Source organism: Blastococcus sp. SYSU DS0669 (assembly GCF_054050895.1).
Genome location: NZ_JBJHAE010000008.1, coordinates 1 through 55,558, shown reverse-complemented (window position 1 = coordinate 55,558; position 55,558 = coordinate 1). Strand labels below are relative to the sequence as shown.

The 55,558-nt window shown below is 72.2% G+C and carries 66 protein-coding genes; 59 read left to right on the top strand and 7 right to left on the bottom strand.

The window, feature by feature from the left end; all coding sequences use genetic code 11:
* The first annotated feature begins 112 nt into the window (after positions 1-112).
* Both rpoB and ACI792_RS10790 read left to right on the top strand, forming a co-directional pair.
* Positions 113-3,619, top strand: coding sequence for a DNA-directed RNA polymerase subunit beta (gene rpoB / locus ACI792_RS10795; protein ID WP_456579674.1), 3,507 nt, complete (start codon positions 113-115; stop codon positions 3,617-3,619).
* A gap of 117 nt (positions 3,620-3,736) precedes the next feature.
* Positions 3,737-7,642 (top strand): DNA-directed RNA polymerase subunit beta', encoded by a 3,906-nt coding sequence (locus ACI792_RS10790; RefSeq protein WP_456579673.1) that lies wholly within the window; start codon positions 3,737-3,739, stop codon positions 7,640-7,642.
* A gap of 201 nt (positions 7,643-7,843) precedes the next feature.
* On the opposite strand, the gene ACI792_RS10785 is transcribed toward ACI792_RS10790, so the two are convergent.
* Complete coding sequence (locus ACI792_RS10785; RefSeq protein ID WP_456602574.1) at positions 7,844-8,884, bottom strand: LLM class F420-dependent oxidoreductase; 1,041 nt, start codon at positions 8,882-8,884, stop codon at positions 7,844-7,846.
* A 524-nt stretch (positions 8,885-9,408) separates the two neighbouring features.
* Between ACI792_RS10785 and rpsL the strand changes: the two genes are divergently transcribed.
* The 37 genes from rpsL to truA all read left to right on the top strand — a co-directional run bounded on the left by rpsL (position 9,409) and on the right by truA (position 32,559).
* Positions 9,409-9,783, top strand: coding sequence for a 30S ribosomal protein S12 (rpsL, locus tag ACI792_RS10780; protein WP_012950487.1), 375 nt, complete (start codon positions 9,409-9,411; stop codon positions 9,781-9,783).
* Positions 9,783-10,253: a 30S ribosomal protein S7 gene (gene rpsG, locus ACI792_RS10775; protein ID WP_091929116.1), complete on the top strand. Its 471-nt coding sequence runs from the start codon at positions 9,783-9,785 to the stop codon at positions 10,251-10,253. Before rpsL ends, rpsG begins: the two co-directional genes overlap by 1 nt.
* A 92-nt stretch (positions 10,254-10,345) precedes the next feature.
* Positions 10,346-12,445, top strand: a complete 2,100-nt coding sequence (gene fusA, locus ACI792_RS10770) for an elongation factor G (protein WP_456579671.1) — start codon at positions 10,346-10,348, stop codon at positions 12,443-12,445.
* Positions 12,446-12,535: 90 nt separating this feature from the next.
* Positions 12,536-13,729: an elongation factor Tu gene (tuf, locus tag ACI792_RS10765; RefSeq protein ID WP_246982518.1), complete on the top strand. Its 1,194-nt coding sequence runs from the start codon at positions 12,536-12,538 to the stop codon at positions 13,727-13,729.
* Between the two features lie 150 nt (positions 13,730-13,879).
* Positions 13,880-14,185, top strand: a complete 306-nt coding sequence (gene rpsJ, locus ACI792_RS10760; RefSeq protein WP_091929113.1) for a 30S ribosomal protein S10 — start codon at positions 13,880-13,882, stop codon at positions 14,183-14,185.
* A gap of 15 nt (positions 14,186-14,200) precedes the next feature.
* Complete coding sequence (rplC, locus tag ACI792_RS10755; RefSeq protein WP_456579670.1) at positions 14,201-14,866, top strand: 50S ribosomal protein L3; 666 nt, start codon at positions 14,201-14,203, stop codon at positions 14,864-14,866.
* Positions 14,863-15,639 carry a 50S ribosomal protein L4 gene (gene rplD / locus ACI792_RS10750; protein ID WP_456579669.1) on the top strand — a complete coding sequence of 259 codons (777 nt, stop codon included), beginning with the start codon at positions 14,863-14,865 and terminating at the stop codon, positions 15,637-15,639. The genes rplC and rplD overlap by 4 nt, the downstream gene beginning before the upstream one ends.
* Complete coding sequence (gene rplW, locus ACI792_RS10745) at positions 15,636-15,938, top strand: 50S ribosomal protein L23 (protein WP_091929110.1); 303 nt, start codon at positions 15,636-15,638, stop codon at positions 15,936-15,938. The genes rplD and rplW overlap by 4 nt, the downstream gene beginning before the upstream one ends.
* Positions 15,939-15,981: 43 nt before the next feature.
* Positions 15,982-16,815: a 50S ribosomal protein L2 gene (gene rplB / locus ACI792_RS10740; protein ID WP_456602573.1), complete on the top strand. Its 834-nt coding sequence runs from the start codon at positions 15,982-15,984 to the stop codon at positions 16,813-16,815.
* 34 nt (positions 16,816-16,849) lie between these two features.
* A complete protein-coding gene (gene rpsS / locus ACI792_RS10735) occupies positions 16,850-17,131 on the top strand; it encodes a 30S ribosomal protein S19 (protein WP_236825796.1) in 282 nt (93 codons plus the stop codon).
* A 20-nt stretch (positions 17,132-17,151) separates the two neighbouring features.
* Complete coding sequence (gene rplV / locus ACI792_RS10730; RefSeq protein WP_091929107.1) at positions 17,152-17,619, top strand: 50S ribosomal protein L22; 468 nt, start codon at positions 17,152-17,154, stop codon at positions 17,617-17,619.
* Complete coding sequence (gene rpsC, locus ACI792_RS10725; RefSeq protein WP_456602572.1) at positions 17,619-18,560, top strand: 30S ribosomal protein S3; 942 nt, start codon at positions 17,619-17,621, stop codon at positions 18,558-18,560. Before rplV ends, rpsC begins: the two co-directional genes overlap by 1 nt.
* A 3-nt stretch (positions 18,561-18,563) precedes the next feature.
* Positions 18,564-18,980: a 50S ribosomal protein L16 gene (gene rplP / locus ACI792_RS10720; RefSeq protein WP_456579667.1), complete on the top strand. Its 417-nt coding sequence runs from the start codon at positions 18,564-18,566 to the stop codon at positions 18,978-18,980.
* Positions 18,980-19,213 carry a 50S ribosomal protein L29 gene (gene rpmC, locus ACI792_RS10715; RefSeq protein ID WP_166531786.1) on the top strand — a complete coding sequence of 78 codons (234 nt, stop codon included), beginning with the start codon at positions 18,980-18,982 and terminating at the stop codon, positions 19,211-19,213. Before rplP ends, rpmC begins: the two co-directional genes overlap by 1 nt.
* Positions 19,210-19,500 (top strand): 30S ribosomal protein S17, encoded by a 291-nt coding sequence (gene rpsQ / locus ACI792_RS10710; protein WP_456560345.1) that lies wholly within the window; start codon positions 19,210-19,212, stop codon positions 19,498-19,500. Before rpmC ends, rpsQ begins: the two co-directional genes overlap by 4 nt.
* Before the next feature lie 217 nt (positions 19,501-19,717).
* Positions 19,718-20,086 (top strand): 50S ribosomal protein L14, encoded by a 369-nt coding sequence (gene rplN / locus ACI792_RS10705; protein WP_091929103.1) that lies wholly within the window; start codon positions 19,718-19,720, stop codon positions 20,084-20,086.
* Positions 20,087-20,088: 2 nt separating this feature from the next.
* Positions 20,089-20,436, top strand: a complete 348-nt coding sequence (gene rplX, locus ACI792_RS10700; RefSeq protein WP_456579665.1) for a 50S ribosomal protein L24 — start codon at positions 20,089-20,091, stop codon at positions 20,434-20,436.
* Between the two features lie 5 nt (positions 20,437-20,441).
* Positions 20,442-21,026, top strand: coding sequence for a 50S ribosomal protein L5 (gene rplE / locus ACI792_RS10695; protein WP_456560347.1), 585 nt, complete (start codon positions 20,442-20,444; stop codon positions 21,024-21,026).
* Positions 21,027-21,045: 19 nt separating this feature from the next.
* A complete protein-coding gene (locus tag ACI792_RS10690) occupies positions 21,046-21,231 on the top strand; it encodes a type Z 30S ribosomal protein S14 (protein ID WP_091929101.1) in 186 nt (61 codons plus the stop codon).
* 153 nt (positions 21,232-21,384) lie between these two features.
* A complete protein-coding gene (gene rpsH, locus ACI792_RS10685) occupies positions 21,385-21,795 on the top strand; it encodes a 30S ribosomal protein S8 (RefSeq protein ID WP_456602571.1) in 411 nt (136 codons plus the stop codon).
* 15 nt (positions 21,796-21,810) lie between these two features.
* Entirely contained in the window at positions 21,811-22,350 is a 540-nt protein-coding gene (rplF, locus tag ACI792_RS10680) for a 50S ribosomal protein L6 (protein ID WP_456579663.1), read from the top strand.
* Positions 22,350-22,772 (top strand): 50S ribosomal protein L18, encoded by a 423-nt coding sequence (gene rplR, locus ACI792_RS10675; protein WP_456579662.1) that lies wholly within the window; start codon positions 22,350-22,352, stop codon positions 22,770-22,772. Before rplF ends, rplR begins: the two co-directional genes overlap by 1 nt.
* A 49-nt stretch (positions 22,773-22,821) precedes the next feature.
* Positions 22,822-23,436: a 30S ribosomal protein S5 gene (gene rpsE, locus ACI792_RS10670; RefSeq protein WP_026857030.1), complete on the top strand. Its 615-nt coding sequence runs from the start codon at positions 22,822-22,824 to the stop codon at positions 23,434-23,436.
* A 1-nt stretch (position 23,437) separates the two neighbouring features.
* Entirely contained in the window at positions 23,438-23,617 is a 180-nt protein-coding gene (gene rpmD, locus ACI792_RS10665) for a 50S ribosomal protein L30 (protein WP_113811322.1), read from the top strand.
* A 13-nt stretch (positions 23,618-23,630) separates the two neighbouring features.
* The gene (gene rplO / locus ACI792_RS10660; RefSeq protein WP_456579661.1) at positions 23,631-24,074 is read left to right on the top strand and encodes a 50S ribosomal protein L15; all 444 of its coding nucleotides are present in this window, start codon (positions 23,631-23,633) and stop codon (positions 24,072-24,074) included.
* Positions 24,075-24,208: 134 nt separating this feature from the next.
* Positions 24,209-25,519: a preprotein translocase subunit SecY gene (secY, locus tag ACI792_RS10655; RefSeq protein WP_456579660.1), complete on the top strand. Its 1,311-nt coding sequence runs from the start codon at positions 24,209-24,211 to the stop codon at positions 25,517-25,519.
* On the top strand, positions 25,519-26,127 hold the full coding sequence (locus tag ACI792_RS10650) for an adenylate kinase (RefSeq protein WP_456579659.1): 609 nt from the start codon (positions 25,519-25,521) through the stop codon (positions 26,125-26,127). Before secY ends, ACI792_RS10650 begins: the two co-directional genes overlap by 1 nt.
* 91 nt (positions 26,128-26,218) lie before the next feature.
* Complete coding sequence (gene map, locus ACI792_RS10645; RefSeq protein ID WP_456579658.1) at positions 26,219-27,022, top strand: type I methionyl aminopeptidase; 804 nt, start codon at positions 26,219-26,221, stop codon at positions 27,020-27,022.
* Between the two features lie 303 nt (positions 27,023-27,325).
* Positions 27,326-27,547 carry a translation initiation factor IF-1 gene (gene infA, locus ACI792_RS10640; RefSeq protein ID WP_012950459.1) on the top strand — a complete coding sequence of 74 codons (222 nt, stop codon included), beginning with the start codon at positions 27,326-27,328 and terminating at the stop codon, positions 27,545-27,547.
* A gap of 67 nt (positions 27,548-27,614) precedes the next feature.
* On the top strand, positions 27,615-27,728 hold the full coding sequence (rpmJ, locus tag ACI792_RS10635; RefSeq protein WP_012950458.1) for a 50S ribosomal protein L36: 114 nt from the start codon (positions 27,615-27,617) through the stop codon (positions 27,726-27,728).
* A 14-nt stretch (positions 27,729-27,742) separates the two neighbouring features.
* A complete protein-coding gene (gene rpsM, locus ACI792_RS10630) occupies positions 27,743-28,123 on the top strand; it encodes a 30S ribosomal protein S13 (RefSeq protein WP_104527727.1) in 381 nt (126 codons plus the stop codon).
* 104 nt (positions 28,124-28,227) lie between these two features.
* The gene (gene rpsK, locus ACI792_RS10625; RefSeq protein ID WP_012950456.1) at positions 28,228-28,635 is read left to right on the top strand and encodes a 30S ribosomal protein S11; all 408 of its coding nucleotides are present in this window, start codon (positions 28,228-28,230) and stop codon (positions 28,633-28,635) included.
* A 38-nt stretch (positions 28,636-28,673) separates the two neighbouring features.
* Entirely contained in the window at positions 28,674-29,300 is a 627-nt protein-coding gene (rpsD, locus tag ACI792_RS10620) for a 30S ribosomal protein S4 (protein WP_456579657.1), read from the top strand.
* 139 nt (positions 29,301-29,439) lie between these two features.
* On the top strand, positions 29,440-30,516 hold the full coding sequence (locus tag ACI792_RS10615; RefSeq protein ID WP_456579656.1) for a DNA-directed RNA polymerase subunit alpha: 1,077 nt from the start codon (positions 29,440-29,442) through the stop codon (positions 30,514-30,516).
* A gap of 186 nt (positions 30,517-30,702) precedes the next feature.
* Entirely contained in the window at positions 30,703-31,314 is a 612-nt protein-coding gene (gene rplQ / locus ACI792_RS10610; RefSeq protein WP_456602570.1) for a 50S ribosomal protein L17, read from the top strand.
* Positions 31,311-31,685 carry a hypothetical protein gene (locus tag ACI792_RS10605; RefSeq protein WP_456602569.1) on the top strand — a complete coding sequence of 125 codons (375 nt, stop codon included), beginning with the start codon at positions 31,311-31,313 and terminating at the stop codon, positions 31,683-31,685. Before rplQ ends, ACI792_RS10605 begins: the two co-directional genes overlap by 4 nt.
* 79 nt (positions 31,686-31,764) lie before the next feature.
* On the top strand, positions 31,765-32,559 hold the full coding sequence (truA, locus tag ACI792_RS10600) for a tRNA pseudouridine(38-40) synthase TruA (protein WP_456602568.1): 795 nt from the start codon (positions 31,765-31,767) through the stop codon (positions 32,557-32,559).
* Between the two features lie 25 nt (positions 32,560-32,584).
* Here the strand turns inward: truA and ACI792_RS10595 are convergent, their stop codons facing one another.
* Both ACI792_RS10595 and mobA read right to left on the bottom strand, forming a co-directional pair.
* Positions 32,585-33,250 carry an NAD(P)H-binding protein gene (locus tag ACI792_RS10595; RefSeq protein WP_456602567.1) on the bottom strand — a complete coding sequence of 222 codons (666 nt, stop codon included), beginning with the start codon at positions 33,248-33,250 and terminating at the stop codon, positions 32,585-32,587.
* A 10-nt stretch (positions 33,251-33,260) separates the two neighbouring features.
* Positions 33,261-33,851: a molybdenum cofactor guanylyltransferase gene (mobA, locus tag ACI792_RS10590; RefSeq protein ID WP_456602566.1), complete on the bottom strand. Its 591-nt coding sequence runs from the start codon at positions 33,849-33,851 to the stop codon at positions 33,261-33,263.
* Between the two features lie 40 nt (positions 33,852-33,891).
* Between mobA and fdhD the strand changes: the two genes are divergently transcribed.
* On the top strand, positions 33,892-34,728 hold the full coding sequence (gene fdhD / locus ACI792_RS10585; protein WP_456602565.1) for a formate dehydrogenase accessory sulfurtransferase FdhD: 837 nt from the start codon (positions 33,892-33,894) through the stop codon (positions 34,726-34,728).
* A gap of 132 nt (positions 34,729-34,860) precedes the next feature.
* Here the strand turns inward: fdhD and ACI792_RS10580 are convergent, their stop codons facing one another.
* From ACI792_RS10580 to moeA, 3 genes are read right to left on the bottom strand one after another with little or no spacing between them, the layout of a single operon-like run.
* On the bottom strand, positions 34,861-35,361 hold the full coding sequence (locus tag ACI792_RS10580; RefSeq protein WP_456602564.1) for a MogA/MoaB family molybdenum cofactor biosynthesis protein: 501 nt from the start codon (positions 35,359-35,361) through the stop codon (positions 34,861-34,863).
* Positions 35,358-35,831 (bottom strand): cyclic pyranopterin monophosphate synthase MoaC, encoded by a 474-nt coding sequence (gene moaC, locus ACI792_RS10575; protein ID WP_456602563.1) that lies wholly within the window; start codon positions 35,829-35,831, stop codon positions 35,358-35,360. The genes ACI792_RS10580 and moaC overlap by 4 nt, the downstream gene beginning before the upstream one ends.
* The gene (moeA, locus tag ACI792_RS10570) at positions 35,828-37,039 is read right to left on the bottom strand and encodes a molybdopterin molybdotransferase MoeA (RefSeq protein ID WP_456602562.1); all 1,212 of its coding nucleotides are present in this window, start codon (positions 37,037-37,039) and stop codon (positions 35,828-35,830) included. The genes moaC and moeA overlap by 4 nt, the downstream gene beginning before the upstream one ends.
* Positions 37,040-37,091: 52 nt before the next feature.
* Between moeA and ACI792_RS10565 the strand changes: the two genes are divergently transcribed.
* The 17 genes from ACI792_RS10565 to tsaD all read left to right on the top strand — a co-directional run bounded on the left by ACI792_RS10565 (position 37,092) and on the right by tsaD (position 51,638).
* Complete coding sequence (locus ACI792_RS10565) at positions 37,092-38,102, top strand: PfkB family carbohydrate kinase (protein WP_456602561.1); 1,011 nt, start codon at positions 37,092-37,094, stop codon at positions 38,100-38,102.
* Complete coding sequence (locus ACI792_RS10560) at positions 38,095-38,604, top strand: beta-class carbonic anhydrase (RefSeq protein ID WP_456602560.1); 510 nt, start codon at positions 38,095-38,097, stop codon at positions 38,602-38,604. Before ACI792_RS10565 ends, ACI792_RS10560 begins: the two co-directional genes overlap by 8 nt.
* A gap of 187 nt (positions 38,605-38,791) precedes the next feature.
* Positions 38,792-39,235: a 50S ribosomal protein L13 gene (rplM, locus tag ACI792_RS10555; RefSeq protein ID WP_014377954.1), complete on the top strand. Its 444-nt coding sequence runs from the start codon at positions 38,792-38,794 to the stop codon at positions 39,233-39,235.
* Positions 39,232-39,651, top strand: a complete 420-nt coding sequence (rpsI, locus tag ACI792_RS10550; protein ID WP_456602559.1) for a 30S ribosomal protein S9 — start codon at positions 39,232-39,234, stop codon at positions 39,649-39,651. Before rplM ends, rpsI begins: the two co-directional genes overlap by 4 nt.
* A gap of 17 nt (positions 39,652-39,668) precedes the next feature.
* Positions 39,669-41,015, top strand: a complete 1,347-nt coding sequence (glmM, locus tag ACI792_RS10545) for a phosphoglucosamine mutase (RefSeq protein WP_456602558.1) — start codon at positions 39,669-39,671, stop codon at positions 41,013-41,015.
* A gap of 85 nt (positions 41,016-41,100) precedes the next feature.
* Positions 41,101-42,978, top strand: a complete 1,878-nt coding sequence (gene glmS, locus ACI792_RS10540) for a glutamine--fructose-6-phosphate transaminase (isomerizing) (protein ID WP_456602557.1) — start codon at positions 41,101-41,103, stop codon at positions 42,976-42,978.
* A 129-nt stretch (positions 42,979-43,107) separates the two neighbouring features.
* The gene (locus tag ACI792_RS10535) at positions 43,108-43,494 is read left to right on the top strand and encodes a holo-ACP synthase (RefSeq protein WP_456579641.1); all 387 of its coding nucleotides are present in this window, start codon (positions 43,108-43,110) and stop codon (positions 43,492-43,494) included.
* Positions 43,495-43,510: 16 nt separating this feature from the next.
* On the top strand, positions 43,511-44,995 hold the full coding sequence (locus tag ACI792_RS10530) for an NAD(P)H-hydrate dehydratase (RefSeq protein WP_456602556.1): 1,485 nt from the start codon (positions 43,511-43,513) through the stop codon (positions 44,993-44,995).
* Positions 44,992-46,128 carry an alanine racemase gene (alr, locus tag ACI792_RS10525; protein ID WP_456579639.1) on the top strand — a complete coding sequence of 379 codons (1,137 nt, stop codon included), beginning with the start codon at positions 44,992-44,994 and terminating at the stop codon, positions 46,126-46,128. Before ACI792_RS10530 ends, alr begins: the two co-directional genes overlap by 4 nt.
* The gene (locus tag ACI792_RS10520) at positions 46,128-47,333 is read left to right on the top strand and encodes an alpha/beta fold hydrolase (protein ID WP_456602555.1); all 1,206 of its coding nucleotides are present in this window, start codon (positions 46,128-46,130) and stop codon (positions 47,331-47,333) included. The genes alr and ACI792_RS10520 overlap by 1 nt, the downstream gene beginning before the upstream one ends.
* A gap of 44 nt (positions 47,334-47,377) precedes the next feature.
* The gene (locus ACI792_RS10515; RefSeq protein WP_456602554.1) at positions 47,378-48,013 is read left to right on the top strand and encodes a uracil-DNA glycosylase; all 636 of its coding nucleotides are present in this window, start codon (positions 47,378-47,380) and stop codon (positions 48,011-48,013) included.
* Entirely contained in the window at positions 48,010-48,462 is a 453-nt protein-coding gene (gene tsaE, locus ACI792_RS10510) for a tRNA (adenosine(37)-N6)-threonylcarbamoyltransferase complex ATPase subunit type 1 TsaE (protein WP_456602553.1), read from the top strand. The genes ACI792_RS10515 and tsaE overlap by 4 nt, the downstream gene beginning before the upstream one ends.
* Before the next feature lie 6 nt (positions 48,463-48,468).
* Positions 48,469-48,915: a GNAT family N-acetyltransferase gene (locus tag ACI792_RS10505; RefSeq protein WP_456602552.1), complete on the top strand. Its 447-nt coding sequence runs from the start codon at positions 48,469-48,471 to the stop codon at positions 48,913-48,915.
* A complete protein-coding gene (locus ACI792_RS10500) occupies positions 48,912-49,445 on the top strand; it encodes a GNAT family N-acetyltransferase (protein ID WP_456602551.1) in 534 nt (177 codons plus the stop codon). Before ACI792_RS10505 ends, ACI792_RS10500 begins: the two co-directional genes overlap by 4 nt.
* 6 nt (positions 49,446-49,451) lie before the next feature.
* Positions 49,452-50,087 (top strand): tRNA (adenosine(37)-N6)-threonylcarbamoyltransferase complex dimerization subunit type 1 TsaB, encoded by a 636-nt coding sequence (tsaB, locus tag ACI792_RS10495; RefSeq protein ID WP_456602550.1) that lies wholly within the window; start codon positions 49,452-49,454, stop codon positions 50,085-50,087.
* Positions 50,088-50,101: 14 nt separating this feature from the next.
* The gene (gene rimI, locus ACI792_RS10490) at positions 50,102-50,536 is read left to right on the top strand and encodes a ribosomal protein S18-alanine N-acetyltransferase (RefSeq protein WP_456602549.1); all 435 of its coding nucleotides are present in this window, start codon (positions 50,102-50,104) and stop codon (positions 50,534-50,536) included.
* Between the two features lie 67 nt (positions 50,537-50,603).
* Positions 50,604-51,638 carry a tRNA (adenosine(37)-N6)-threonylcarbamoyltransferase complex transferase subunit TsaD gene (tsaD, locus tag ACI792_RS10485; protein WP_456602548.1) on the top strand — a complete coding sequence of 345 codons (1,035 nt, stop codon included), beginning with the start codon at positions 50,604-50,606 and terminating at the stop codon, positions 51,636-51,638.
* Between the two features lie 293 nt (positions 51,639-51,931).
* Here the strand turns inward: tsaD and ACI792_RS10480 are convergent, their stop codons facing one another.
* The gene (locus tag ACI792_RS10480) at positions 51,932-53,167 is read right to left on the bottom strand and encodes a class I SAM-dependent methyltransferase (RefSeq protein ID WP_456602547.1); all 1,236 of its coding nucleotides are present in this window, start codon (positions 53,165-53,167) and stop codon (positions 51,932-51,934) included.
* A gap of 195 nt (positions 53,168-53,362) precedes the next feature.
* On the opposite strand from ACI792_RS10480, the gene groES reads away from it, so the two are divergent.
* A complete protein-coding gene (gene groES / locus ACI792_RS10475) occupies positions 53,363-53,671 on the top strand; it encodes a co-chaperone GroES (protein WP_166531823.1) in 309 nt (102 codons plus the stop codon).
* 174 nt (positions 53,672-53,845) lie between these two features.
* The gene (groL, locus tag ACI792_RS10470; RefSeq protein ID WP_456602546.1) at positions 53,846-55,489 is read left to right on the top strand and encodes a chaperonin GroEL; all 1,644 of its coding nucleotides are present in this window, start codon (positions 53,846-53,848) and stop codon (positions 55,487-55,489) included.
* Positions 55,490-55,558: the final 69 nt, after the last annotated feature.

Sequence of the window (55,558 nt, the reverse complement as noted above, 5' to 3'; positions counted from 1 at the left end):
GTCCGGCGGGCTCTCGCGGCCGTCGCGGACAGCCTCGCCATTACCGACGACGACCCAGGACGACCCCGCAGCCCACCGCCCGCACGTCGTGAGGTCCTTGGAAGGACGCATCTTGGCAGGCTCTCGCCCCACCAGCATCACCCCCGGCACCACCGAGTCCGGCACCACCCAGACCACCCCGGCCCCGCAGAGCGGTCCCCGCACCGGCGAGGCCGACCAGCAGAAGATCCCCGGCGCGCCGCTGCGGGTCTCGTTCGCCAAGATCTCCGAGCCCCTCGCGGTCCCGGACCTCCTCGCGCTCCAGACCGCGTCGTTCGACTGGCTCGTGGGCAGCCCCGAGTGGCGGGCCACGCTCTCGCCCGAGGAGCAGGCCGACGCCGTCGGCGGCCTCGCCGAGATCCTCGAGGAGATCTCCCCGATCGAGGACTTCAGCGGCTCCATGTCGCTGTCCTTCTCCAACCCGCGCTTCGAGGACGTCAAGGCGTCCCTCGAGGAGTGCAAGGACAAGGACATGACCTACGCGGCGCCGCTGTTCGTCACCGCCGAGTTCATGAACAACACCACCGGCGAGATCAAGAGCCAGACGGTGTTCATGGGCGACTTCCCGATCATGACGAACAAGGGCACGTTCGTCATCAACGGGACCGAGCGCGTCGTCGTCTCCCAGCTGGTCCGCAGCCCCGGCGTCTACTTCGACAAGACCCTGGACAAGACGTCGGACAAGGACGTCTTCAGCGCCAAGGTCATCCCCAGCCGGGGCGCGTGGCTGGAGTTCGACGTCGACAAGCGCGACACCGTGGGCGTCCGCATCGACCGCAAGCGGCGCCAGCCGGTCACCGTGCTGCTCAAGGCGCTCGGCTGGACCGAGGACCGCATCCGCGAGCACTTCCAGTGGTCGCCGACCGTCCTCGCCACCCTGGAGAAGGACCACATCGCCGGGCAGGACGAGGCCCTGCTCGACATCTACCGCAAGCTGCGGCCGGGCGAGCCGCCGACGCGTGAGTCGGCGCAGGCGCTTCTGGAGAACCTGTTCTTCAACCCGAAGCGCTACGACCTGGCGAAGGTCGGCCGGTACAAGGTCAACAAGAAGCTGGGCGTCGAGGTGCCGCAGAGCACCAGCACGCTGACCGAGGACGACATCGTCGCCACCATCGAGTACGTCGTGCGCCTCCACGCCGGCGAGCCCGACCACGGCGTCGACGACATCGACCACTTCGGCAACCGCCGCCTGCGCACCGTCGGCGAGCTGATCCAGAACCAGATCCGGGTCGGCCTCTCCCGCATGGAGCGCGTGGTCCGCGAGCGGATGACGACCCAGGACGTCGAGGCGATCACGCCGCAGACCCTGATCAACATCCGGCCGGTCGTCGCCTCCATCAAGGAGTTCTTCGGCACCAGCCAGCTGTCCCAGTTCATGGACCAGACCAACCCGCTCGCGGGCCTGACCCACAAGCGCCGCCTCTCGGCGCTGGGACCGGGTGGTCTGTCCCGTGAGCGGGCCGGCATGGAGGTCCGCGACGTCCACCCGAGCCACTACGGCCGCATGTGCCCGATCGAGACGCCGGAAGGCCCGAACATCGGCCTGATCGGATCGCTGTCCTCGTTCGGCCGCGTGAACGCGTTCGGCTTCATCGAGACGCCGTACCGCAAGGTCGAGAACGGCCAGGTCACGACGCAGATCGACTACCTGACCGCCGACGAGGAGGACCGCTTCGTCGTCGCGCAGGCCAACAGCCCGCTCGACGCGCAGGGCCGCCTCGCCGAGGAGCGGGTCCTGGTCCGCACCAAGGGCGGCGAGGTCGACTACCTGTCGCCCGAGCAGGTCGACTACATGGACGTCTCCCCGCGGCAGATGACCTCGGTCGCGACGGCGATGATCCCGTTCCTCGAGCACGACGACGCCAACCGCGCGCTCATGGGCGCCAACATGCAGCGTCAGGCGGTGCCGCTGCTGCGCAGCGAGGCCCCGCTGGTCGGCACCGGCATGGAGCTGCGTGCCGCCGTCGACGCCGGTGACGTGGTCGTGGCCGAGAAGGCGGGTGTGGTCGAGGACTCCACCGCGGACTACATCACCGTCATGGCCGACGACGGGACCCGGCAGACCTACCGGCTGCTGAAGTTCCGCCGCTCGAACCAGGGCACCTCGGTCAACCAGACCCCGCGGGTCGACGAGGGCCAGCGGGTCGAGGTCGGCCAGGTCATCGCCGACGGTCCCTGCACCGACCAGGGCGAGATGGCGCTGGGCAAGAACCTGCTCGTCGCCTTCATGTCGTGGGAGGGCCACAACTACGAGGACGCGATCATCCTGTCGCAGCGCCTCGTGCAGGACGACGTCCTGTCCTCGATCCACATCGAGGAGTTCGAGGTCGACGCCCGCGACACCAAGCTGGGCGCCGAGGAGATCACCCGGGACATCCCGAACGTCTCCGAGGACGTGCTGGCCGACCTCGACGAGCGCGGCATCATCCGCATCGGTGCCGAGGTCGTCCCCGGCGACATCCTGGTCGGGAAGGTCACGCCCAAGGGCGAGACCGAGCTGACCCCCGAGGAGCGCCTGCTGCGCGCGATCTTCGGCGAGAAGGCCCGCGAGGTCCGCGACACCTCGCTCAAGGTGAAGCACGGCGAGTCCGGCAAGGTCATCGGCGTCCGGGTGTTCTCCCGTGAGGACGGCGACGAGCTGCCCGCCGGCGTCAACGAGCTGATCCGGGTCTACGTCGCCCAGATGCGCAAGATCTCCGACGGCGACAAGCTCGCCGGGCGCCACGGCAACAAGGGCGTCATCTCGAAGATCCTGCCGCAGGAGGACATGCCCTTCCTCGAGGACGGCACCCCGGTCGACATCGTCCTCAACCCGCTCGGCGTGCCGGGCCGCATGAACGTCGGCCAGGTGCTCGAGATGCACCTCGGGTGGATCGCCAAGCAGGGCTGGGAGGTCGACGGCGACCCGGACTGGGCGAAGAGCCTGCCCGAGGCCGCCAAGGCCGCGGCCCCGGGCACCCGGACCGCGACGCCGGTCTTCGACGGCGCCAAGGAGGACGAGATCATCGGCCTGCTGGGCTCGACGATCCCGAACCGCGACGGCAAGCGGATGGTGGCGCCGACCGGCAAGGCGCGGCTGTTCGACGGTCGCTCCGGGGAGCCCTTCCCCGAGCCGATCGCCGTCGGCTACGTCTACATCCTGAAGCTGCTGCACCTGGTCGACGACAAGATCCACGCCCGCTCGACCGGCCCGTACTCGATGATCACGCAGCAGCCGCTGGGTGGTAAGGCGCAGTTCGGTGGTCAGCGCTTCGGCGAGATGGAGTGCTGGGCGATGCAGGCCTACGGCGCGGCCTACGCGCTGCAGGAGCTGCTCACCATCAAGTCCGACGACATCCTCGGCCGGGTCAAGGTGTACGAGGCGATCGTCAAGGGCGAGAACATCCCCGAGCCGGGCATCCCGGAGTCGTTCAAGGTGTTGCTCAAGGAGCTGCAGTCGCTCTGCCTCAACGTCGAGGTGCTCTCCGGCGACGGGCAGGCGATCGAGCTGCGCGACACCGACGACGAGGTCTTCCGGGCCGCGGAGGAGCTGGGCATCGACCTGTCCCGCCGCGAGCCGTCGTCCGTCGAAGACGTCTGAGAAAGGACCCCCTCCCTCCCCACCCCTCGCACGCTCGGGATGGGACCCGGGGAGGGGGCCTTCCAGCCACAACATTTCCAGAATGTGCAGTAACGATCCCCTGAAAGGGGTCACACCTTGCTCGACGTCAACTTCTTCGACGAGCTCCGCATCGGGCTGGCCACCGGCGACGACATCCGCCAGTGGAGCCACGGTGAGGTGAAGAAGCCCGAGACCATCAACTACCGGACCCTGCGTCCGGAGAAGGACGGTCTCTTCTGCGAGAAGATCTTCGGTCCCACCCGGGACTGGGAGTGCTACTGCGGCAAGTACAAGCGCGTCCGGTTCAAGGGCATCATCTGCGAGCGCTGCGGCGTCGAGGTCACCCGCGCCAAGGTGCGTCGTGAGCGGATGGGCCACATCGAGCTGGCCGCGCCGGTCACCCACATCTGGTTCTTCAAGGGTGTGCCGTCCCGCCTGGGCTACCTGCTCGACCTGGCGCCCAAGGACCTCGAGAAGATCATCTACTTCGCGGCCTACATGATCACCTCGGTCGACGACGAGGCGCGCCACCGCGACCTCCCGACCATCGAGGCCGAGATCAGCGCCGAGAAGTCCAACCTCGAGAACCGGCGCGACGCCGACGTCGAGGCCCGCCAGCAGAAGCTGGAGGCCGACCTCGCCGAGCTCGAGGCCGAGGGTGCCAAGTCCGACGTGCGCCGCAAGGTGCGCGAGGGCGGCGAGCGCGAGATGCGCCAGCTGCGCGACCGCGCGCAGCGGGAGATCGACCGCCTCGACGAGGTGATGGACACCTTCCGCAAGCTCGAGGTCAAGCAGCTCATCGCCGACGAGGGCCTCTACCGCGAGCTGCGGGACCGCTTCGGCGAGTACTTCGAGGGCGGCATGGGCGCAGCGGCGCTGCAGAAGCTGCTGTCCGGCTTCGACCTCGACGCCGAGGCCGCCTCCCTGCGCGAGACCATCCGCAGCGGCAAGGGGCAGCGCAAGCTGCGCGCGCTCAAGCGGCTCAAGGTGGTCGCGGCGTTCCAGCAGACCCGCAACTCGCCCATGGGCATGGTGCTGGACTGCGTCCCGGTCATCCCGCCGGACCTGCGCCCGATGGTCCAGCTCGACGGTGGCCGCTTCGCCACCAGCGACATGAACGACCTGTACCGCCGCGTGATCAACCGGAACAACCGGCTGAAGCGTCTGCTCGACCTCGGCGCGCCGGAGATCATCGTGAACAACGAGAAGCGGATGCTCCAGGAGTCCGTGGACGCGCTGTTCGACAACGGCCGTCGCGGCCGGCCGGTCACCGGCCCGGGCAACCGTCCCCTGAAGTCCCTGAGCGACCTGCTCAAGGGCAAGCAGGGCCGGTTCCGTCAGAACCTGCTGGGCAAGCGCGTCGACTACTCCGGCCGTTCGGTCATCGTCGTCGGGCCGCAGCTGAAGCTGCACCAGTGCGGACTGCCCAAGCAGATGGCCCTGGAGCTCTTCAAGCCCTTCGTCATGAAGCGGCTGGTCGACCTCAACCACGCGCAGAACATCAAGTCCGCCAAGCGGATGGTCGAGCGCGCCCGCCCCGTCGTCTGGGACGTGCTGGAAGAGGTCATCACCGAGCACCCGGTGCTGCTCAACCGGGCGCCTACGCTGCACCGCCTGGGCATCCAGGCCTTCGAGCCGCAGCTGGTCGAGGGCAAGGCCATCCAGATCCACCCGCTGGTCTGCACGGCGTTCAACGCGGACTTCGACGGTGACCAGATGGCGGTGCACCTGCCGCTGTCGGCCGAGGCCCAGGCCGAGGCCCGGATCCTGATGCTGAGCTCGAACAACATCCTGAGCCCGGCCGACGGTCGTCCGATCACCGCGCCGACCCAGGACATGGTGCTGGGCCTCTACCACCTGACGACCCTGGTGCCCTCGCGGCACGAGGCCGACGGTGGCCGGCCGGCGGCGTTCTCCTCGGCCTCCGAGGCCGTCATGGCCTACGACCTGGGTGCCCTGGGGCTGCAGGAGCGGGCCTACATCCGCCTGGACGAGGTCTTCGGCGTCGACAACGGCAAGGTCAACGAGCCGTGGGAGCAGCCGGAGGACTGGACGCCGGGTCAGCCCGCGGTCGTCGAGACCAGCCTGGGCCGCGTGCTGTTCAACGAGGCCCTGCCCGAGGACTACCGCTTCGTCAACTACCAGGTGCCGAAGAAGGAGCTCGGGGCGATCGTCAACGACCTCGCCGAGCGCTACCCCAAGGTGCAGGTCGCGGCGACGCTGGACGCCCTCAAGGCGGCCGGGTTCCGCTGGGCCACGCGGTCGGGCGTCACCATCGCCATCGACGACGTCGTCACGCCGCCGGTCAAGCAGGAGATCCTCGACCGGCACGAGGCCGAGGCGGCCAAGATCGAGAAGCAGTACGAGCGGGGCGTCATCACCGACGCCGAGCGTCGTGGCGAGCTGATCGAGATCTGGACCCGCGCGCGGGCCGAGGTCAGCCAGGCGATGGTGGACAACTTCCCGACCACCAACCCGGTCTGGGTCATGGTTAACTCGGGCGCCCGAGGCAACATGATGCAGATCAGCCAGATCGCCGGTATGCGCGGTCTGGTCGCCAACCCCAAGGGCGAGATCATCCCGCGGCCCATCAAGGCCAACTTCCGGGAGGGTCTGTCGGTGCTGGAGTACTTCATCTCCACGCACGGTGCCCGCAAGGGCCTGGCCGACACGGCGCTGCGGACCGCCGACTCCGGGTACCTCACCCGTCGTCTGGTGGACGTCTCGCAGGACGTCATCATCCGCGAGGAGGACTGCGGGACCGACCGCGGCGTCCTCATGCCGATCGGCACGCTGGTCGACGGCGTGGTCACCCGTGACCCGCACGTGGAGACCAGCGTCTACGCCCGCGCCCTGTCCGCCGACGTGGTGGCCGAGGACGGCACGGTCATCGCCCCGGCGAACGCCGACCTGGGCGACGTGCTGATCCAGACGCTGATCGACGCCGGTGTCGCGGAGGTCAAGGTCCGCTGCGTCCTGACCTGCGAGTCGCTGCTCGGCACGTGCGCCACCTGCTACGGCCGGTCGCTCGCGACCGGCAAGCTGGTGGACGTCGGCGAGGCGGTCGGCATCATCGCCGCCCAGTCGATCGGTGAGCCCGGCACCCAGCTGACCATGCGCACCTTCCACACCGGTGGTGTCGCGGGTGAGGACATCACCCACGGTCTGCCGCGTGTGGTGGAGCTCTTCGAGGCCCGTGTCCCCAAGGGCAAGGCCCCGATCGCCGAGCTGGCCGGCACGGTCCGGATCGAGGACGGTGAGCAGTTCCGCAAGCTCACCATCACCCCGGACGACGGCTCCGACGAGGTCGTCTACGACAAGCTGTCGCGTCGCTCGCGGCTGCGGGTCGAGGACGGCGCCCACGTCGAGGTCGGCGAGCAGCTCACCGAGGGTGCGGTCGACCCGCACGAGGTGCTGCGGATCATGGGCCCGCGCGAGGTGCAGCTGCACCTGGTCCGCGAGGTCCAGGAGGTCTACCGGTCGCAGGGTGTGTCGATCCACGACAAGCACATCGAGGTGATCATCCGGCAGATGCTGAAGCGGGTGACCATCATCGACTCGGGCGCCACGGAGTTCCTGCCGGGTGCGCTGGTGGAGCGGACGATCTTCGAGACCGAGAACCGCCGCGTCGTCGCCGAGGGCGGCGAGCCGGCCTCGGCGCGTCCGGTCCTCATGGGCATCACCAAGGCCTCGCTCGCGACCGAGTCGTGGCTGTCGGCCGCCTCCTTCCAGGAGACGACCAAGGTGCTCACCGACGCCGCGATCCAGGGCAAGAGCGACAGCCTGCTCGGCCTCAAGGAGAACGTGATCATCGGAAAGCTGATCCCGGCGGGTACGGGCATCAGCCGCTACCGGAACATCACGGTCGAGCCGACCGAGGAGGCGCGCGCCGCCGTCTACACCATGGCCGGCTACGAGGACGGGCAGTACTACAGCCCGGACGTCTTCGGTCAGGGCACCGGCGAGGCCGTCCGCCTCGAGGAGTACGACTGGCGGGGCTGACCCCCGGTAGGCAGTGACGAAAGGGCCCCGCAGGTCGTCAGACCTGCGGGGCCCTTTCGCATCCCCGCCCCCCGCGCCGGGATCAGGTGACCTGATCGTCGCGTGTCCTCCCTGGGGGCAGGCGGTGGGGGAGGACGCGCTGCGGTGAGGGAGGACGGCCGGGACGGCGCCTGGCCGCGGTGTCGTCCGGAGGACGACAGATCACGCAGCGAGGCGCTTCATCGTCTCCACGGTGCGCAGGCGGGCCTCGCGGCTGTCGTCGAGCGGCTGGAGCATCAGCGTCGTGACGCCGGCCTCGGCGAACGCGGCGATCCGCTCGGCCACGTACCCCTCCGGGCCGATGAGCGACGACGCGCGCACCAGCTCGTCGGGCACCGCGGCGGCGGCCTCGTCCTTCCGGCCGTCCAGGTAGAGGTCCTGGATCGTCTTCGCCTCGGCCTCGTAGCCGTACCGGACGGCGAGGTCGTTGTAGAAGTTCTTGCCGCGCGCTCCCATGCCGCCGATGTACAGGGCGAGGGAGGGGCGCACGTAGTCGAGCAGCTTCTCGACGTCCTCGCCGATCGCCACGGGCACCCCGGTGACGATCTGCAGCTCACCGAGGGCGGCGTCCCGCTTGGCCTTGCCGGCCGCGAGAGAGTCCCCCCAGACCGAGGCAGCCTTCTCCGGGACGAAGAAGATGGGCTCCCACGCCTCGGCGATCTCGGCGGCCAGCTCCACGTTCTTGGGGCCCAGGGCGGCCAGCATCACCGGGACGCGCTCGCGCACCGGGGTGTTGATCAGCTTGAGCGGCTTGCCGAGCCCGGTGCCCTGGTCGGCCGGCAGCGGCACCGTGTACTTCTTGCCCTGGTGGTCCAGGCGCTCCCGGCGCCAGACCTGGCGGCAGATCTCGACCACCTCGCGGGTGCGCTGCAGCGGGGCGTCGTAGGCGACGCCGTGCCAGCCCTCGATCACCTGCGGCCCCGACGCCCCCAGCCCGAGGGTGAAGCGCCCGCCGGAGACGAAGTCGAGCCCGGCCGCCGTCATGGCGGTCAGCGCCGGCGTGCGGCTGTAGATGGGCAGGATGGCGCTGAGCAGCTCGACCCGCTCCGTCACGGCGGCCAGGTAGCCGATCTGGCTGACCGCGTCGAAGGTGTAGACCTCGGCGACGGCGGCGACGTCGAGCCCCGCCGACTCGAGGTCGCGGATCTCCGCCGCCGTCTCCTGGAAGCCACCGCTGTAGCTGGCCTGGATGCCGATGCGCACGTGCACTCCTCTGTGTCGCGGCACCATCGTTGGCGCCGTCCCGCACGCTATCGGTCGCCGTACGGGACAGCGGAGGAGCTGTGCCGAGGGCGCGGGCGGGGGTAGTCTCCGCAGGGTTCCGGCCCCTGCCCGGCCCCTCCGGTCGACGTGTCGACCGGTGTGAGGGACCCGGCTTTGACCGCCTGTTCAGGCACGGGTATCGTGGTCAGCCGTGCCCAGGGTGCCCTGGGCCTGCTCCCGTTCGCGGTGCGTCTGGGGGGCCGGAGGCGACAGCCTCCCGGTCACCGAGGACCACCTCCCGGCCTCGCCGGAAGGTGGCGGCGCCGGAGTCGCGAGGGGCAACCGAGTTCGGTCTGACACCGGACCGGTCCTGGGAAGGGCAACACGCCCGACCGCGTGGACCGGACATGGAACACGGCCGGGGTCGGGGAGGTTCCGACCAGGGACCGGCACCCCAGCACCACCCCCCAGAGCAGCACACAGACGAGCACCACCCCAGCGCAGGTAGGAGATCCAGGCCACCCATGCCCACGATCAACCAGCTGGTCCGCAAGGGCCGCGAGGACAAGGTCGAGAAGACCAAGACCCCGGCGCTGAAGGGTTCGCCCCAGCGTCGCGGAGTCTGCACGCGCGTGTACACGACGACGCCGAAGAAGCCGAACTCGGCGCTGCGCAAGGTCGCTCGCGTCCGCCTGACCAGTGGCATCGAGGTGACCGCCTACATCCCGGGCGTCGGCCACAACCTGCAGGAGCACTCGATGGTGCTCGTGCGCGGCGGCCGTGTGAAGGACCTGCCCGGCGTCCGCTACAAGATCATCCGCGGCTCGCTGGACACCCAGGGTGTCCGGAACCGCAAGCAGGCTCGCAGCCGGTACGGCGCGAAGAAGGAGAAGAGCTAATGCCGCGCAAGGGCCCCGCGCCGAAGCGTCCGCTGGTCGCCGACCCGGTGTACCAGTCGCCGCTGGTCACCCAGCTGGTGAACAAGGTGCTGGTCGACGGCAAGCGCTCGGTCGCCGAGGCGATCGTCTACGGCGCCCTCGAGGGTGCCCGCGCCAAGACCGACACCGACCCGGTCGTCACGCTCAAGCGCGCGCTGGACAACGTGAAGCCGGCCCTCGAGGTCCGCAGCCGCCGCGTCGGTGGTGCGACCTACCAGGTCCCGGTCGAGGTCCGCGCCTCCCGCAGCACCACGCTCGGCCTGCGCTGGCTCATCCAGTACAGCCGGGCCCGCCGCGAGAAGACGATGACCGAGCGCCTGATGAACGAGCTGCTCGACGCGAGCAACGGCCTCGGTGCCGCCGTCAAGCGGCGCGAGGACACGCACAAGATGGCCGAGTCGAACAAGGCCTTCGCGCACTACCGCTGGTAACCACCAGCGCCCGCCGTCGGCGGGACTCCCGGGCGCCTCTGGACGTCGCAGCCCCGGCACCCGCACACGGACCTGATCCAAGAGGAGAAGCAATGGCCAGCAACGAGGCCCAGCTCCGCAAGACCCGCAACATCGGGATCATGGCGCACATCGACGCCGGCAAGACGACCACCACCGAGCGCATCCTCTTCTACACCGGTATCACGTACAAGATCGGTGAGGTCCACGACGGCGCGGCCACGATGGACTGGATGGAGCAGGAGCAGGAGCGCGGCATCACCATCACGTCGGCCGCGACGAAGTGCTCCTGGAACGGCCACGACATCAACATCATCGACACCCCCGGGCACGTCGACTTCACCGTCGAGGTGGAGCGCTCCCTGCGCGTGCTCGACGGTGCGGTCGCGGTCTACGACGGTGTGGCCGGTGTCGAGCCGCAGACCGAGCAGGTGTGGCGGCAGGCCGAGAAGTACGGCGTCCCGCGCATGTGCTTCGTCAACAAGCTCGACCGCACCGGTGCGGACTTCTTCCGCTGCGTCGACATGATGGTCGAGCGCCTCGGGGCCAACCCGCTGGTGCTGCAGCTGCCCATCGGCGCCGAGGCCGACTTCATCGGTGTCGTCGACCTGGTCACCATGAAGGCGCTCACCTGGCGCGGCGAGACCAAGATGGGCGAGGACTACGCCGTCGAGGAGATCCCGGCCGAGCTCGCCGACCAGGCCGCCGAGTACCGCGAGAAGCTGCTCGAGAACATCGCCGACTTCGACGACTCGCTCATGGAGGACTACCTCGGTGGCGAGGAGATCGAGGTCGACCGCCTGAAGGCGGCGATCCGCAAGGCCACCATCGGCGGGCAGGTCAACCCGGTGCTCACGGGCACGGCGTTCAAGAACAAGGGCGTGCAGCCCCTGCTGGACGCCGTCGTGGACTACCTCCCGAGCCCGCTCGACATCGAGGCGATCGTCGGCACGGCCCTGGACGGCGAGACCGAGGTCCTGCGGCACGCCGACGAGGACGAGCCGTTCTCGGCGCTGGCGTTCAAGATCCAGACCGACCAGCACCTCGGCAAGCTGACCTACGTCCGCGTCTACTCCGGCCGGCTCGACGCCGGGTCCCCGGTGCTCAACAGCACCAAGGACCGCAAGGAGCGGATCGGCAAGATCTACCAGATGCACGCCAACAAGCGCGAGGAGCGTGCCGGCGTGGGCGCCGGTCAGATCGTCGCGGTCAACGGGCTCAAGCAGACGACGACGGGTGACACCCTCTGCGACCCGCAGAAGCCGGTGATCCTCGAGTCGATGTCCTTCCCCGCTCCGGTCATCTCGGTCGCCATCGAGCCGAAGACCAAGAGCGACCAGGAGAAGCTCGGCACCGCGATCCAGAAGCTCGCCGAGGAGGACCCGACCTTTCAGGTGAAGCTGGACGAGGAGACCGGTCAGACGGTCATCTCGGGCATGGGCGAGCTCCACCTGGAGATCCTCGTCGACCGCATGCGCCGCGAGTTCAACGTCGAGGCGAACGTCGGCAAGCCGCAGGTGGCCTACCGCGAGACGATCCGCAAGGCCGTCGAGCGCTACGACTACACCCACAAGAAGCAGACCGGTGGCTCCGGCCAGTTCGCGAAGGTGCAGATCGCCATCGAGCCGCTCCCCACGGGGGGCGACGCGGCGACCTACGAGTTCGAGAACAAGGTCACCGGTGGTCGTGTCCCGAAGGAGTACATCCCCTCGGTCGACCAGGGCATGCAGGACGCCATGCAGTACGGCGTGCTGGCCGGCTACCCCATGGTGGGGGTCAAGGCCAGCCTGCTCGACGGCCAGTACCACGAGGTCGACTCCTCGGAGATGGCCTTCAAGATCGCTGGATCGATCGCCTTCAAGGAGGCTGCGCGCAAGGCCGACCCGGCCCTGCTCGAGCCGCTGATGGCGGTCGAGGTCACGACGCCCGAGGACAACATGGGCGACGTCATCGGCGACCTGAACTCCCGCCGCGGGATCATCCAGGCGATGGAGGAGCGCTCCGGCGCCCGCATCGTCCGGGCCCTGGTGCCGCTGTCGGAGATGTTCGGCTACGTGGGCGACCTGCGCAGCCGCACCCAGGGACGGGCGAGCTACTCCATGGTGTTCGACTCGTACGCCGAGGTCCCGGCCAACGTCGCCAAGGAGATCATCGCCAAGGCGACCGGCGAGTAACCGGAGTGCGGGCGGCCCCGCCCGCGCTCCCCGAGCACAGCCCCACCCCAGAGCACGCACCACCTGCGTAACCACGAGGAGAGGAACCCAGTGGCCAAGGCCAAGTTCGAGCGGACCAAGCCGCACGTCAACATCGGCACCATCGGGCACATCGACCACGGCAAGACGACGCTGACCGCGGCGATCACCAAGGTCCTGCACGACAAGTACCCGGACCTCAACGAGGCCTCGGCGTTCGACCAGATCGACAAGGCGCCCGAGGAGAAGGCTCGCGGCATCACGATCTCGATCGCGCACGTCGAGTACCAGACCGAGAACCGGCACTACGCGCACGTCGACTGCCCCGGGCACGCCGACTACATCAAGAACATGATCACCGGTGCCGCCCAGATGGACGGCGCGATCCTCGTCGTGGCCGCCACCGACGGCCCGATGCCGCAGACCAAGGAGCACGTCCTCCTGGCCCGTCAGGTCGGCGTCCCCTACATCGTCGTGGCCCTCAACAAGGCCGACATGGTCGACGACGAGGAGATCCTGGAGCTCGTCGAGCTCGAGGTGCGCGAGCTCCTCAGCGAGTACGAGTTCCCGGGCGACGACGTCCCCGTGGTCCGCGTCTCGGCGCTCAAGGCCCTCGAGGGCGACGCCGAGTGGGGCGACAAGCTCATGGAGCTGATGAACGCCGTCGACACCGCGATCCCCGAGCCGGAGCGCGAGATCGACAAGCCGTTCCTCATGCCCGTCGAGGACGTCTTCACGATCACCGGTCGTGGCACGGTCGTCACCGGCCGCGTCGAGCGCGGCATCGTCAAGGTCTCCGAGGAGATCGAGATCGTCGGTATCCGCGAGGGTTCGACGAAGACCACCGTCACCGGTGTCGAGATGTTCCGCAAGCTGCTCGACCAGGGCCAGGCCGGCGACAACGTGGGTCTGCTCCTCCGCGGCATCAAGCGCGAGGACGTGGAGCGCGGCCAGGTCGTCGTGAAGCCCGGCTCGATCACCCCGCACACCAACTTCGAGGGCTCGGTCTACATCCTCTCGAAGGACGAGGGTGGCCGTCACACGCCGTTCTTCAACAACTACCGTCCCCAGTTCTACTTCCGGACGACGGACGTGACGGGCGTCGTGACCCTGCCCGCCGGCACCGAGATGGTCATGCCGGGCGACAACACCGAGATGACGGTGGAGCTCATCCAGCCCATCGCCATGGAGGAGGGTCTCCGGTTCGCCATCCGCGAGGGTGGCCGTACCGTGGGCGCCGGGCGCGTCACCAAGATCATCAAGTAACACCCTGACGGGCGGCGGCCGGGGAACCGGCCGCCGCCCGGCCATGGGCTCGGGCGTGCGACGCCGGAGCCACCCCCCGGGTCGTCAGACCCACGGGTCAGCAGACCCACTTGATCTTTCACAACCGATCGGCAGGAGCGAGAACAGGCGATGGCGGGACAGAAGATCCGCATCCGGCTGAAGGCCTACGACCACGAGGCGATCGATGCCTCGGCGCGGCGCATCGTGGACACGGTGACGAAGACCGGAGCGCGCGTCGTCGGCCCGGTGCCGCTGCCGACGGAGAAGAACGTGTACGCCGTGATCCGGTCTCCGCACAAGTACAAGGACTCCTTCGAGCACTTCGAGATGCGGACCCACAAGCGGCTCATCGACATCCTCGACCCGACGCCGAAGACGGTCGACGCGCTCATGCGCATCGACCTGCCGGCCTCGGTCGACGTCAACATTCAGTAAGGGCAGTCAGCAGACATGGCGAGCACATTCCGTGGTCTCCTCGGCGAGAAGCTGGGGATGACCCAGGTTTTCGACGAGAACAACCGCCTCGTGCCGGTGACCGTCGTCAAGGCGGGCCCGTGTGTGGTGACCCAGGTGCGCACCCCCGAGGTCGACGGCTACTCCGCCGTCCAGCTCGGGTTCGGCGAGATCGACCCGCGCAAGGTGAACCGTCCTGAGGGCGGGCATTTCACCAAGGCGGGCGTGACGCCGCGGCGCCACCTGGTGGAGCTGCGCACCTCCGATGCGGGGAGCTACACGGTCGGCCAGGAGCTGACCGCCGAGGTGTTCGACGGCGTCGCGAAGGTCGACGTCATCGGCACGAGCAAGGGCAAGGGCACCGCCGGTGTCATGAAGCGTCACGGCTTCAAGGGCCTCGGCGCGGCGCACGGCACCCAGCGCAAGCACCGGTCGCCGGGCTCCATCGGTGGCGCCTCGACGCCGGGCCGGGTCTTCAAGGGCCTGCGCATGGCCGGCCGCATGGGCGCGGTCAAGACCACGACCCTGTCGCTGGTCGTCCACAAGGTGGACGCCGAGCGCGGTCTGCTGCTGATCAAGGGCGCCATCCCCGGCCCGAAGGGCGGCCTCGTGCTCGTCCGTTCGGCCGTCAAGGGCGGGCCCGTGGGGAGTGACGACAAGTGACCTCATCGACCGACACGCGCACCGACCGCCAGGTCGACGTCCGCACCCCGGCGGGGGAGACCTCCGGCAGCGTCACGCTGCCCGGTGAGCTCTTCGACGCCAGCGCGAACGTCTCCCTGATGCACCAGGTGGTCGTCGCCCAGCTGGCTGCGGCCCGTCAGGGCACGCACGCCACGAAGACGCGGGGCCAGGTGAGCGGTGGTGGCGCCAAGCCGTACCGCCAGAAGGGCACCGGTCGCGCCCGCCAGGGTTCGACGCGTGCGCCGCAGTTCGCCGGTGGTGGCATCGTCCACGGCCCGCAGCCGCGCAACTACGAGCAGAAGACCCCGAAGAAGATGAAGGCCGCCGCCCTGCGCGGTGCCCTCTCCGACCGGGCCCGCGAGGGCCGGGTGCACGTGGTCTCCGCGTTCGTCGACGGCGACGCCCCCAAGACGAAGGCCGCCCTCGCCACGCTGCACGCCGTCACCCAGGCCAAGCGCGTCCTCGTGGTCCTCGACCGCGACGACGTCCTCAACTGGGTGAGCCTGCGCAACGTGCCCGAGGTGCACCTGATCGAGGCCGGCCAGCTCAACACGTACGACGTGCTGGTGTCCGACGAGGTGGTCTTCACCGAGACGGCGCTGGCGGAGTTCGTCGCGGGTCCGGCCAAGGGCAAGCGCTCCGGCGCAGACCTGCCGGACCTCGCCACCCACGAGACGCCGGGTGGCATCCCGTCCATCGCCCCCGCCGTCGGTGAGGGCACCGTCGAAGAGACCACCGAGGAGAAGGCATGAGCGTCCGCGACCCCCGGGACGTCCTGCTCGCCCCGGTCATCTCCGAGAAGAGCTACGGCCTTCTCGACGGCAACCAGTACACGTTCATCGTGCGGCCGGATGCCAACAAGACGCAGATCAAGATCGCGGTCGAGCAGATCTTCAAGGTGAAGGTCCTCGGCGTGAACACGATCAACCGCCAGGGCAAGCGCAAGCGCAGCCGCGGCGCGCAGATGGGCAAGCGCAAGGACACCAAGCGCGCCATCGTCTCCGTGGCTGCCGGCGACCGCATCGAAATCTTCGGTGGTCCCGGCGCCTGAGCGCCTGGACCGTTCGGACCAGAGATAGAGGACTGAGTCAGCAATGGCTATCCGCAAGTACAAGCCGACGACGCCGGGCCGCCGCGGCTCCAGCGTCGCCGACTTCGCCGAGGTCACGCGAGACCACCCCGAGAAGTCGCTGGTCCGACCGCTGCACGGTCGTGGCGGGCGCAACGTGCACGGGAAGGTCACCGCTCGTCACCAGGGCGGTGGGCACAAGCGCGCGTACCGGGTGATCGACTTCCGTCGCGCCGACAAGGACGGCGTGCCGGCCAAGGTCGCGCACATCGAGTACGACCCGAACCGCACCTCGCGGATCGCGCTCCTGCACTTCGCCGACGGCGAGAAGCGCTACATCATCGCCCCGGCGCGGCTCAAGCAGGGCGACCTGGTGGAGTGCGGCCCCGCCGCCGACATCAAGCCCGGCAACAACCTGCCGCTGCGGAACATCCCGGTCGGCACCGTGGTTCATGCCATCGAGCTCCGTCCCGGTGGCGGCGCGAAGATCGCCCGCTCCGCGGGGACCAGCGTCCAGCTGGTCGCCCGTGAGGGTCGCTTCGCGCAGCTCCGCATGCCGTCGGGCGAGATCCGCAACGTCGACGTGCGCTGCCGCGCGACCGTCGGCGAGGTGGGCAACGCCGAGCAGTCGAACATCAACTGGGGCAAGGCCGGCCGCATGCGGTGGAAGGGCAAGCGCCCGACCGTCCGCGGTGTCGCCATGAACCCGGTGGACCACCCGCACGGTGGTGGTGAGGGCAAGACCTCCGGTGGTCGCCACCCGGTGAACCCGAAGGGCAAGCCGGAGGGCCGGACGCGCAAGCGGAAGGCCAGTGACGCCCTGATCGTGCGCCGCCGGCGCACCAACAAGAAGCGCTGAGCCCGGGTTCCCCGGCGGTTATGGAGAGTCCGTTATGCCACGCAGCCTGAAGAAGGGCCCGTTCGTCGACGACCACCTGCTCGCCAAGGTGGACGCCCAGAACGCCAAGGGCACCAAGAACGTGATCCGTACCTGGTCACGCCGCTCGACGATCATCCCGGACATGCTCGGCCACACCCTCGCGGTGCACGACGGCCGCAAGCACGTCCCGGTGTTCGTCACCGAGGCGATGGTCGGGCACAAGCTCGGGGAGTTCGCGCCCACGCGCACGTTCCGCGGGCACGTCAAGGACGACCGCCGCTCGCGGCGGGGCTGACCAGGTAGAGAGAGATTCAGATGACTTCCCAGTTGGGACAGGAGGCGCCGGTCGCCCGGGCTACGGCCCGGTTCGTCCGCGTGACCCCCATGAAGGCCCGCCGAGTGGTGGACCTGATCCGCTACCTGCCGACCGACGAGGCGCTGGCGCTGCTGCGCTTCGCCCCGCAGTCGGCCAGTGAGCCGGTCGCCAAGGTCGTCGCCAGCGCGGTGGCCAACGCCGAGCACAACCTGCAGCTGGACCCGGCTGCACTCGTGGTCAGCGCGGCGTACGTCGACGAGGGCCCCACGCTGAAGCGGATCCGTCCGCGTGCGCAGGGCCGGGCGTTCCGCATCAACAAGCGGACCAGCCACATCACCATCGAGGTGAGCGAGGTGGCCAGCAGCGCCGTCCTCGCGCAGAAGTCGCGCAAGGCGCGCCGGGACACCGGTCAGTCGGGCCCGGCCACCCAGCAGTCCACCAGCAACACGAGGGGAGGGACCCGATAGTGGGTCAGAAGGTCAACCCGCACGGGTTCCGACTCGGGATCACCACCGACTACAAGTCCCGGTGGTACGCGGACAAGCTGTACAAGGACTACGTCAAGGAAGACGTCGCGATCCGCAAGCTCATGTCCAAGGGCATGGAGCGGGCCGGCATCTCCAAGGTGGAGATCGAGCGCACCCGTGACCGGGTCCGCGTCGACATCCACACCGCCCGCCCGGGCATCGTCATCGGCCGCCGCGGCGCCGAGGCCGACCGCATCCGCGGCGAGCTCGAGAAGCTCACCGGCAAGCAGGTGCAGCTGAACATCCTCGAGGTCAAGAACCCCGAGTCGGACGCGCAGCTGGTCGCCCAGGGCGTCGCCGAGCAGCTCTCCAGCCGGGTCAGCTTCCGCCGCGCGATGCGCAAGGCCATGCAGTCGGCCCAGCGCAGCCCGCAGGTCAAGGGCATCCGGGTGCAGTGCTCCGGTCGCCTCGGCGGCACGGAGATGAGCCGCTCGGAGTTCTACCGCGAGGGCCGCGTGCCCCTGCACACGCTCCGCGCGAACATCGACTACGGCATCTACGAGGCCCGGACGACCTTCGGTCGCATCGGCGTCAAGGTGTGGATCTACAAGGGCGACGTCAGCGGCTCGCGCGCCGAGCGCGCCGCCCTCGAGGCCCTCGCCGACCGCCAGCAGCGTCGTGAGCGGGCCCAGCGGCCCCAGCGGCGTTCGGGTTCCTCGGGCACCACCGCCGGGGGCACCGAGGCCGGGCGTGCCGCGGTCCAGTCCTCGACCGGTCCGGTGGCCGACGCGCCGACCGACACCACGGATGCCGTGGTCGCGCAGACCTCCGGTGAGGTCGCTCCCGAGCAGACCATCGCCGAGGCGGCCGGCCCCGAGGCCACCGCTGCCGCCGAGGCCGCGTCGTCGACGGCCCCGCCCGCCCAGAACACGGAGAGCTGAGCCATGCTCATCCCACGGCGCGTCAAGCACCGCAAGCAGCACCATCCGAGCCGCACCGGCCGGGCCAAGGGCGGCACCGAGATCAACTTCGGTGAGTACGCGATCCAGGCCCTGGAGCCGGCGTACGTGACCAACCGGCAGATCGAGTCGGCGCGTATCGCGATGACCCGGCACATCCGTCGTGGCGGAAAGGTGTGGATCTCGATCTACCCCGACCGTCCGCTGACCAAGAAGCCCGCCGAGACCCGCATGGGCTCCGGTAAGGGCTCGCCCGAGTGGTGGGTGGCCAACGTCAAGCCCGGCCGCGTGCTGTTCGAGCTGTCCGGTGTCGCCGAGCCCGTGGCCCGCGAGGCCATGCGCCGCGCGATCCACAAGCTGCCGATGAAGTGCCGCTTCATCACGCGTGAAGGAGAAGTGTGATGGCCGCTGGTCTGACCGCTCCCGAGCTGCGCGAGCTCTCCGTCGATGAGCTCGCCGCGCGGCTGCGCGAGTCGAAGGAAGAACTGTTCAACCTGCGGTTCCAGGTGGCCACCGGCCAGCTGGACAACAACCGGCGACTGCAGACCGTCCGCCGCGACATCGCCCGGATCTACACGATCATGCGCGAGCGCGAGCTGGGTCTCTCGGTCGCCCCGAGCGAGGGTGTGGCATGAGCGAGACCCAGCAGTCGTCCGGCCCCGGCCTGGCCGGCCGTGGCTACCGCAAGGTCCGCGAGGGCCTCGTCGTCAGCGACAAGATGGAGAAGACCATCGTCGTCGAGGTCGAGGACCGCGTGAAGCACGGCCTGTACGGCAAGGTCATCCGGCGGACCAGCAAGCTGAAGGCCCACGACGAGCAGGGGGTCGCCGGCATCGGTGACCGCGTGCAGATCATGGAGACCCGGCCGACGTCGGCCACCAAGCGGTGGCGGCTGGTCGAGGTCATCGAGAAGGCCAAGTAAGCCCAGCAGGAGGCGGCCCGGCAGGGCCGCGACGGGTAGGAGTACCCTGAACGACTGGCGCGCACCCCACCGCTCGACGGGGGTCGCGCGCCGCATCCCGGTACCCGTGCTTCGGACGCACCGGCGGCAGCAGCCGTCGGTGCGTCCGCACGCGAGTGCCGGACAGCCGGTTCACCGTTCCGGCCCGGCTGTCACCACAAGTATTGGGGAGTAGGACGTGATCCAGCAGGAGTCGCGGCTGCGAGTCGCCGACAACACCGGTGCGAAGGAGATCCTCTGCATCCGGGTTCTCGGTGGCTCCGGGCGACGCTACGCGGGCATCGGCGACGTCATCGTCGGCACCGTGAAGGACGCGCTGCCGGGTGCCGGCGTCAAGAAGGGCGACGTGGTCAAGGCCGTCGTCGTCCGCACGGTGAAGGAGCGGCGTCGTCCCGACGGCTCCTACATCCGCTTCGACGAGAACGCCGCTGTCATCATCCGCGACAGCGGCGACCCGCGCGGTACGCGCATCTTCGGGCCCGTCGGCCGGGAGCTCCGCGACAAGCGCTTCATGCGGATCATCTCGCTCGCCCCGGAGGTGCTGTGATCATGGCTGCTGCCAGCAACGGCAAGACGCCGTCGATGAAGGTCAAGAAGGGCGACACCGTCCTCGTGCTGTCCGGCAAGGACAAGGGCGCGAAGGGGCGTGTCATCGCTGCCTACCCCAAGCTCCAGCGCGTGCTGGTCGAGGGTGTCGGCCGCGTGCGCAAGCACACCCGCATCAGCTCGAACCAGCGCGGCGCCCAGCAGGGCGGGATCGTCACGCAGGAGGCGCCCATCCACGTGAGCAACGTGATGGTGGTCGACTCCGAGGAGAAGCCGACCCGGGTCGGCTACCGCAAGGACGAGGAAGGCCGCAGCATCCGGGTCTCGCGGCGCACCGGTAAGGACCTCTGAACCTCATGAGCGCACCCACCCGTGAGCTGCCCCGCATGCTCGCCCACTACCGCGAGACGATCGTGCCCGCCCTCCAGTCGGAGTTCGGCTACGAGAACGTCATGCAGATCCCGCGCCTGACGAAGATCGTCGTCAACATGGGCGTCGGCGAGGCCACCCGCGACGCGAAGCTGATGGACGGCGCGGTCCGCGACCTCACCGCCATCACCGGCCAGAAGCCGGCTGTCGTCCGGGCCCGCAAGTCCATCGCGCAGTTCAAGCTCCGCGAGGGCATGCCCATCGGCGCGAAGGTCACCCTCCGCGGCGACCGCATGTGGGAGTTCCTCGACCGCCTGCTGTCGCTCGCCCTGCCCCGCATCCGTGACTTCCGCGGCCTCAATGCCAAGCAGTTCGACGGCAACGGCAACTACACGTTCGGCCTGACCGAGCAGTCGATGTTCCGCGAGATCGACGTCGACAAGATCGACCGTCCGCGCGGCATGGACATCACGCTGGTCACGACCGCGACCAACGACGAGGAGGGTCGCGAGCTGCTCCGCCAGCTCGGCTTCCCCTTCGCCGGCCAGCCCGTCATCACGACCGTCCGCTGAGCCGGGCAGGAGAGAAGAGATGGCCAAGAAGGCGCTGATCAACAAGGCAGCTCGCACCCCCAAGTTCAAGGTGCGCGGCTACACCCGCTGCCAGCGGTGCGGTCGCCCGCACTCGGTCTTCCGCAAGTTCGGCCTGTGCCGGATCTGCCTGCGGGAGATGGCTCACGCCGGGGAGCTCCCCGGCGTCCGTAAGAGCTCCTGGTAGAAGGACTCGGCTGCGCCCCACGACACGCTTCGCGCGCCGCGGGTCCCTGCAGCCGAGCCGTTCCATTCCGTTACTGATCGCCGAGAGGCCCGGCGCCAAGTCCCTGAGACCCGGCGCACGAGGAACCGCGGCGAGAGAGGCACCACTCACGTCATGACGATGACCGATCCGATCGCAGACATGCTGACGCGTCTGCGCAACGCCAACCAGGCGTACCACGACTCCGCGGTCATGCCGTCGTCGAAGCTGAAGACGCACATCGCCGAGATCCTCCAGCAGGAGGGCTACATCGCCGGCTGGCGCGTCGACGACGTCGACAAGGACGGCAACCCCTTCAAGCAGCTGGTCATCGACCTGAAGTACGGCCCCAACCGCGAGCGCAGCATCGCGGGGGTCCGCCGGGTCTCCAAGCCCGGTCTGCGGGTGTACGCGAAGTCCACCGCACTGCCCAAGGTGCTCGGCGGTCTCGGCGTGGCGATCATCTCGACCTCGACCGGGCTGCTGACCGACAAGCAGGCGAACAAGAAGGGCGTGGGTGGGGAAGTCCTCGCCTACGTCTGGTAAGAGGAGCGAGCGAAGATGTCACGGATCGGACGACTCCCGATCGCCGTGCCCGGTGGTGTGGACGTCGCCATCGACGGTCAGACGGTCAGCGTGAAGGGACCCAAGGGCGCTCTCAGCCACACGGTCGCCGCGCCGATCACCGTCGAGCGCGACGAGGACGGCACGCTGCGGGTCCAGCGCCCCAACGACGAGCGGCAGAACCGCGCCCTGCACGGGCTCTCGCGGACTCTGATCGCCAACATGATCACCGGCGTCACCGAGGGCTACACCAAGACCCTCGAGATCGTCGGTGTCGGTTACCGCGTCCAGGCTCGCGGCTCGGACCTCGAGTTCGCCCTGGGCTTCAGCCACCCCGTGCCGGTGAAGGCCCCCGAGGGCATCACCTTCGCTGTCGAGTCCCCGACCCGCCTCCGGGTCAGCGGCATCGACAAGCAGCTGGTCGGTGAGGTGGCGGCCAAGATCCGCAAGATCCGCAAGCCCGACCCGTACAAGGGCAAGGGTGTGCGGTACCAGGGCGAGGTCGTCAAGCGCAAGGTCGGGAAGACGGGTAAGTGATGGCTCAGGCAACTGCTCCCACGAACGGGAAGAGCGCCGGCGGCCGCAAGCCCGTCGGCACCGACATCAGCACGGCGCGCCGCGTCTCGCGGCTTCGTCGGCACAACCGGCTGCGCAAGCGGGTCTCCGGCACGCCGGAGCGTCCGCGCCTGGTGGTCAAGCGCAGCGCGCGCCACATCCACGTGCAGATCGTCGACGACACCGTCGGTCGCACGGTGGTGAGCGCCTCCACCATGGACGCCAGCCTGCGCGGCGCCGAGGGCGACAAGTCCGCCCTGGCCCGTCAGGTCGGTGGCCTGGTGGCCGAGCGCGCGAAGGCCGCCGGCATCACGGCGGTCGTCTTCGACCGCGGGGGCAACCGCTACGCGGGGCGCATCGCCGCCCTGGCCGACGGTGCCCGCGAGGGTGGGCTGGACTTCTGATGACCACCCACCCCACCAGCACGAGCGAGCAGATCGAGAGGGACGTCTGATGCCAGGACCACAGCGACGCGGCGGCGGTGCCGGCGGCGGCAACGACCGCCGGGACCGCCGTGACGGCGGGCGGGGCCCCGGGGGCGCGCCCGCCGAGAAGAGCAACTACATCGAGCGCGTGGTGGCCATCAACCGCGTGTCCAAGGTCGTCAAGGGTGGTCGGCGCTTCAGCTTCACCGCCCTGGTGATCGTGGGCGACGGTGACGGCACCGTGGGCGTCGGCTACGGCAAGGCCAAGGAGGTGCCCGCGGCGATCGCCAAGGGCGTCGAGGAGGCCAAGAAGCACTTCTACAAGGTGCCGCGCATCGCCAGCACCATCCCGCACCCCGTGCAGGGTGAGGCGGCGGCGGGCGTCGTGCTCCTGAAGCCGGCCAGCCCCGGTACCGGTGTCATCGCCGGTGGCCCGGTGCGTGCCGTGCTCGAGTGCGCCGGGATCCACGACGTGCTCTCCAAGAGCCTCGGTTCGTCGAACCCGATCAACATCGTGCACGCCACCATGCAGGCGCTGAAGGACCTCGTCCGCCCCGAGGAGATCGCGGCCCGCCGCGGTCTGCCCCTCGAGGACGTGGCCCCGGCCGCCATGCTGCGCGCGCGTGCGGGCCAGGGGGTGTGACGTGGCGCAGCTCAAGGTGACCCAGATCAAGTCGGCCATCGGCACCAAGCCGAACCAGCGCCAGACGCTGCGTTCGCTCGGGCTGAAGCGGATCAACGACTCGGTCGTCCAGGAGGACCGTCCCGAGATCCGCGGGATGGTCGCGACGGTGCCGCACCTGGTCACCGTCGAAGAAGTCTGAGGAAAGACTCGCTATGACACTGAAGGTCCACCACCTGCGGCCGGCCCCGGGCGCCCACACCAAGAAGACCCGCGTGGGTCGCGGTGAGGGCTCCAAGGGCAAGACGGCCGGACGCGGTACCAAGGGCACCGGCGCGCGGGGCACCGTCGCCGCGCGGTTCGAGGGTGGGCAGACCCCGCTGAACATGCGGCTGCCCAAGCTCTCGGGCTTCAAGAACAACAACAAGGTCGTGTTCCAGGTCGTCAACCTCGACCGGATCGCGGCGCTGTTCCCGCAGGGCGGCCCGGTCAACCCGGACACCCTGGCCGAGGCCGGCGCGGTGCGCCGTGGCCAGCCGGTCAAGGTGCTCGGTACCGGTGAGCTCGGCGGGGTCAAGGTCGACGTCCACGCGAACGCCTTCTCCGCCTCGGCGGCCGAGAAGATCGCCGCGGCCGGAGGCAGCACCACCCGCATCTGAACACGGATCCCCCCGGAGGGCCGAACCGGTCGAGAGACCGCGACGCGGCCCTCCGGGGGGATCGACACGGGCCCGTCCCGCTCCGCGGGACGGGCCCGTTGCTAACCTCACTCGACCGAACCAGGGGAGGGCACGTGCTGCAGGCGTTCGCCGCGGCGTTCCGGACGCCAGACCTCCGGCGCAAGCTGCTGTTCTCCCTGGCGATCATCGCCATCTACCGGCTGGGGGCCGCGGTCCCCGGCCCCGGTGTGTCGGTCGAGGCGATCAACAGCTGCCTGGAGCAGGCGCAGGCCTCGGACCAGCGGGACCTCTACTCGCTGGTGAATCTCTTCTCCGGAGGCGCGCTGCTGCGGCTCTCGGTGTTCGCGCTCGGGATCATGCCCTACATCACGGCGAGCATCATCGTGCAGCTGCTGGTGGTGGTGATCCCGCGCTTCGAGCAGCTGAAGAAGGAAGGGCAGTCGGGTCAGGCCAAGCTGACCCAGTACACCCGGTACCTCACCATCGCGCTCGCCGTCCTGCAGAGCACCGGCATCATCGCCCTCGCCCGCAGCGGGCAGCTGTTCCCGAACTGCAGCGAGCAGATCATCCCCTCGCAGTCGGTCTGGACGACGATCATCCTGGTGATCACGCTGACCGCCGGGACGGCCCTGATCATGTGGCTCGGCGAGCTCCTCACCGAGAAGGGGATCGGCAACGGCATGTCCGTGCTGATCTTCACCTCGATCGCGGCCCGGATCCCGGCCGAGGGCGGTGCCATCCTGCAGACCCGCGGCGGCGTGGTCTTCGCCGTCGTGTGCGCCTTCGCGGTCGTCATCATCGGCACGGTGGTCTACGTCGAGCAGGCCCAGCGGCGCATCCCGGTGCAGTACGCCAAGCGGATGGTCGGGCGCCGCATGTACGGCGGCACGTCCACCTACCTCCCGCTGAAGGTGAACCAGGCCGGCGTCATCCCGGTCATCTTCGCCTCGTCGCTGCTGTACCTCCCGCAGCTGCTCACCCAGCTGCAGGGCAGCGAGACGGGCGCGGTCCGGCGCTTCTTCGAGACCTACGTCATCGACCAGAGCAGCCCGGTGCACGTCGCGATCTACTTCGCGATGATCATCTTCTTCACGTACTTCTACGTGTCGATCACGTTCAACCCGGAGGAACGGGCCGACGACATGAAGCGCTACGGCGGCTTCATCCCGGGCATCCGCCCGGGTCGCCCGACCGCCGAGTACCTGCAGTACGTCCTGTCCCGGATCACGCTTCCGGGCTCGATCTACCTGGGCCTGGTCGCCGTCCTGCCGAACCTCTTCCTGTCGATCACGCAGGAGGGCCAGAACCAGAACTTCCCGTTCGGTGGGACCGCGGTCCTGATCATGGTCGGAGTGGGGTTGGAGACGGTGAAGCAGATCGAGACGCAACTCAACCAGCGCAACTACGAAGGGTTCCTGAAGTAGTGCGCGTCGTCCTCCTGGGGCCGCCCGGAGCGGGCAAGGGCACCCAGGCGCAGATCATCGCCGGCAAGCTCGGCGTCCCCGCGATCTCGACGGGTGACATCTTCCGGGCGAACGTGAGCGGGCAGACCGAGCTCGGCCGCAAGGCCAAGGTCTACATGGACGCCGGCGACCTCGTCCCCGACGAGATCACGGTCGCCATGGTCAAGGACCGGCTGGCCGAGGACGACGCCGCGGCGGGCTTCCTGCTCGACGGCTTCCCCCGCACGATCGCCCAGGCCGAGCAGCTCCGGGAGTCGCTGGCCGAGCTCGGTCAGAAGCTCGACCGCGTGCTGGAACTGGTCGTGGACGAGGAGGAGCTGGTCCGCCGGCTCTCGGGACGCCGGATGCTCGTCGACGGCGAGATGGTGCAGCGGGACGACGACAAGCCGGAGACCGTGCGGCACCGCCTGAAGGTCTACCGGGAACAGACCGCGCCACTGTCGGGCTTCTACGAGGGAGAGGGCCTGCTCGCGCGGATCGACGCGATCGGCTCCGTCGAGGAGGTCACGGCCCGGGCGCTGCGTGCGCTCGGTGCCGACGGCGAGTCCGGTCACCCGGCTGCCGTCTGACCGGACGGCGGGGCGCGGTGAAGGAGCGACGCGGCAGATGACGGCAGGCATCCTCGGCCGCCTTCCGTTGCTCGCGAAGTGGAGTGGACGCATGATCCAGATCAAGACGGCGCACGAGATCGAGCTGATGCGTGGCGCCGGCCTCGTCGTCGCGGGGGCCATCGCCGCGGTCCGCGCCGCGATCAGGCCCGGTGTGACCACCGGGGAGCTGGACGCGATCGCCGAGGATCACATCCGGAGCGCGGGCGCCGTCCCGTCCTTCCTCGGGTACCACGGCTTCACCGGCAGCATCTGCGCGTCGATCAACGACGAGATCGTGCACGGCATCCCGAGCACGAGCCGGGCCCTGGCCGAGGGCGACAACATCTCCATCGACTGCGGGGCCATCCTCCACGGGTGGCACGGCGATTCCGCCGTGACGCTGACCGTGGGAGAGCCCTCGGCGGAGGACGCCGCGCTGATGGCCGTGACCGAGCGCTCGATGTGGGCCGGTCTGGCGCGCGCGGTGGCCGGGGGCCGGCTCACCGACATCAGCTCGGCCGTCGAGCAGGAGATACGCCGGGAGCAGCACCCGTACGGGATCGTCGACAACTACGGCGGCCACGGCATCGGGACCGAGATGCACCAGGACCCGCACGTGCTCAACTACGGGCGTCCGGGTCGAGGCCCCAAGCTCGTCCCCGGCCTTGCGCTCGCGATCGAGCCGATGGTCACGGTGGGGGACCCCGCGACGGTCGAGCTCGAGGACGGCTGGACCGTCGTCACCAAGGACGGGTCGCGCGCCGCGCACTTCGAGCACACGGTGGCCATCACCCCCGAGGGCCCGTGGGTCCTGACCGCCGAGGACGGCGGGGCCGCCGGCCTCGCCCCGTTCGGCATCACGCCGCGCTCCTGAAGGGGCGTGATGCCCCCACGGTTCGCACGCTCACGGCAGGCCCCTGCGACGGGGCCGCTCCAGCCCGTCGCCGGGGGTGCGGGTCGTCACTGCGGGGGCGGGTTGGTGACTCGTGGGGCACGGGGGTACGATCTTCTGTGGCGCTAGCGCCGCTCCGTCGTCGTGCTGTGGCCGCATGACCCGGGGCGCCCTCTGCGAGAGCGTCAGCACCACCCGATCTGCAATCTCCGAGCGCGTCCAGCCGGGTACCGGCGCGGGCGCACGAGGATCCCGTACCACCGAGTCAAGGAGTGCGTGTAGGGCATGGCGAAGAAGGACGGGGCCATCGAGGTCGAGGGTCGCGTCGTCGAGCCGCTGCCCAACGCGATGTTCCGGGTCGAGCTGCAGAACGGGCACCGGGTGCTCGCCCACATCAGCGGCAAGATGCGGCAGCACTACATCCGCATCCTGCCCGAGGACCGCGTGGTCGTGGAGCTCTCGCCCTACGACCTGACGCGCGGTCGCATCGTCTACCGCTACAAGTGACCGTCGCGGACCCGCACGTGGTGCGGGGTCCCGGCACATCGATTTCGAGGAATGAGGGGCGGCACCGGTGAAGGTCCAGCCGTCGGTGAAGAAGATCTGCGACAAGTGCAAGGTGATCCGCCGGCACGGCCGGGTCATGGTCATCTGCGACAACGCCCGGCACAAGCAGCGCCAGGGCTGAGGGAGTACCTGAACATGGCACGACTGGCTGGCGTCGACCTGCCCCGCGAGAAGCGGATGGAGATCGCGCTCACCTACATCTATGGCATCGGCAAGCACCACGCCAAGGAGACCCTGGCCGCGACGGGCGTCAGCCCGGACCTGCGCGCCAAGGACCTCAGTGACGAGGACCTGCTGAAGCTGCGCGACTACATCGACGAGCACTTCCGCGTCGAGGGTGACCTGCGCCGCGAGGTGGCCGCCGACATCCGTCGCAAGGTGGAGATCGGTTGCTACCAGGGCCTGCGGCACCGCCGCGGTCTCCCGGTGCACGGTCAGCGCACCAAGACCAACGCGCGCTCGAGCAAGGGCCCGCGCAAGACCATCGCCGGCAAGAAGAAGGCCGGCAAGAAGTAGACGCTCGGGGGGCTCCGCCCCCCGAGTGCCCCCCGGCTCGGCTTGCGGCCCGTACGCAGCCTCACCGGATCCAGGCCACGAAAGACAAAGGATTCGACAGACATATGCCTCCCAGGGCTCGCGCCGCGGCCGGTGCCAAGAAGGTCCGCCGCAAGGAGAAGAAGAACGTCGCTCACGGTGCTGCGCACATCAAGAGCACGTTCAACAACACGATCGTCTCGATCACCGACCCGACCGGGAACGTGATCAGCTGGGCGTCGGCCGGCCACGTGGGCTTCAAGGGCTCGCGCAAGTCGACGCCGTTCGCCGCGCAGATGGCCGCCGAGAACGCTGCCCGCAAGGCGCAGGAGCACGGCATGCGCAAGGTCGACGTCTTCGTGAAGGGTCCCGGCTCCGGCCGCGAGACCGCGATCCGATCGCTGCAGGCCACGGGCCTCGAGGTCGGTCAGATCCAGGACGTGACGCCGCAGCCGCACAACGGCTGCCGCCCCAAGAAGCGCCGCCGGGTCTGACCGCGGTCCACTGACGAGACGAACGAGGAGTACCTGACGTGGCCCGTTACACCGGAGCCGACTGCCGCCTGTGCCGGCGCGAGAAGATGAAGCTGTTCCTCAAGGGCAGCAAGTGCGAGTCCCCGAAGTGCCCGATCGAGATCCGGCCGTACCCGCCGGGCGAGCACGGGCGGGGTCGCAGCAAGGACAGCGAGTACCTGCTGCAGCTGCGCGAGAAGCAGAAGGCCCGCCGCATCTACGGCGTGCTGGAGAAGCAGTTCCGCGGCTACTACGAAGAGGCCAACCGCAAGACGGGCAAGACCGGTGAGGTCCTGCTGCAGATCCTCGAGTCGCGGCTGGACAACGTGGTCTACCGGGCCGGCTTCGCCGAGTCCCGCGACATGGCCCGCCAGCTGGTGCGCCACGGCCACATCCGGGTGAACGGCCGCAAGGTCGACATCCCGTCCTACCGCGTCAGCGAGAACGACATCGTCGAGGTGGCCGAGAAGTCGCGCACGATGATGCCGTTCGAGGTGGCCCAGGCCCGCGCCGGCGAGCGCCCTGTGCCGCCGTGGCTGGAGGTCATCAGCACCCAGCTGCGCGTGCTTGTCCACGGCATCCCGGCCCGCCAGGTGATCGACACCCCGGTCCAGGAGCAGCTCATCGTGGAGCTCTACTCGAAGTAACAGCTCGTCCCCAGGTGCCGGGATCACCGATCACGGCACCTGGGGCCGGCTCCCGCGGGTGGACAGATGCCTGCGCGGAGCCAGCACCACCCTCACGGCGTCATATGGCGGGTGCCGGAGGATCTGGAGGAGAAACGCAATGCTCATCGCACAGCGCCCCACGCTGACCGAGGAGACCATCTCGGAGCAGCGCTCGCGGTTCGTCATCGAGCCGCTCGAGCCGGGCTTCGGCTACACCCTCGGCAACTCCCTGCGGCGCACGCTGCTGTCGTCCATCCCCGGTGCCGCTGTCACCAGCATCCGCATCGAGGGCACCCTGCACGAGTTCACCACCGTGCCGGGCGTCAAGGAGGACGTCACCGAGATCATCCTGAACCTCAAGAGCCTGGTGGTCAGCTCCGACTCCGACGAGCCGGTGACCATGTACCTGCGCAAGCAGGGCCCGGGTGAGGTCACGGCCGCGGACATCGCGCCGCCGGCCGGGGTCGAGGTGCACAACCCCGAGCTGCACATCGCGACCCTCAACGGCAAGGGCCGCCTGGAGATCGAGCTGGTCGTCGAGCGCGGCCGCGGCTACGTGCCGGCCCCGCAGAACAAGCAGCCCGGCCAGGAGATCGGCCGCATCCCCGTCGACTCGATCTACTCGCCGGTCCTCAAGGTGACGTACGCCGTCGAGGCCACCCGTGTCGAGCAGCGCACCGACTTCGACCGCCTGGTGGTCGATGTCGAGACCAAGCCCTCCATCGCCCCGCGCGACGCCATCGCGTCGGCCGGGTCGACGCTGGTGGAGCTCTTCGGCCTGCTGCGCGAGCTGAACATCGACGCCGAGGGCATCGAGGTCGGGCCCAGCCCGGCCGAGGCCGCCGACATCGCGAACTTCTCGATGCCGATCGAGGACATGGACCTCACCGTCCGGTCCTACAACTGCCTGAAGCGCGAGGGCGTGCACACCGTCGGTGAGCTCGTCACCCGTTCCGAGGCCGACCTGCTGGACATCCGGAACTTCGGGGCCAAGTCGATCGACGAGGTCAAGATGAAGCTGGCCGCCATGGGTCTGGCCCTCAAGGACAGCCCGCCCGGGTTCATCCCCACCTCGATCGAGAGCTACGACGAGGGCTACGAGACCGACGCCTACCAGGGCACGGGCGAGTACGCCGCGGGTTACGACCAGGCGCAGTTCGACGACGGCTCCTACCAGGAGACCGAGCAGCTCTAGAAGGAACCCGTCCTCCCCACCCTTCGCACGCTCAGGGCGGGACCCGGGACGGGACCGGGCCGGGCGGCGGGGCGACCCGCCGTCCGGCACCGGTGCCCGACGCGCGACACTGAACGAGCACCACAGACGCTTTGCACCACGGATGCAGCCGGCAGCGAGCGCCCGGCCGCCTGAGGAAGGACCGACATGCCCACCCCCACCAAGGGCCCCCGTCTCGGCGGCTCCCCCGCGCACGAGCGGCTGATGCTGGCCAACCTGGCCACCTCGCTGTTCGAGCACGGGCGGATCACCACCACCGAGGCGAAGGCCAAGCGGCTGCGTCCGCTGGCCGAGAAGCTGGTGACCTTCGCCAAGCGCGGTGACCTGCACGCCCGTCGTCAGGTGATGACGACCATCCGTGACAAGGACGTCGTCCACACGCTCTTCGCCGAGATCGGTCCTCGCTACGAGAACCGCCCCGGTGGCTACACCCGCATCACCAAGGTCGGTCCGCGCAAGGGCGACAACGCCCCCATGGCGGTCATCGAGCTCGTCGAGGCCCTGACCGTCGGTCAGCAGGCCGTCGGCGAGGCAGAGCGGGCCCGCGGCACCCAGTTCGCCTCCGGCGCCGGCGCGGCCGCCGTCTCCGGTGAGGTCACCGCGGACGCGGTCGAGCCGACCGACGCGGTCGAGCCGACCGACGCGGTGGACAGCGCCGACTCGGTGGACAGCGTCGACTCGGCCGACAGCGCGGACACCCCGGAGGAGACCGTCGCCGAGGCGCCGGCCGCCGAGGACGAGGGCACGGACGCGCGATGAGCAACCCCGAGAACGTCGCCGGTGCGGGCGCGGCCGGCGTCTCCGCCGGTGGCGGCGACCAGGGCGCCACGTTCGAGGGTGAGACCACCGGTCCCGGCGGCGACACCTCGCCTGCCGTAACCGACGGCAGCGTCACCGACGAGGCGCAGGAGGTCGTCACCGACCTCTACAACCCCGACGGCGAGCGCCAGGACGACGGCGCCGTGACGCCGGAGCCGCAGCGGGAGAACGCCGTGGTCGTCGACGACCCGGTCCTCTCGCCCGAGGTGGCCCGCGCCGCCGCGGCCGAGGTCGAGGCCGCCGAGCTCGGCGACGCCGCCACCGCCGGCCAGCAGTACCAGGGCGGCGACTCCGCGCCCGACCCGAAGTGACCGGCCGCTGACCACGCAGCAGCCGCAGGACGAGCCCGTCACCGATTCCGGTGGCGGGCTCGTCCGTCTCCGCCTGGCGGTGCAGTACGACGGGACCGGCTTCCACGGGTGGGCGCGTCAGCCGGCGGTGCGGACCGTCCAGGACGAGCTCGAGCGCGGGCTGGCCACGGTGCTGCGCCGGGACGTGGACCTGACGGTCGCCGGCCGCACGGACGCCGGCGTGCACGCCACCGGTCAGGTCGTGCACTGCGACGTGCCGCGGGAGCTGTGGACCGAGCAGTCGGCGAAGCTGGTCCGGCGGCTCCGCGGCGTGCTGCCACCGGACGTCGTCGTCCGTTCGGTCACCGAGGCGCACCCGGACTTCGACGCGCGGTTCGGCGCGCTGGCCCGTCACTACGCGTACCGGTTGACCGACGACCCGGCCGGCCCGCCGCCGCTGCGCCGCGCCGACACGGTGGCCTGGCCCCGACGGCTGGACGACGCGGCGATGGACCTCGCCGCGGGGTTGCTGCTCGGTGAGAACGACTTCGCCGCCTACTGCAGGCGGCGCGAGGGGGCGACGACCATCCGCACCCTGCTGCGGCTGACCGTCTCCCGGGTGGCGGAGGGCTCCGGCGTCGAGGTCGTCCGCATCGACGCCTCGGCCGACGCGTTCTGCCACTCGATGGTGCGCAGCCTCGTCGGCGCCCTCGTCGCGGTCGGTGAGGGCCGGCGCCCGCTCGACTGGCCGGCCGGCCTGCTGCGTCTGTCCGAACGCGCCAGCGAGGTCCCGGTAGCGCCCGCCCACGGCCTGACGCTGCTCGCTGTCGACTACCCGGCCGACAGCGAGCTCGCCGCCCGCACCGGTGTGACCCGGGCCCGGCGGGGCGGCTGACGCCCGGTCCGGGGTGGGCAGCGGGTCAGGGCACCGCGGCGACCGCGTCCTCGATCGGCGTCCCACCGGCGACGAGCTCGACGACCGCGCCGTCGCGGGGGTGGTCCAGGAACTCCAGCAGCACGGCGGCGACGTCGTCGCGCGGGATGTCGCCCCGCTGGACGTGCCGTTCGAGGGTGACCCGGCCCGAGCCGGGGTCGTCGGTGAGCCCGCCCGGCCGCAGCACCGTGACCGCCAGCCCGGGCCGCGCCAGCAGGTCCTGCTCGGCGGCGAGCTTGGCCCGCAGGTAGGCGGCGAACACCTCGTCGAGCCCGTCCGGCGTGCCGCTGCCGGCCACCAGGTCGGTGCCCATCGAGGAGACCAGCAGGTAGGTGCGCACGCCCGCGCGCTCGGCGGCGTCGGCCAGCAGCACCGCGGCCCCCCGGTCCACGCTGTCCTTGCGGGCCGCCCCGCTGCCCGGGCCGGCGCCCGCGGCGAAGACGACGGCGTCGGCGCCCCGGACCACCTCGGCCACCTCCTCGACCGAGGCCGATTCGAGGTCGAGCACCACCGGCGTCGTGCCGTCGGCCTCCAGGTCGGCCCGGTGGCCGGGGTTGCGGACGAGGCCGACGACGGTGTCCCCGCGGCCGGACAGCAGACGGCCGAGGCGGCGGGCGACCTGCCCGTGGGCCCCGGCGAGGACGATGCGCATGCCGGTGGCCCTACCCGGCAGGCCCGCCGGCTACCGCCCGGGCCCGCGCGAGCTCCTCGGGGGTGTCGCAGTCCAGCCACGGCGCGGGCCGGCCGGGGGCGACCGGCGGGTGGAAGCGGTCGACGGCCAGCCCGGCCACCACCCGGTGCAGGGCCCGGGGTGCGGCCGGGTCCGCGACGGCCGCGCGCAGGGCGGCGGTGTCCCAGGCGCCCAGGAGGAACTGGTCGCGGCCGGTGTCGTCGACCACCAGCACCCCGTCGCGCCGCAGTCGTGCGCGCAACTGGGCGACCAGATCGGTAGTGAGGAACGGGAGGTCCGCGGCCAGGACGACGACGGCCGCCGTCCCCACCTGCTCCAGCCCGGCGCGCAGGGCGGCGACCGGCCCGGCGCCCGGCGGCGACTCGCGGGTGAGGACGACGTCGTGGGGGAGGTCCTGCGCCGGTCCGACGACGACGCGGCGTCGTGCGTCGGCCACCGCGTCCAGGACGGTGCCGAGCATCGTCCGGTCGCCCACGCGCAGCTGGGGCTTGACCTGCCCACCCAGTCGCTCGGCCCGGCCACCGGCCAGCACCACGGCCGAGTAGGGGGTCAGCGGGTCCACGCCGACACCGTAGGCGCGCGGCATGGGTACCGTCGCCCGCGTGGGACGAGTCACCAGCCGCACCCCCGTGCTGCGCATCCGCGGATCGCAGCACACCACCAGGCCGGACACGGTCGCCGCGGAGGAGCCGCTGGAGATCCGTCTGGGCGGCACCGCCCTGGCGATCACCATGCGCACGCCCGGCGACGACTTCGACCTGGTGCACGGGTTCCTCGCGACCGAGGGCGTGATCCGCGGCGCCGACGACGTCGCCGGCCTGCGCTACTGCGACTCCGTGGACGCCGACGGCCGCAACACCTACAACGTCGTCGACGTCGACCTCGCGCCCGGCGTGCCGCTGCCGGACACGGGCCTGGAGCGGAACTTCTACACGTCGAGCTCCTGCGGCGTCTGCGGCAAGGCCAGCATCGACGCCATCCGCACCAAGACCTCCTTCGACGTCGCCGCGGACGCCGTCGAGCTCCCCCTGGAGGTGCTGCTGGCGCTGCCCGACCGGCTCCGCGCCGCGCAGCAGGTGTTCGACAAGACCGGTGGGCTGCACGCCGCAGGCCTCTTCACCGCGGACGGGGAGCTGCTGGCCCTGCGCGAGGACGTCGGCCGGCACAACGCGGTGGACAAGGTGATCGGCGACGGCGTCCGCGAGGGCCGGCTCCCCCTGGCCGGGCAGGTGCTGATGGTGAGCGGCCGGGCCAGCTTCGAGCTCACCCAGAAGGCGGCGATGGCGGGGATCCCGGTGCTCGCGGCCGTGTCGGCGCCGTCGTCCCTGGCCGTGGAGCTGGCCCGCGAGGTCGGCATCACCCTGGTGGGCTTCCTCCGCGGTGACGGCTGCAACGTCTACACCCGCACGGAGCGCATCCAGCTGGCACCGGAGAACTGACGCGGCACCTGGCGGAGCCGCCTGCCAGGGCGGCGCCGCCGGACGGGGCCGGAGGCTCCTCCGGTGGTGTCCGGACTCGCTCAGCGCAGACCGGGGACGGCCGTTGGCCGCGGTGTCGTCCGGAGGACGGCATCAGACATGGTCCCCGCCGCGGAGCTGGCTCACCACGTGCGGCAGCAGCGGGCCGAGGACGGCGAGTCCGTCCTGCACGCCGCCGGTGGACCCGGGCAGGTTGACGATCAGCGTGCGGGCGGCCGTGCCCGCCAGGCCGCGGGAGAGGACCGCCGTCGGCACGCCGTGCTCCGCCCCGTACCGCCGCACCGCCTCGGCGATCCCCGGTGCCTCGCGCTCGAGCACCGCACGGGTCGCCTCAGGGGTGACGTCGGTGGGGGAGAGGCCGGTGCCGCCCGTGGTCACCACCAGGTCCACCCCGAGGTCCACCGCGTTGCGGAGCACGGCCTCCAGCTCCGCGGCGTCGTCGGGGCGCACGTGGGGCCCCTCGACGGCGAAGCCGAGCTCCCGCAGCCCCGCGGCGAGCGCCTGGCCGCTGCGGTCCTCGTAGACGCCGGCGGCGGCCCGGTTCGAGGCGGTGAGGACGACGGCCCGCGCGCCGGCCGGCAGTGCGGCGGTCACCGGGTCCACTCCCCGCTCTTGCCGCCGGACTTGCGCAGCAGCCGGACGTCGGTGATCGCCGCCCGCGGGTCGACCGCCTTCACCATGTCGATCATCGTCAGCCCGGCCACGGCGACCGCGGTGAGCGCCTCCATCTCCACCCCGGTGCGGTCGGCGGTGCGCGCGGTGGCGGTGATCTCGACGGCGTCGTCGGTGACCTGGAGGTCGACCGTGACCCCGTGCAGCGCGATCGGGTGGCACAGCGGCACGAGATCCGGCGTCCGCTTGGCCCCGGCGATGCCGGCGATGCGCGCCACGGCCACGGCGTCGCCCTTGGGCACCCCCTCGCCCCGCAGCAGGGCGACGACCTCGGGAGCCACCAGCACCCGGCCGGCGGCGGTGGCCTCGCGGGCGGTGACGGCCTTGGCGGAGACGTCGACCATCCGGGCGGCGCCGGACTCGTCGACGTGGGTGAGACGCGGCTCGCTCACTGGAGTGCTCCCTCGATCAGCACGACGTCCACGGAGGCGCCGGCGGGCAGTTCGGTGACGTCCTCGGGGACGACGACCAGGCAGTTGGCCCGAGCGAGGTGGGCGACCAGGTGCGAGCCGGGCCCGCCGACCTGGGAGACCTCACCGCCGTCGTAGCGGCCCCGCAGGAACTGGCGGCGCCCCGCGGGCGAGCGCAGCGGGCCGGAGAGCCGGGCGGGCGCCCGCAGGCGGTCGGGTGCGGTGTGGCCGAGGGCGCGGCGCAGCGCCGGGCGGACGAAGACCTCGAAGGAGACGAAGGCGCTCACCGGGTTGCCGGGCAGGGTGACCACGGGGACGCCGTCGACCGTGCCGGCGCCCTGGGGGCCGCCCGGCTGCATCGCGACCTTGCCGAACTCGACCGTGCCGAGCGTGCGGAAGGCGTCCTTGACCACCTCGTAGGCGCCGGCGCTCACCCCGCCGCTGGTGATCAGCAGGTCTGCGGAGGCCACCTCGGCGCGCACGGTGGCGAGGAACTGGTCGACGTCGTCGGGCACGAAGTGCAGCCGCCGCGGGATGCCGCCGGCCTCCTCGACGGCGGCGGCCAGCAGCGCCGAGTTGGACTCGTAGATCTGGCCGCGCGCCAGTGGCTGCCCCGGCGCGACCAGCTCGCTGCCGGTGGAGAGGACCAGCACCCGCGGACGGCGCCGGACGAGCAGCTCCGAGACGCCGACCGCCGCGGCCAGACCGAGCTGGGCGGCGCCGAGCGGGGCGCCGGCGGAGAGCGCCACCGTGCCGGCGGCGATGTCCTCGCCGGCTCCCCGCAGATGGCTGCCGACCGCCGGGCGGTCCCGGATCTCGACGACGTCGGTGCCGCCGTCGGTGAGCTCCACCGGGACGACGACGTCGGCTCCCGGGGGGAGCGGGGCCCCGGTCATGATGCGGTGGACGGTGCCCGGCGCCAGCGGGACGACGTCGGTGCGGCCGGCGGGGATGTCCTCGGCCACCGGCAGCCGCACCGGGCCGCCGTCGGCGCCGGCGAGCTCGGCCCAGCGACCGGCGTAGCCGTCCATCGCCGAGTTGTCGAAGCCCGGCAACGGCACCTCGGCGACGACGTCGCGCGCCAGCACCCGTCCGTGCGCCTCGGCCAGCGGCACGGTCTCCCCGGGCAGGGCGGGCAGCAGGGCGTTCACGACCGCCTGGTGTTCCTCGACCGTGCGCACGGGGCACATCCTCGCCCATCGCCGCGTGCCCGACACCGGCGGTGGCCGGGGAGGTGCAGGCATGGCAGCGGTCGTGGTGCTGGGGCAGGTCGGCCGGGACCTGGTGCTCCGGCTCCCGGCGGTGCCCGGTCCCGGGGGCGCGGCCTCCGCCACCGGCCGCCGGGAGCTGCTCGGCGGGAAGGGCGCCAACCAGGCGGTCGCGCTCGCGCAGCTGGGCGTCCCGGTCGCACTGGTCGGCGTCGTCGGGGACGACGCCGCGGGGCGGGACGCGCTGGCGCAGGCCGCCGCCGACGGCATCGGCGTCTCGGGCGTCGTCACCCGGCCGGGCGCGACGACCGCCCTCCTGCTCGACCTGGTCGAGGACGGCGGCCGACGACGGCTGGTGGAGGACGTGCCGCCCGCGGTGCTGCTCACCCCCGCCGACGTGGCCGCCGCGGGCGCGCTGATCGCGGGCTGCCGGGTGCTGAGCCTCCAGCTCCAGCAGCCGGGCGTGGCCGTGCGCGCGGCCCTGGAACGGGCCCCCGCGACGGCGCTCGTGGTGGCCGACGGCGCCCCGGAGGACGCGGCCACCCGGGAAGCGGTGCTCGGGCGCGCGGACGTCGTCCGGGCCGACGCCGCCGAGGCCGAGCTCCTGGTGGGGCACCCGCTGTCCGGACCCGACGACGCCCGCGACGCCGCCGCACGGCTCCTGGCGGCCGGGCCCCGGCTGGTGGCCCTGGCCTCCGGCGAGGAGGGCGACCTGGTGGCGTGGCGCGCCGGCCCGGCTCCCGGGGTGGCGGCGGGCGTGGGGGAGGTCGACCCGGGGTGGGCCGACGGCGAGGTGCTGGTGCCGCACCTCGGCGCGGCGCCGGTCGACCCGACCGGGGCCGGGGACGTGTGGGTCGCGGCGCTCGTCACCGCGCTGCTCGGCGGGGGCGGGCCCGAGGAGGCGGCGTGGCTCGGCGCAGCCGCGGCGGCGGGAACGGTGGCGCACGCCGGGGGACGGCCGGAGCTGGACGCGGCGGCGCTGGCCGCGGTGGTCGCCCGGGAGCGCGGCCGGCGGCCGGTCCGGTTATCGTCCGGTCGTGGCTGAGATCGACCGGATGCTCGAGGCGAACGCGGAGTGGGCGGAGCGGTTCCCCGGCAGCAAGCCGGTGGCCCCGGCGCGCAAGGTCGCCGTCGTGGCCTGCATGGACTCCCGGATGCCGCTGTTCCCGCTCCTGGGCCTGGAGGTCGGTGACGCGCACGTCATCCGCAACGCCGGTGGCGTCGTCACCGAGGACACCGTGCGGTCGCTGACGATCTCGCAGCACCTGCTCGGCACCCGCGAGATCGTGCTGGTCCACCACACCGACTGCGGGCTGCAGAAGAGCAACGACGTCGACTTCGCCGACCTGGTGGAGCGGGCCACCGGTCGCCGGCCGCCGTGGTCGGCGCGCACCTTCACCGACGTCGACGCCGACGTGCGGGAGTCGATGCGGCTGCTCCGCGACTGCCCCTACCTCGTCTCCCACGAGGTGCGGGGGACGGTCTACGACGTCGACAGCGGGCGCCTGCGCGAAATCAAGGACCCTGCTGCCCCCCACCGCTCGTAAACTCGCGGCGGGCCCCTGCAGCAGGGCCGAGGTCGTCGCTCGCCAGGGGCGATGAGGGTCGAGTTCTCCAGCTGGTATCGTGCTCGGTTGGCGCGCGTGCCGGCTGGTGCCGCGCGTGCAGATCCGTCTCCCGTGCTCGGCGAGGCGATCCCACCAGCCATCCCGACGACGACGGAGGACGCGCGCCGTGCGCACGTACACCCCCAAGCCCGGCGAGGTCGCCCGGGCCTGGCACGTCATCGACGCCACCGATGTGGTGCTCGGTCGACTGGCCAGCCAGACCGCGCAGCTCCTGCGCGGCAAGCACAAGCCCCAGTACGCCCCGCACGTGGACGTCGGCGACTTCGTCGTCATCGTCAACGCCGGCAAGGTCGCCCTGACCGGGTCGAAGCGGGACGACAAGGTGGCCTACCGGCACTCCGGTCACCCGGGTGGCCTCAAGACCATCAACGTGGGCGACCAGCTGCGCACGCACCCCGACCGCGTCATCGAGCGCGCCATCAAGGGCATGCTCCCGCACAACACGCTCGGTCGGCAGATGCTGAAGAAGCTCAAGGTCTACGCAGGCCCCGAGCACCCGCACGCTGCGCAGCAGCCCCAGACCTACGAGATCAAGCAGGTGGCCCAGTGACCAGCGCACTGACCGTGACCGACGCCGACGGGCGTCCGGTGCAGACCGTCGGCCGACGCAAGGAGGCCGTCGTCCGCGTGCGGCTGCTCCCCGGCACCGGCCAGTTCAAGCTCAACGGCCGCACCCTCGAGGAGTACTTCCCGAACAAGGTGCACCAGCAGCTCATCCGCGAGCCGTTCGTGACCCTCGAGAAGGCCGAGCAGTACGACGTCGTCGGCATCCTCAAGGGTGGCGGCGTCACCGGGCAGGCCGGCGCGCTGCGCCTGGCCATCGCCCGCGCCCTCATCGAGGTCGAGGCCGAGGACCGCCCGGCTCTCAAGAAGGCCGGCTTCCTGACCCGTGACCCGCGGGTCAAGGAGCGCAAGAAGTACGGCCTCAAGAAGGCCCGCAAGGCGCCTCAGTACTCCAAGCGCTGACCGGCCCGGCGTCGTCCATGGGGGGGAGACTCTTCGGGACCGACGGCGTCCGGGGTCGGGCCAACTCCGACCTCACGCCGGAGTTGGCCCTCTCGGTGGCACGTGCCGCCGCAGGCGTGCTCGCCGACCGCGACGGGACCTCGCGTCCCGTCGCGGTCGTCGGCCGCGACCCCCGCGCCAGCGGGGAGATGCTCGAGGCCGCGGTCGTCGCGGGCCTCACGAGCGCCGGAGCCGAGGTGCTCCTCGCCGGGGTCGTGCCGACCCCGGCTCTCGCCTACCTCACCGGCCGCAGCGGCGCCGATCTCGGCGTCATGATCTCGGCCAGCCACAACCCGATGCCCGACAACGGCATCAAGCTCTTCAGCCGGGGCGGCCACAAGCTGCCCGACGCCGTCGAGGCCGCCATCGAGCGGACCGTCACCTCCGGTTCCTCGGACGGGCACCGCCCCACCGGCAGCTCCATCGGCCGCGTCCGCGCGCTCACCGACGGCTCGGACGCCTACGTCGAGCACCTGCTCTCGACCGTCAGCCGGCCCCTCACCGGGGTCTCCGTCGTCGTGGACGCCGCGCACGGCGCGGCCGCGGCCGCCGCACCCGAGGTGTACCGGCGGGCCGGGGCGACGGTGCACGCCATCGGCTGCGAGCCCGACGGCTGGAACATCAACGACGGCGTCGGGTCCACGCACCTCGGGCCGCTGGCCGAGGCCGTCCGGGCGCGCGGCGCCGACATCGGCCTGGCCCACGACGGGGACGCCGACCGCTGCCTCGCGGTCACGGCCGACGGCGAGGTCGTCGACGGCGACGCGATCCTCGCGATCTGCGCGCTGGACCTGCACGAACGTGGTGCGCTGAAGGCCGACACCGTCGTCGCGACGGTCATGAGCAACCTCGGCTTCCACCACACGATGCGCGACGCCGGCATCTCCGTCAGCACGACGGCCGTCGGCGACCGCTACGTGCTGGAGGCGCTGCGGGCGCAGGACCTCAGCCTCGGCGGCGAGCAGAGCGGGCACCTGGTCTTCCTCGAGCACGCCACCACCGGCGACGGGCTGCTCACCGGCCTGGCGCTGCTCGCCCGCATGGCCGGCACCCAGGCCTCGCTCGCGGAGCTCGCCTCCGTGGTGCAGCGGCTGCCGCAGGTCCTGGTCAACGTCCCGGTCTCCGACCGCCTCGCCGTCGCCGCCAGCGACGAGGTCGCCGCCGCCGTCAACGCGGTCGAGGCCGAGCTCGGCGACAGCGGCCGGGTCCTGCTGCGGCCGTCGGGCACCGAGCAGCTGGTCCGCGTCATGGTCGAGGCGCCCACGCAGGAGCAGGCCGACGCGGTCGCCCAGCGCCTCGCCGGGGTCGTCGCCGCGGTCGGCTGAACCCGGCCCGGCGTCTCACCCGTCGGGGCCGCCGCGACCCGCGCGTGGGGACGGGCGGGCGCCCGGCCCCGGTACTCTCGGTCCAATGTGCGGCATCGTGGGATACGTCGGCCCCCAGGACGCTCCGGGCGTCGTCCTCGAGGGTCTGCGCCGGCTCGAGTACCGCGGCTACGACTCCGCGGGCATCGCCGTCGTCGCCGACGGCTCGCTGAGCTCGGCGAAGAAGGCGGGCAAGCTCGCCAACCTGGAGAAGGTGCTGGCCGACCAGCCGCTCCCGGCCGCGACGATCGGCATCGGGCACACCCGCTGGGCGACCCACGGCGGCCCCACCGACCGGAACGCCCACCCGCACGTGTCCACGGACGGCTCCGTCGCCGTCATCCACAACGGCATCATCGAGAACTTCGCCTCGCTGCGGGCCGAGTGCGAGGGCTCCGGCGTGGAGTTCGCCTCGGAGACCGACACGGAGGTGGTGGCCCACCTGCTGGCCGCGGTCTACGCGACCACCCCCGAGGGGCCCGGCCGGCTCGCCGAGGCGATGCGCGGGGTCTGCCAGCGCCTCGAGGGCGCGTTCACCCTCGTCGCCACGCACGTCGCGGAGCCCGACACCCTGGTCGCCGCCCGGCGCAGCAGCCCGCTGGTGGTCGGCATCGGGGAGACGGCCGACGGCACCCCCGAGTACTTCCTGGGCTCCGACGTCGCCGCGTTCATCGGGCACACCAAGGAGGCCCGCGAGCTCGGGCAGGACCAGGTGGTCGAGATCGACCGCACCCGTGGGCTCACGGTCACCGGCTTCGACGGCACCCCGGCCGAGCCCACCGCCTACACCGTCGACTGGGACGCCGCCGCCGCCGAGAAGGGCGGCTACGACTGGTTCATGCTCAAGGAGATCGCCGAGCAGCCCCAGGCGATCGCCGACACCCTGCTGGGCCGGCTGGGCGAGGACGGCGAGCTCGTGCTCGACGAGGTCCGCCTGTCGGACCAGGAGCTCCGCGACATCGACAAGATCTTCGTCGTCTCCTGCGGCACCAGCTACCACGCGGGCCTGATCGCCAAGTACGCCATCGAGCACTGGACCCGGATCCCCGTCGAGGTCGAGGTCGCCAGCGAGTTCCGCTACCGCGACCCCGTGCTGGACCGCTCCACGCTGGTGGTCGTCATCAGCCAGTCGGGCGAGACGATGGACACCCTGATGGCGCTCCGCCACGCGAAGGACCAGAAGGCCCGCGTGCTGGCGATCTGCAACGCCAACGGCTCGACCATCCCGCGGGAGTCAGACGCCGTCCTCTACACCCACGCCGGCCCAGAGACCGCCGTCGCCTCGACCAAGGCGTTCCTCGCCCAGGTCGTCGCCTGCTACCTGGTCGGGCTCTTCCTCGCCCAGGTGCGCGGCGTGAAGTACGAGGACGAGATCGCCGCGATCGTCGACGACCTGCGGCAGCTGCCCGGCGCCGTCGAGCAGGTGCTCGAGCAGATGGAGCCGGTGCGGGCGCTGGGCCGCTCGCTGGCCGACGCGGGCACCATCCTCTTCCTGGGCCGCCACGTCGGCTTCCCGGTGGCGCTCGAGGGCGCGCTGAAGCTCAAGGAGCTCGCCTACATCCACGCCGAGGGCTTCGCGGCCGGCGAGCTCAAGCACGGGCCGATCGCCGTCGTCGACCAGGGCACCCCGGTCGTCGTCATCGTGCCCTCGCCGCGCAGCCGCAACTCGGTGCACGGCAAGGTCGTCTCCAACATCCAGGAGGTCCGGGCCCGCGGGGCGCGCACGATCGTGATCGCCGAGGAGGGCGACGAGGACGTCGTGCCCTTCGCCGACGAGCTCATCCGGGTGCCGCGCACGCCGACGCTCATGGCCCCGGTCGTGACGACGGTGCCCCTGCAGGTCCTCGCCTGCGAGATCGCCGACACCCGCGGGTACGACGTCGACCAGCCGCGCAACCTGGCCAAGTCCGTCACCGTCGAGTAGCCCGTCCCGCGCCGGGATCAGGTGCCCTGATCATGGCGCGTCCCCCCGCACGGCAGGCGGTGAGGGAGGACGCGCTGCGGTGAGGGAGGACGGCGGGCGCCCGGGACGACGGCGCGGCAGACTGGCCCGGTGATCATCGGGGTGGGGATCGACGTCGTGCCGGTGGACCGCTTCGCGCGGTCGCTCACCCGGACGCCGGGGCTGCGCGACCGGCTCTTCACGGCCGAGGAGCAGCGCACGCCGTCGGGCACCCCGCGCACCGGGGAGTCGCTGGCCGCCCGGTTCGCCGCCAAGGAGGCGCTGGCCAAGGCGCTCGGCGCACCCGGTGACCTGCTGTGGCACGACGCCGAGGTGACGGTCGGAGCGCACGGGAGGCCCCACCTGGCCGTCCGCGGGTCGGTGGCCGGGCGGGCCGCCCAGCTGGGGGTCACCTCCTGGCACGTCTCGCTGAGCCACGACGGCGGCATCGCCTCGGCGGTGGTCGTCGCCGAGGGGCTGACCCGGGAGGCGACATGACCGAGCTCGCGAGGTCATGCACGGGCAGAGCATCGTGATCGACCTGCACACCGCCGCCGACGTCCGGGCGGCCGAGGCGCCGCTCCTGGTCGAGCTGCCCGACGGCGCGCTGATGCAGCGCGCCGCCGCGGGGCTGGCGACCGTCTCCCTGCGGTTGCTGGGTCGCCCCTACGGCGCCCGCGTGACCCTCCTCGTGGGTACGGGCGACAACGGGGGCGACGCCCTTTTCGCCGGCGCCCGGCTCGCCGCCCGGGGGGTGCGTGCCACCGCGGTCCTGCTCGCCCCGGACCGCGCGCACCCGGCGGGGCTCGCCGCCTTCACGCGGGCCGGTGGGCGCACGGTCGCGCCCGATGCGGCCGGCCCGCTGCTCGACCGGTCCGACCTCGTGCTCGACGGGATCGTCGGCCTCGGCGGCTCCGGCGGGCTGCGCGAGCCGGCCGCCGGGCTGGTCGAGCGAGCGGCGCGGGGTCCGGCGCTGATGGTCGCCGTCGACCTGCCCAGCGGGGTGGACGCCGACTCGGGCGCGGTCGCCGGTGCGGCGTTCCCGGCGACGCACACGGTCACCTTCGGGGCCGTCAAGCCGGGCCTGGTGGCCGGCGCCGGGCGGGGCTACGCCGGCCGGGTCCACCTGGTCGACATCGGGCTGGGCCCGCACCTGCCGGCGCCGGCGGCCCGGCAGCTGACCGACGCCGACGTCGCCGCCCGCCTGCCGCTCCCGGACCCCGACGACGACAAGTACTCGCAGGGGGTCGTCGGCGTCGTCGCCGGCTCGGCCACCTACCCGGGGGCCGGCGTGCTCTGCACCGGGGCGGCGGTGCGCACCCGGCCCGGGCTGGTGCGCTACGCAGGGACGGCGGCCGACGGCGTCCGCGCGGCGTGGCCGGAGGTGATCGTCACCGACGGCCGGCCGGGGGACGCCGGCCGCGTGCAGGCGTGGGTGGTCGGACCGGGGATGGGCACCGGCGACGACGCCCGCAGCGTGCTGGCCGAGGTGCTCGCCACGGACCTGCCGGTGCTGGTCGACGCCGACGGGCTGACCCTGCTGGCCCGCGAGCCGGAGCTGGTGCGCGGCCGGTCCGCGCCCACCGTGCTCACCCCCCACGACCGCGAGTTCGCCCGCTTCGGCACCGAGCCGGGGGACGACCGGATCGGGGCCACCCGCCGGCTGGCCGCCGACCTGGGGGCCGTCGTCCTCCTGAAGGGCGACGCCACCGTGGTCGCCGATCCGGACGGCACCGCCTACGTCAACGGCACCGGCACCCCCTGGCTGGCCACCGCCGGCACCGGCGACGTCCTCTCCGGGATCGGCGGGGCGCTGCTCGCCGCCGACCTGCCCGCCGTGGAGGCGGCGGCGGTGGCCGCGCACCTGCACGGGCGGGCGGGGCAGGTCGCCGCGGCGCGCGGACCGTTCGTCGCCGGGGACGTCGTCCGACACCTGCCGGAGGCGGTCGCACGGGTGCGCGGTACGCCGCCGGACGGCCTGCCAGACTCGGGGGCGTGACGAACGGGACCGGGGCCGAGGTGGTCGTCGACCTCGACGCGATCGCGGCGAACACCGCGGTGCTGCGGGAGCGGGTGGGCCGGCCGCTGATGGCGGTCGTCAAGGCCGACGGGTACGGGCACGGGCTGGTGCCCGCGGCGCGGGCCGCGCTGGCCGGCGGGGCCGACCAGCTCGGCGTGGCCGTGGTGAGCGAGGCGCTGGCCCTGCGGGCCGCCGGCGTCACCGCGCCCGTGCTGGCCTGGCTGAACGGCCCGGGCGCCGACGTCGCGGCGGCGCTGACCGCCGACGTCGAGGTGTCGGTCAACGCCGCGTGGGGCCTGGCCGAGGTGGTGGCCGCGGCGCGGGCGACCGGCCGCACCGCCCGGCTGCACCTGTTCGTCGACACCGGGCTCTCCCGGGAGGGCGCCCCCGTCGCCGAGTGGCCGGGCCTCGTCGCGGCAGCGGCCCGGGCGCAGGCCGACGGCGACGTCGTCGTCACCGGGCTGTGGAGCCACCTCGCCTACGCCGACGCCCCGACCCACCCCACCATCGGTGCGCAGGTGCGGGTGTTCGAGGAGGCGGTCGCGGTCGCCCGGGCGGCGGGGCTCACCGACGCCCGCCGGCACCTGGCCAACTCGGCGGCGACGGTCGCGCTGCCCGGCACCTGGTACGACATGGTGCGCCCGGGCGTCGCCGTCTACGGGCTGGACCCCCTCGGCGGGGACGCCGCCGACCACGGGCTGCGGCCGGCGATGACCGTCCGCGCCCGGGTCGCGCTGACCAAGCGCGTCCCCGCCGGCGAGGGGGTCTCCTACGGGCACACCTACGCGACCGCCGGCGAGACCACGCTTGCCCTGGTGCCCGCCGGCTACGCCGACGGGGTGCCGCGTGCCGGGGGCAACTGCGCACCCGTGCTGGCGGCCGGGAAGCAGCGGACGATCGCCGGCCGGGTGTGCATGGACCAGTTCGTCCTGGACGTCGGCGACGACCCGATCGCCGCCGGCGACGAGGTGGTCCTCTGGGGCCCCGGCGACGGGGGCGAGCCGACCGCGCAGCAGTGGGCCGACGCCGTCGGCACGATCCACTACGAGCTGGTCACCCGCATCGGCGGTCGCTTCGCCCGCCGGTACGTCGGGTCGGCGGGGGCGGTCTGATGCCCCGCACGCGCCCGCAGCCGCCCCGCCGTCCGCGCGAGCACCCCACGGCCCGCGCCGCCGGTGTGGTCGGTGCCGTCGTCGGGCTGGCCGCCGCCGGCACCGCCGCCGGCGTCGCGCTCAGCCGGGTGGCCGCCCGCCGGGTGCGCGCCGCCGAGCTGGGGCCGGTGGGCGACGTGGCGACGGCGCTGGCCGAGAGCCGGCTGCGCCAGGCCGACCCGCTGGGCACCGAGGCCCGGCCGGCCGACCGCACCGCACTGGTGCAGGCCGACGACGGCGTGCTCCTCTCCGTCGAGGAGATCGGTCCGCGGGACGCACCCCTGACCGTGGTCTTCGTGCACGGCTACACCCTCTCGATGGCGTCGTGGGCGTTCCAGCGCCGCGTCCTGGGCGCGCAGCTCGCCACCGGGAACGGGCACCGGCCGCAGGCCCGCCTGGTCTTCTACGACCAGCGTGGCCACGGCTCGTCGGGCCGCGGCATGCCGGAGCACTCCACCATCGACCAGCTGGCCCGCGACCTGCTCGCGGTGCTGGACGCCCGGGCCCCCCGCGGGCCGGTGGTCCTGGTCGGGCACTCCATGGGCGGCATGACGGTCATGGGGCTGGCCGCGCTGCGGCCCGAGCTGTTCGGCACCCGGGTGCGGGGGGCCGCCCTGCTCTCCACCTCCAGCGGCAACCTCGCCGAGCTGAGCTTCGGGCTGCCCGAGATGCTCACCCGGGTACGCGCCGCGGTGCTGCCGGTCGCCGCGTGGACGATGCGGCACCGGCCGTCGTTCGCCGAGCGCACCCGCCGGGTCGCCGCGGACCTGGTGTCGGCGGCGACGAAGGCGCTCTCGTTCGGCTCGTCGGACGTCGACCCGACGTTGGTGCGCTACGTCGACGCGATGATCGCCGGCACGCCGGTCGACGTCATCGCGGAGTTCTACCCCGCGCTGGCGGGCCTGGACGAGACCGGCCGGCTCGAGCCGCTGTGCCGGGTGCCCACCTTGGTGCTCACCGGCGACCGGGACAGGATGATCCCCGCGGAGCACAGCGAGCTCATCGTCGAACGGCTGGCGCAGACCGGCGAGAACGCCGTCGAGTACGTCGTCGTGCCCGGCGCCGGGCACATGGTCCCCCTCGAGTCGCCCGACGAGGTCAGCCGCGCGCTCACCGGCCTGATCCGCCGCGTCGCCGCGTCGATCGGCGTCGGCGCGACGAGCTGACCCGGCCCCCGGAGCCGGTGGGCCGCCGCGGTTAGGGTGCGGGGGTGGCCGCTCCCCGCCCGCCCCGGCTCGACGCCGCCGCCGACGAGGTGGCCCGCGCCGCGGCGGCCGCTCCGGACTGGGCGACCCTCGCGGAGACCGCCCGTGCCTGCGTCGCCTGCCCCGAGCTGGCCACCGCGCGCCGGCACGTCGTCGTCGGCGACGTGCCGCTCACCGGCCGGCCGCGGTTCGTGCTCGTGGGGGAGGCGCCCGGGGCGACCGAGGACGACACCGGCCGGCCCTTCGTCGGCAGGTCGGGGGCGCTGCTGGACCAGCTGCTGGCGGAGGCCGGTCTGGACCGCGGGCAGGCCGCGGTGCTCAACGTGGTCAAGTGCCGGCCGCCCGCCAACCGCACCCCGAAGGCGCCGGAGGTGGCGCGCTGCAGCGGCTGGCTGCGCCGTCAGCTGGAGCTCCTGGGCAGCCCCGTCGTCGTCGCTCTCGGCCTCTCCTCGGCCAAGTTCTTCCTCGGCCCGCGCACCGTCCTCGCCGCCGTCCGCGGCCGCCCGCACGAGGTCGACGGCCGCGCCGTGTGGGCCACCTACCACCCGTCGGCCGCCATCCGGTTCGGCCCGAACGGCGCACCCCGCGCCGGGCTGCTGGCCGACCTGACCGCCGTCGCCGGGTCGCTGGAGGCCGCGTGAAGCGCGAGCACGTGCTGCCCGACCCCGCCGACACCCGCGCCCTGGGCGAGGCGCTGGCCGCGCTCGCCCGGCCCGGCGACCTGGTGGTGCTGGTCGGCCCGCTGGGCGCGGGCAAGACCGCGCTCACCCAGGGCATCGGCGCGGGCCTCGGCGTCCGGGAGCCGGTCACCTCGCCGACGTTCGTCATCGCGCGGGTGCACCGGGGTGGTCGCATCCCGCTGGTGCACGTGGACGCCTACCGGCTCGGGGGCCACGGCGACGTCGACGACCTCGACCTCGACGCCTCCACCGACGAGTCGGTGACGGTCGTCGAGTGGGGGCAGGGGCTGGTCGAGCAGCTGGCCGACGAGCACCTGGAGGTGCGGCTGGACCGGCGCGACGACGACGTCCGCACCGCCGTGCTGGTGCCGCACGGCCCGGGGTGGACCGCCCGGCTCGACGGGAGCTGAGGCGTCGTGACCCCTCCCGGCACGTCGCCGGCGCCGTACCGCACGGTCGTGGCCGGCGGGCGCCCCGAGCTGGACCAGCGGTTGTCGGCCGAGCTCGACGCGCACAACGCCGCCGCCACCGAGGGGGTGGCGCCGGCGCGGGAGCTGACCGTCCAGGTCCTCGACGCCTCGGGTGAGCTCGTGGCCGGGCTGAGCGGCTGGACGTGGGGCGTGGCCGCGGGCATCGGCATGACCCGGGTGCGCGCGGGTTCGCGCGGCGAGGGCCTGGGTTCCCGCCTGCTGGCGGGCTTCGAGGAGGAGGCGCGGGCGCGGGGGTGCACCCACGTGTTCGTCACCTCGTTCAGCTTCCAGGCGCCGGGCTTCTACGAGCGGCACGGCTACCGGGAGATCTTCCGCTGGGAGGGCGTGCCCACGCCCGGCGCCGCCGACGTGCACCTCCGGAAAGAACTGTGAGCCCGGACCTGCCCGTCGTGCGGCTCGTCCCGCTGGGTCCGGCGGCGCTGCGCGCGCTCGCAGACGGCGACCTCGCCGCGGCCGAGGCGGCGGCGCCGGTGCCCCTGAGCCCGTACCTCGCCGGTGCCGAGTGCCGCTGGGTGTGGGCCGTCCGGGCCGAGCAGGTGGTCGCCGATCCGGGCAGCGCCCGCTGGATCACCCGTGTGGTCCACGACCCCGAGCGTGGCCTGGCGGTGGGCCGGGCCGGCTTCCACGGGCCACCGGACGCCGCCGGCATGGTCGAGGTCGGCTACTCCACCGACCCCCTGCACCGGCGGCAGGGGTACGCCCGGGCGGCGCTGCGCGCGCTCCTGGCGTGGGCGGCCGAGGAGCCCGCCGTCACCGCGGTGCGCGCGTCGGTCGCGCCGGCGAACACCGCCTCCCGCGACCTCGTGCTCGCCGAGGGGTTCGTCGTCGTGGGGGAGCAGGTCGACGAGGAGGACGGCCTGGAGATCGTCTACGAGGTGGCCGCCGGCACTCGCCTACGCTGAGCGGTCGTGCTGGTCCTCGCGCTCGACACCGCCACCCCGACGCTCGTCGCGGGCCTTGCCCGGTGGACCCTCGACGGCGGCGCGGAGGTGCTGGCCGAACGGGCCGTCCCGTCGGGCACGAAGCACGCCGAGCTGCTGACGCCGGCGATCCAGGGCGCGCTGGCGGAGGCCGGGCTCGGGCTCGCCGAGGTCGAGGCCGTCGTCACCGGCCTGGGGCCCGGGCCGTTCACCGGGCTGCGCGTCGGCGTCGTCACCGCTGCCGCGATCGGAGACGCCCGCGGGCTGGCGGTCGTCGGCGTCTGCTCCCTCGACGCGATCGGCGCCGGTGCGCGCACGGTGGTGACCGACGCGCGCCGCAAGGAGGTCTACTGGGCCACCTACGACGACGAGGGCACTCGGGTCGAGGGCCCGGGAGTCGTGCGCCCCGAGGAGTTCGGGCGGGGTGGGCCGTTCGTCGGCGACCCGGCGTTCGCCGAGCGGCTCGGTGGCCCGGTGACCCCGGCGGAGGTGACCACCGCCGGGCTGCTCCGCGCGGCCGCCTCGCAGCTCGCCGATCCGGGCTCGGCCGGGCCGCTGGTGCCGCTCTACCTGCGCCGGCCCGACGCGGTGCCGCCGACCTCGATCAAGGCCGTGACCCGGTGACCCGGCTGCGGCCGATGACCCTCGCGGACCTCCCCGCGGTGATGGGGCTGGAGGAGGAGCTCTTCGCGCCCGACACCTGGACGGTGGCGATGTACCGCGACGAGCTGGCCCGCCCCGACACCCGCCACTACCTGGTCGCCGAGGACGGCGGCGCCGTCGTCGGGTACGCCGGGCTCATCGCCTACGACGACGAGGCGCACGTCGCGACGATCGGCGTCACCGGCGCGCGGCAGGGCGAGGGGATCGGCGCCCGGCTGCTCGACGCGCTGCTCACCGAGGCGGACCGGCGCGGCGCCCCGGTGGTGCTGCTGGAGGTGCGCGCGGACAACGAGACGGCGCAGGGGCTCTACCGCCGGCGCGGGTTCGCCGAGATCGGCCGACGGCGCGGCTACTACCAACCGAGCGGCACCGACGCCGTGGTCATGAAGCGGGAGCGGGCAGGGGCGTGAGCATCGCAGCGAGGAACGAGCGAGGAGCGGAGCTCCCCGCGGGAGCGACATGTGACGGGGGGACGCCGTGAGCGAGCCGCTGGTCATCGGGTTCGAGACCTCCTGCGACGAGACCGGCGTCGGCATCGTCCGCGGGCACACCCTGCTCGCCGACGCGCTGGCCACCTCGGTGGCGGAGCACGAGCGGTTCGGCGGCGTCGTCCCCGAGATCGCCTCGCGCGCGCACCTGGAGGCGATGGTGCCGACCGTGCACCGGGCGCTGGCCGAGGCCGGTGTCAGCGCCGCCGACGTCGACGCGGTGGCGGTGACGAGCGGGCCGGGCCTGACCGGTGCGCTCCTGGTCGGGGTTGCGGCCGCGAAGGCGTACGCGCTGGCGCTGGGCAAGCCGCTGTACGGCGTCAACCACCTCGCCGCGCACGTCGCCGTCGACGAGCTGCAGCACGGGCCGCTGGCCGAGCCGTCGATCGCGATGCTCGTCTCGGGCGGGCACAGCTCGCTGCTGCTGGTGCCCGACCTCGCGCAGGAGGTGCAGTCGCTGGGCCGCACCATCGACGACGCGGCGGGCGAGGCGTTCGACAAGGTCGCGCGCGTGCTGGGCCTGCCCTTCCCGGGCGGGCCGCCGATCGACCGGGCCGCGCGCGACGGCGACCCGCACGCCATCGCCTTTCCACGAGGGCTGACCGGCCCGCGCGACCCCGCTTACGACTTCTCCTTCTCCGGCCTGAAGACCGCCGTCGCCCGGTGGATCGAGGCCCGGGAGCGCGCCGGGGAGCCGGTGCCGGTGGCCGACGTCGCGGCCTCGTTCCAGGAGGCGGTCGCCGACGTCCTCACCGCCAAGGCGGTGCGCGCCTGCCGCGACCACGGCGTCGACCACCTGGTCCTCGGCGGGGGAGTCGCGGCCAACTCGCGGCTGCGCGCGCTGGCCGAGGAGCGCTGCGCGAAGGCCGGCATCGTGCTGCGGGTTCCCAGACCGAAGCTGTGCACCGACAACGGCGCGATGGTGGCGGCGCTCGGCTCGCGGCTGGTCGCCGCCGGGGTCGCGCCGTCCGCCCCGGACCTCGGCGCGGACAGCTCCCTGCCGATCGACGTCGTCAGCCGCTGAGCCCCGGCATGCACCGGCTCGCGCAAATCCGGCCCGTCGCCCCGGGCGAGTGGGGGGCCGTTCGGGACATCGAGCACGCCGCCGCACAGGCCGTCGCCACGGGACTCCCCGCCCTCACCCTGACCACCTTCGAGGACGTGCCGTGGAACGCGCCCCACTACCGCCGCTGCGGCTTCCGGGTCCTGGACGAGCGCGAGTGGACGCCGGGGCTGGGGGCGATCCGCGAGCGGGAGGCGGCGCACGGCCTGGACCGGTGGGCCCGGGTGTGCATGCGCAGGAACCTGCGGCCCGCGTCAGCCGGTGACGTCGCAGACCAGGGCGGTCGGGTTCCCGGCGACCCGGGTGACGACGACGGTCGCCGTCCCGTCGCCGTTCCCGCGGAGCTGCCGGGCCAGGGTCTCCGGCTCGATCGCCGAGCCGCGCTTCTTCACCACGACGCGGCCGACCGCCCGCTCGCGCAGCAGCGCCTTGAGCTTCTTGAGGTTGAAAGGCAGCACCTCGTCGACCCGGTAGGAGGTCACCCACGGGCTCCCGGCCGGGGCGTCGGAGGTCAGGTAGGCGATGGTCGGGTCGACCAGCGTCGCGCCCAGGTCGGCGCCGACGAGGGAGACCAGGCCGGAGCGGATGACCGCGGGGTCGGGCTCGTGGAGCCACCCGCGCACCGGCCCGGCGGGCGCCGGGCCGGGGTCGGCGTCGGCGGTGAGCTCGTGGACGGCGCCGTCGTGGACGACGCTCGCCCGCCGCCACGTGGTGCCGACCGCGGGCCCCCAGAGCAGCGCCTCGACGATCGACCCGCCGACCGACACCCACTCCGCCTCGACCCCGCCGGGCACCCGGTCGTGGTCCAGGCCGGGCGCCACCTTGACCACGGACGTGGGCACCTTCCCGAGCAGCGCCTCGACGGTCGACCACGGCGGCGACCAGCGGTCGGGGTCCAGCAGCCGCCGCCCACCGGCCCGCCGGGCGGGGTCCAGGACGGCGGCGCCGCACCCGGCCACCTCGCCGCCGCGGGCGGATGCCACGAGCTCCACCGCGTCCCCGGCCACGACCCAGACGTCGTCGTCGACGCCGAGCGCCTCGGCGTTCAGGGCGGTGAGCTCCCGGGCCACCGGATCGAGGTCGACGGCGAGCACCCGGGCGCCCGCGCGGGCGAGCGCGATCGTGTCGGTGCCCGCGGCGCACCCGAGGTCGGCGACGGAGTCCGCGCCGCCGGCCAGCAGCCGGGCGGCGCGGCGGGCGGCGAGCCGGGGGCGGCCGGCCTGCTCGAGGGTGTCGCCGGTGAAGAGCATCCGGTCCGCGTCCGCCCCGAACGTCGACCGGGCCTTCTGCCGCTGGCGGGCGATGCCCCACGCCGGCCCGGCGAGGTCGGCGCCCACCTCGGCCCGCAGCCGCGTCAACGCCGTGACCGCGTCGGCCCCCTCGGCCAGCAGGGCCGCCGCGCGCGACAGCGCCGCCGCGCCCTCCGGGGTCGTCAGCGCGCGCAGTTGGCGGACCGTCTCGGCGGTCTGCTCCTCGGATGACCCGTCCACCGGCACAGCGTGGCGTACGGGCCGGTCGACGCCGACGTCACCCACCCTGGCGACCGGGTTGAGCGGCTGGCACTCTCCTGGGTAGAGTGCCAAACGACACGGGCTGGCGCCCGACCCCCGCGACGGCGGGTGCCTGATCTCGTGCCACAGCATCGAACATCCCTGCCGTCCGACACCGAAGGGGGCGTCACCGACGTGACGACCGCTACCAAGGTCAGCATCAAGCCGCTGGAAGACCGCGTCGTGGTCCAGGCCAACGAGGCCGAGACCACCACCGCCTCCGGTCTGGTCATCCCGGACACCGCCAAGGAGAAGCCCCAGGAGGGCACCGTTGTCGCCGTCGGCCCCGGCCGCATCGACGACAACGGCAACCGCGTCCCGCTCGACGTGAACGTCGGCGACGTGGTCATCTACTCGAAGTACGGCGGCACCGAGGTCAAGTACGCCGGCGAGGAGTACCTCGTGCTCTCCGCCCGCGACCTGCTCGCCGTCGTCTCGAAGTAAGAGGACCCCGCTCCTCCCCACCCCTCGCAGGCTCGGGGCGGGCCCCTGACCGGGGCCGTTCCAGCGCCTGCGACGGGGCCGTTCCATCACCGCACCTCCGACCGCCCCGGCGACCCGAACACCGGGTCCCGGGGCGGTCGTCTTTCGCCCTGCACTGACTGATCGGAAGGGCCCATGGCCAAGATCATCAAGTTCAACGAGGACGCCCGCCGAGCCCTGGAGGCCGGTGTCGACAAGCTCGCCGACGCCGTCCGGGTGACGATCGGCCCGCGTGGCCGCAACGTCGTCATCGACAAGAAGTTCGGCGCCCCGACCATCACCAACGACGGCGTCACCATCGCCCGCGAGATCGAGCTCGAGGACCCGTACGAGAACCTCGGCGCCCAGCTGGCGAAGAACGTCGCCACCAAGACCAACGACGTCGCCGGTGACGGCACCACCACCGCCACGGTGCTCGCCCAGGCGCTGGTGCACGAGGGCATGCGCAACGTCGCCGCCGGCGCCAACCCGATGGCGCTGGGCCGCGGCATGCGCGCCGCCGCCGACGCCGTGCACGCCGCGCTCGACGCCGTCGCGATCCCGGTGGAGAAGCGCGAGGCGATCGCGGGCGTCGCCACCATCTCCGCGCAGGACGCCGAGGTCGGCGAGCTGATCGGCGAGGCGATGGAGCGCGTCGGCAAGGACGGCGTCATCACCGTCGAGGAGAGCAACACCCTCTCCACCGAGCTCGACGTCACCGAGGGCGTCCAGTTCGACAAGGGCTACCTGTCGCCGTACTTCGTCACCGACCAGGAGGCGATGGAGGCCGTCCTCGAGGACGCCCTCGTGCTGCTGGTCAGCGGCAAGGTCAGCGCGCTCGCCGAGCTGCTCCCCCTGCTGGAGAAGGTGCTCTCGACCGGCGGTCGCCCGCTGCTGATCGTCGCCGAGGACGTCGAGGGCGAGGCGCTGTCCACCCTGGTCGTGAACTCCATCCGCAAGACCATCAAGGTCGTCGCGGTGAAGTCGCCCTTCTTCGGCGACCGGCGCAAGGCGTTCATGACCGACCTCGCCGTCGTCACCGGCGGCCAGGTCGTGACCGAGGACGTCGGCCTCAAGCTCGACCAGGTGGGCCTCGAGGTGCTCGGCACCGCCCGCCGGGTCACCGTCACCAAGGACGCCACCACGATCGTCGACGGCGGTGGCACCTCGGAGGCGATCGGCGACCGCGTGGCGCAGATCCGCCGCGAGATCGACGCCACCGACTCCGACTGGGACCGCGAGAAGCTGCAGGAGCGGCTCGCGAAGCTCGCCGGTGGCATCGGTGTCATCCGCGTCGGCGCGGCCACCGAGGTGGAGCTCAAGGAGCGCAAGCACCGCATCGAGGACGCCATCGCCGCTACCCGCGCGGCCGTGGAGGAGGGCGTGATCCCCGGCGGTGGGTCCGCCCTGGTGCACGCCGCGAGCGCGATCGACGCGCTGTCGCTGGAGGGTGACGAGCTGACCGGTGCCCGCGCGGTGCGCGCGGCGCTGGACGCCCCGCTGGTGCAGATCGCCGAGAACGCGGGCTTCGAGGGCCGCGTCGTGGTCGCCAAGGTGCGCGAGGCCGGCGCCGGTCAGGGCTTCAACGCCGCGACCGGCGAGTACGGCGACCTCGCCGGGCAGGGCGTCATCGACCCGGTGAAGGTCACCAAGGCGGCCCTGGGCAACGCCGTCTCCATCGCGGCGATGATCCTGACCACCGACTCCGCCATCGTGGAGGCGCCGGAGGAGGACCACGACCACGGCGCCGGTGGGCACCACACCCACGGCCACTCGCACGGCCACGGCCACTCCCACTGAAGCTCGGCGATGATCAGGTGACCTGATCCCGGCGCGTCCTCCCTCACGGTCTGCCGTGGGGGAGGACGC

Coding starts and splice junctions, on each gene's coding strand:
- rpsL (WP_012950487.1), top strand. CDS start 9,409: ATGCCCACGATCAACCAGCTGGTCCGCAAGGGCCGCGAGGACAAGGTC.
- rpsG (WP_091929116.1), top strand. CDS start 9,783: ATGCCGCGCAAGGGCCCCGCGCCGAAGCGTCCGCTGGTCGCCGACCCG.
- fusA (WP_456579671.1), top strand. CDS start 10,346: ATGGCCAGCAACGAGGCCCAGCTCCGCAAGACCCGCAACATCGGGATC.
- rpsJ (WP_091929113.1), top strand. CDS start 13,880: ATGGCGGGACAGAAGATCCGCATCCGGCTGAAGGCCTACGACCACGAG.
- rplC (WP_456579670.1), top strand. CDS start 14,201: ATGGCGAGCACATTCCGTGGTCTCCTCGGCGAGAAGCTGGGGATGACC.
- rplW (WP_091929110.1), top strand. CDS start 15,636: ATGAGCGTCCGCGACCCCCGGGACGTCCTGCTCGCCCCGGTCATCTCC.
- rplB (WP_456602573.1), top strand. CDS start 15,982: ATGGCTATCCGCAAGTACAAGCCGACGACGCCGGGCCGCCGCGGCTCC.
- rpsS (WP_236825796.1), top strand. CDS start 16,850: ATGCCACGCAGCCTGAAGAAGGGCCCGTTCGTCGACGACCACCTGCTC.
- rplV (WP_091929107.1), top strand. CDS start 17,152: ATGACTTCCCAGTTGGGACAGGAGGCGCCGGTCGCCCGGGCTACGGCC.
- rplP (WP_456579667.1), top strand. CDS start 18,564: ATGCTCATCCCACGGCGCGTCAAGCACCGCAAGCAGCACCATCCGAGC.
- rpmC (WP_166531786.1), top strand. CDS start 18,980: ATGGCCGCTGGTCTGACCGCTCCCGAGCTGCGCGAGCTCTCCGTCGAT.
- rpsQ (WP_456560345.1), top strand. CDS start 19,210: ATGAGCGAGACCCAGCAGTCGTCCGGCCCCGGCCTGGCCGGCCGTGGC.
- rplX (WP_456579665.1), top strand. CDS start 20,089: ATGGCTGCTGCCAGCAACGGCAAGACGCCGTCGATGAAGGTCAAGAAG.
- rplE (WP_456560347.1), top strand. CDS start 20,442: ATGAGCGCACCCACCCGTGAGCTGCCCCGCATGCTCGCCCACTACCGC.
- ACI792_RS10690 (WP_091929101.1), top strand. CDS start 21,046: ATGGCCAAGAAGGCGCTGATCAACAAGGCAGCTCGCACCCCCAAGTTC.
- rpsH (WP_456602571.1), top strand. CDS start 21,385: ATGACGATGACCGATCCGATCGCAGACATGCTGACGCGTCTGCGCAAC.
- rplF (WP_456579663.1), top strand. CDS start 21,811: ATGTCACGGATCGGACGACTCCCGATCGCCGTGCCCGGTGGTGTGGAC.
- rplR (WP_456579662.1), top strand. CDS start 22,350: ATGGCTCAGGCAACTGCTCCCACGAACGGGAAGAGCGCCGGCGGCCGC.
- rpsE (WP_026857030.1), top strand. CDS start 22,822: ATGCCAGGACCACAGCGACGCGGCGGCGGTGCCGGCGGCGGCAACGAC.
- rplO (WP_456579661.1), top strand. CDS start 23,631: ATGACACTGAAGGTCCACCACCTGCGGCCGGCCCCGGGCGCCCACACC.
- map (WP_456579658.1), top strand. CDS start 26,219: ATGATCCAGATCAAGACGGCGCACGAGATCGAGCTGATGCGTGGCGCC.
- infA (WP_012950459.1), top strand. CDS start 27,326: ATGGCGAAGAAGGACGGGGCCATCGAGGTCGAGGGTCGCGTCGTCGAG.
- rpsM (WP_104527727.1), top strand. CDS start 27,743: ATGGCACGACTGGCTGGCGTCGACCTGCCCCGCGAGAAGCGGATGGAG.
- rpsK (WP_012950456.1), top strand. CDS start 28,228: ATGCCTCCCAGGGCTCGCGCCGCGGCCGGTGCCAAGAAGGTCCGCCGC.
- ACI792_RS10615 (WP_456579656.1), top strand. CDS start 29,440: ATGCTCATCGCACAGCGCCCCACGCTGACCGAGGAGACCATCTCGGAG.
- rplQ (WP_456602570.1), top strand. CDS start 30,703: ATGCCCACCCCCACCAAGGGCCCCCGTCTCGGCGGCTCCCCCGCGCAC.
- ACI792_RS10605 (WP_456602569.1), top strand. CDS start 31,311: ATGAGCAACCCCGAGAACGTCGCCGGTGCGGGCGCGGCCGGCGTCTCC.
- ACI792_RS10595 (WP_456602567.1), bottom strand. CDS start 33,250: ATGCGCATCGTCCTCGCCGGGGCCCACGGGCAGGTCGCCCGCCGCCTC.
- moeA (WP_456602562.1), bottom strand. CDS start 37,039: ATGTGCCCCGTGCGCACGGTCGAGGAACACCAGGCGGTCGTGAACGCC.
- ACI792_RS10565 (WP_456602561.1), top strand. CDS start 37,092: ATGGCAGCGGTCGTGGTGCTGGGGCAGGTCGGCCGGGACCTGGTGCTC.
- glmM (WP_456602558.1), top strand. CDS start 39,669: ATGGGGGGGAGACTCTTCGGGACCGACGGCGTCCGGGGTCGGGCCAAC.
- glmS (WP_456602557.1), top strand. CDS start 41,101: ATGTGCGGCATCGTGGGATACGTCGGCCCCCAGGACGCTCCGGGCGTC.
- ACI792_RS10530 (WP_456602556.1), top strand. CDS start 43,511: ATGCACGGGCAGAGCATCGTGATCGACCTGCACACCGCCGCCGACGTC.
- ACI792_RS10520 (WP_456602555.1), top strand. CDS start 46,128: ATGCCCCGCACGCGCCCGCAGCCGCCCCGCCGTCCGCGCGAGCACCCC.
- rimI (WP_456602549.1), top strand. CDS start 50,102: ATGACCCTCGCGGACCTCCCCGCGGTGATGGGGCTGGAGGAGGAGCTC.
- groL (WP_456602546.1), top strand. CDS start 53,846: ATGGCCAAGATCATCAAGTTCAACGAGGACGCCCGCCGAGCCCTGGAG.